Here is a 57,671-nt window from a genome sequence, read left to right as displayed (position 1 = left end):
TACGAAGATACACATGGATATAGACTCCTTTGGCCAAATCTTACGCCTATAGTATTTCCAAATGCACCAATGGGTTACGAACGCTCAACAATTCATGACGCATTTGTTAGAATTAAAACATTACGCAATCGATTATCCCATCATGAAGCAATTTGGAAATTTCATTATGATGATCCATATACAGGAAAACCCAATTATAAGACCCCTATTTATGGTGCTCATGCAAGCTGTAATCTTTTACGTAAACATTATGATGATATATTAGATATGATAGGTTGGATAAATTCGGATAGAAAAAATACTTTTTTAAAATATTCAGCAAATCTTCGCTTCTATGCCCTTTGCTCTGTTAATGGTCTTAATAGTTATATAGATCCAGATAAAATAAGCACTAAAGTAAATATTTCACGGGGAGGAAGAGGAATTAGAAAACTATTAAAAGTACTGGGCCGAAATGACTTTATAAGATTAACTAAAAGTAATGAAACTATATTAACTATTGGGGCTGATAATTCAATGAAAATTAAAAATATTTAATTGTTCCATATGACTAAATTTATTTGAAGATCATGGTAAAAACCTAGATCTTCAAATTGAAATAACACATATATTTAATTACTCATTTCCAATTTATTATAAACACGCTCAACATAACGCCCTCGCCCATTACCATGACCTAAATCCATAGAGACCATTGCCTTAGCTTCATCATCGCTCATTCCATTACTTTTATGATAATCCATTGCATTCACTGCCCACGCATAGCGCAAGCTATGGGGCGCATATTTACCTGTTAGCCCAGCATTTCTGACAACATTTCGATAGCGATCTATGGCAGACTTTAAATCGGGTTTATCAATCAATTTACCGTTAGATTGAGCAGTTAAATTCAACGCTTGATTGACGACATATAACATTTTGTCACGATCAATAATTGTCGTATCTCTAGGCCTTCCCCCTTTTGTACCAAAAACAATACGAACACTTTTCTCACCTTGTAGCAGAGCGCGTTGCCATGTTTTTAATGACTTTGCTGACTGTATCGCCTCTTCAGTACGTAACCCGAAATAACGTGCTAATTGCATGATCATTGCAACCCCCATATCTTGCTTTTCTGCATGATAAAAAGCAGATAAATACCGTTCTTCGCTAATAGCCACTTTCGTGCCATCACGACTTGCATTTGATAAACCAAGTGCATGATTACTGAGTTTTTCATGTTGAGGTGAGGCAAGCTTTGTTCTGCCTGCAACCGCTAAAATATTTCTAATGCTTGCCATTTCGTTTTGAAGTGTTCTTTTTGAAATGCCTTCTTCCTGCCGGCTTTTGATATAAAATTCGATATAGTTTATTTTGATATGTTTTACATCACGAATTTGAATATTCAGTTTTCTCATTCTATCTGCAAAGCGAGAGGCTATTTTCAAACGATCTGCAACAGTTTTAAAACTCCCTCCACCTTGTTTTGCTAATGTAGTTAATTGTTTGTTGAATTTGGACAAATAAGCCCTCCACAATCATATTTTTATATATAAAACAAAATTCCCTGACGGCATGGTTATATTTTACTTTAGCGGGTATCTGTGCATCAGGGCGACAATAAGTTGAGTTTTTACGAGGCTCCCCAGCTCTCAGAGCTGTTCGCGGTATAAACCGTTCTGATAAATAAAATCAGTCTACCTCCATCTATCAGCTTTCGCTGATATTGCCATCGATACCGAGCTAATTTCTCCTTTAATTTTTCGAGTGAGTTGTCCTTAATATTGTCACTACGAGTGTGTCAGACTGTAGTTATCATTGAAAAAGTAGATGCCATAAGCCAAAGCGTGCTGTTTGCGCGTAGCGTCACTTGGTATCGCTTACGCTTTTACGCAAGTGACGCTGCCTCGTTCCTATCGCTTAATGCTCCTCTTGCAGATGTCTTTATGACATCAGTCATAACAGAGTGCTTCAAATAGCGCAGGTGGTATCTTCATTATTTGTATTATCTTGCAGTTATCACCCGAGGGTATCATCTCTCAGATAATGATGATGTTAGCTTGCGATTGCCCTAAGGCGCTTCTTTCAAATCGCGAGTGCAATAATGCGCACTGAAGCATTGGCTGTTGTTAAAAACAACGAGGTAATATTTGAAGAGTAAACGATAGGGATATTGATAAGTAGTTCTAACTATAATCATAAGGTTTTTATTTTAGCCTCACAATTAAATAATCATTGGAACTAATAAGAACATTACAAACAATCTAATTCTCATCACAAATAAAGCGATTACCTCTTTATTCTTATCGAAAGTTTTCTATTTGTATGATAAGAATATTTAATGAATAAGGAGACTGTATGCAACGACCTAATTTATTTGGTAAATCAATTGCACTCAATGGGGATAAAACATCTACTGGTGCAACTTGCATCGCCACAATTCAGCAAGTGACATGTTATGGCCACAGTGTACTTAGAGTTGGAGATCCAACAACAACAACATGCCCCCAATGCGGAAAACCAGGGATCATTATTACAGGCGAAGATAGAATCAATAATCATGGGAAAATTCAGGCTGTCCACAATTCGATTGTACAGTGTGGATGTCCTCTTAGTTCCAATTTTGTTATAGCAGTTACATCTAAAAAGCCCTCTAATCATATTTCAAATTCTCTAACTAATCTTATACCAGCCTTATTTAGCCAAAAATTTATTTTAAAAAATAAAGATAATCCAACAGCTTATGGCATCAAGACCGCTTCTGGTTTTATTGAAGGAATATCAAAGAAAAATGGAGAATTAGAATTAATCGAAACGTCACAGGAAGAAAATATTGAGATTGTTTATTTATTTCAAACAAGGATAGGAACAAAAAAATGAGTATTTTAGTGACAAAGACTGTTGAAGGTGGTTGCCGTACAATTTTACCTTTTGATGAATTATCACTCCAAGATATTCCTTGCCTACTAAAAAAAATGGGATGGAATACAGCAGCTAACTTAATGGATCATTGGTTTTCTACGACGCCTGCCTTTGAAATGGATGACTTTTTAAGAGATAAATACATGGTAGGAAAAGCAATAGATATTCCCAAAAAGCATTATAATGATTCTATTCTAAAAATGGCATGGGCAACACGCTATAAACAAGTACAAGATGCTATAGATGTCCTACTAAATGAAAAACTAAATAATATTTTATCCCAAAAAGCTATATTTTCACGGTTATTAGAACGTAACAAAATATTGTCTCCACTAGATAATAAAAAAATACCTATTGGTTATTGCTCTAATATTATTGATATTGACTATACAAGCCAAGTCAACTGGACTCAATTTGGAGGACATTTTGATACTGTCGATGAATTAAGGGCTGCTATTGGTGCAGGAAATTTAGAGCTTTGTATTCGTGGATGTTACGATTTATCAGGAATTCGAAAAGCAATTATTATTGATAAAATAGGTTTTTATATTAAAGATGCTTATAATTTTTCAGGTAATTTTGAACCATTAGGTATTTGGAGTCATGATGGTGTACTGCCTTTTAGCCAATTTTATAAATATATGGCACTTTACACAACAGGGGCATGGGGTTCACTCTATAAACAATACAAAGGATACGTCCCTGTCTTTAATAGAGATTTTCGACGTTGGCAAGATGAAAATAATGAAGGTGGTGATTTCATCGTTTTCTCTGATGTTTACTGGATAGATGCCCCTAAAAATTACCAGGTGATTTATGAAAATAATTAAATATCCATTACTGACTCTTTTTTTATTATGGTGGTTTTTTTTATCTCATGTCACTTTTACAACAAACTGGTTTTATTCTTCTTCATTAAAAAATGAATATTATCAAGCTACCTATTATCACCCAGCTCCCATCAATTTCTTTGGTATTTATTTTTGGTTAGTTAATGAACAACCTGTTTTTGTCGTTCTTTATGACAAAGAAGGTAAATATATTGGACAAAGTTCTCCATTCGCTATAGCCAGTCACATTCACCTTATTGGCGGAGAAAATGTATTACCAAAAACATATGAATATGATAAGAAATTTGGGGATTATGATAATTTTTATCTAAGTGGTGGTTCTTTTAGTGATGATTATCTAATTTCAACAAAACATAAAAAATGGTGGAGTTCTATTTTGCAATATTTTCACTAAATATTTATCTATATATAATAGTATTATTTAATTAAATTCATCTTCAATGAATAATTCTCATTTTTTAAAGCTATTTTTCACACCAATATTTTTAACCACATTCAGCATTGCAGAGCCACCTTGAGCACCAGCTTGTTGTGTACCTTTTGAACCACTTGAAATGGCTGAAGACACCGTAAATCCAAGATTTACTCCACTCCAACTTACAGCACCAAACCAAAAAAGCGGTAATACGACATACATAGCGCCGAGCACTAAATTCATGATCCAACTATCAGAACCGGTACTTGCTAACCAAATATTAAAATCACAGCGATACCCTTTGTAACTCGCATACAGTAATTCAATCAATTTATCGTCTAACCAACTGGCTAATGCCCACCAAAACGGCACAAATAGCCATGCAAACATCACAAAAGTAAGTGTAATAATTATTTTGGGCTCATAGACACCTAGCAACAGAATCAATGGAATGATGATAATCAAAGCCATTAGTAAAATCGCATGGATCATCGGTAAACCTTGGCGTAATGCGTCAAAAGCAGGTAGCTGTGTCGTTTGAGCTAAGAATGTCCCTAAACTACTGATAGCCTGCTTTATTCCTGAATCAATACTTGTGCTTTGCCCTTGCTGGTTCCCCATCATATAAGTGTTACCACTACTGGCTAAATGGATACTTTGAGGGCTCACCAACCAACGTAATAATCCCTCCTCCCAATTATCAGGCGACTTGGCTTTCATCATATTAATGGTACGTGGTTCAAAATGAGTCAATAAACGCTTTTTTAAGCCTTCAGTCGTAGAATTCCACCATACTTTGCACGTTGGATAACCACCACGACTGACATTGGCATATCCACTATCTCGATTTTCATTATAGGACCATGCTTGTTGGGGAGATGTTGCAGTGTAGTAATCGTAATAGCCGATTGTATTCAAAAAATAATCAGAGCCAATCCAATTAGCACCCTTCATTATTTGAGGTGATAATCCAGAATGAAGATTTTTTAACTTATAATACGCTTTGGCATAGCATTGAGTCGCAAACTCTTGTACTTCTTGGCGAAGAATAGGATCTATTAATTGAGTGTTCTGTACTTCAAAACGTAGCAATCGAAAATCATTACTACAAGGAATAGTCGCGATGGTTGCATGCGTCACGCCTTTAGATAGCGAATGGACTAAATACCACCACAAAGGCACTTTTGCCGTTTGGTTATTTAATTCTGCTATTAACGCTCCATATCCTGAATCTGCGGGTTTCGGCACATTAATACTACATTGTGCTGAGCGACTACGGTCAAAATGTAATGTAGAAACATTGATTTCCCACAGCGGAACTGCGCAAAATATCATCACAATAAACGCAACATAGAGCGTATTTTCCATACGTGATAATACTAAAATCCCTTTATTACCTTCATCCTCTCCCTCTTCTCGTGCTTTTAACCAAATCCCTGCAATTTTAATCGCTAATGGAAGAGCAAAAAGACCTGTTGTGGTGATGAGCATCCACAATGAATTATTAATCAGCCATGCCATAGAAAGTAATACAAGCTCAAGATAACTCTCTGTCGTCATCTTAATGATCTACCTTCTGACTTAACTGATGGACTACCTTATCACTTTGTATAATGGGCTGATGGACACCATTTTCAGCATCTCGGCTCTCTTGTCGGCTCAACACCATTAACAACGTGTTATTGCTGATAGCTTTACGAATTTCCATTTCATTTTTTAATGCCAGAATTTCTCTATCGAGGAAAGCAAGGCGACGATCTGTTTCTTCTAATGCTATTTTATGCTCAGCTACATGAGGTTCTGATTGCCCTGCAATCAACATTCTTCGCATACCGAATGCCGTTGCAACGGTATCTGACATCGCTAGTTCACCAGCCAAACGTTGTACTAAAGCCACATTATCAGGATCCTCTTTTAGCACTTGAATAACGCCTCTTGATATCGCTAAATCGCCTGTTTTTAATTGTGCTAAATTTGCTGAATTCGGTTTTAAATGCCCATTTACAAACTTAATTAATAGAGCCATATTCTCTTGTGTCGTTTCTTCAAGCATCGGTGAAAAACCAACACCTACCGTTGACGTACCTGATTTATTTTCTTCGCCTCCGCTACGGCATTCTTTTGTTTCAGAACAAGTGCGGATCGCCCTATCTCCCAATACACTCACAACGGCTTTGGCAGCTTCGTCACTGGTTTTATAACGTCGGCAAAGAGAGCCTTTGCAAGCAGACTCATTAACCGGATGATGGCTTGTGATAGGTTGTTTATTCAGAATATTAAAACCGGCTTTTGCCAGATCATAAGTAGGCTTAATCGCAGGTTGACCGATACCGCCTCGTTTTTTACCACCAATCCATCTAATCCCTTCTTTTCCTGTTGAGGTTTTCAATTGATTATCGGCACTGACTGCATCTGATGTGGTTGCGACAACTCGTTTAAACTCTTCACCAATAGCAGACTGCGTCCATTGATTTGAATAGGCATAATCCGCCATTTTCTGCGACATTTTTTGGCAATTGAGTTGAGCTTTATCGAATGAGACACTGGCTTGTAATACACCATTAGTTAGCAACTCATAAAGACCAGGATTAGCACGCTGAATAATCATGGCTGGTAAACTGGCAACAGCACCCGTGGCACTATTGATGACATTGCTCATCATATCTTTAAAACCACGCGTGGCACCATTTAGCTGATTCTTAACTGTAGTATTAATATCAAAATTACCGCACATTAAATCGCTATTCCAACCCAGACCGATACTAAGCTTTTGCATATTACTGTGACTCGGCGGTTGTGAAATCACCGTTCCACCGCCTATGGTATAAAATAAGTAATCACTGATTTCCCCTTTCATGCCTTTACTTGAGTCGGTGCTAACAACATGGCTATCGACTTCAAAAGTAGCGATAGCAGGAAAACTCAAGGCAAAATAACCCACCACAACACGGCTATAAAGCCAGCTTTTATCTTTCATACACATTCCTTGTTATTGAAAATTAAAGCTATACAGAAAAATTTGTCCTCGTCGTTTACAACACTTGTAAGGTTGCCAAAGCGCCCATGCATAACCACCATCATTAGCAATAGGTTGAGCATCATCAGGAAAAGTAGAACAAGAAGAGGAAACTGAAGGTGAAAGTCTTTGCCATTTATGATTGCGAGTGTCTGTATTTTCAGTAACAGGCTCTGGTGCCCAATATCCATGATAAGAATGGCTTATTAACGGTTGATAAACATGAAGCTGCCCTGTTCGTGACACAATATCAACAGCTCTTTGAGCCACAACCGCTGAGGCTTTGTAATCATTTATTTGTGTCACAAAACCACTGCGAGGATAAATATTGCCCCACATATTGCCTTTAGCTGTGGAGCCTATTTCACGTATATTTGGGAGCAGCGCTTCGGGATAAAGAGATTCAGGCAAACCAGAACGCCACATCAATCCATCGAGTGTACTGAGAAAATAAGGCATAAAAGCCCTAATCGGGCTAGAGCAGGCATAATCTATTTGTCCCATAAATTGCCCAAATATAGGAGACGCTAATGCAGGATGCCCAATCACATCCACGTTTTTAAAATATAGGTTATTTTTATTTCTCTCTCGTTTTTGTTTATTGGCTCCACCACCTTCGGCAAAGCCTGATATTCCTATTCCTAAAGGTGATATTTCTGCCCATGGATTGCTCCCTGTTTGGTCGTAACTAGAAACAACTGCATTAGGAATATAGTGACTCACTTTTATCGATGTTTTTACTGAGCATCCAAATGGTGTGCAGAAGAGCCAGTAACAGATCCCCACAATTTTGTATTCCAAACAATGTGGTGATAATGCACTTGCAATAATTTGAGCTGAGTTAATCGCATTTGCTGATATAGGTTGAAAAGAGAGACAAAGCGCAAAAACACTACATCGCTTTAATTGCCTCATTATTGATGTTCCAAAAATTCAGTGAAATACTTTTCAGCCAGAACAACATCTGTTGTGCCATAAACCACATAGAGATCATCAAAAACAACCGCAGGATATTTCGCGAGTTTTAATGCATAAGCGTGAATAACACCTTGATAAGCCTGTATCATTTGGTGTTGTTTTTGTTGCCAATCTCCTGATTGAATAATACTTCTCACTTGCTGTTCTGCTTGCTTGGGATCACGCGATAAATCATTAAATAATTGCTTTTGAATAATATCAGGTGCATCCAAATAGATAATTTGGCTACCTTTTGTATTAAGTAAAGGCGTGTTGCTATCAATGTAAATTGTGGTTGATGCAACTGATTGAGTTGAAAGCGCTAATAATGGAATTAATAGTTTTGGCGGTTTCATAAAGCACCCTGTAAAAAGAAAAGGTATAGGGTGCTTTGAATTGGTAGAAAATGCAGTGAAGAAGTGTTAATTGGGGTATCGAGGTTTTATTGGAGTTAAAGAAAATAAGAAATGCTTATTTAGGAAACACACGAAAAATCAGAAAAAAAATAAATTTTATTTAAAATTTATAATTATTGGTAAAATAAAAACGAACTTTAATAAGTTTTTAGTGCTTAATTTTATAAATACAGAAAATAAAGCATAAAATTATGAAATATACTATATATTATTAATATATAGTATATTTGGAAGAGAGTTTTTATTTATGAGGCTGATTTAGTTGAAAAATTAGCAATAAGATTGATAGTTTAGCAAACTTCACACATTCCTAGTAAAAAGAGAAGTTATAGAGTGCTTTAGATTGCTAGGAAATACAGAGTGAAAATATTATTTGGAAGACTATGATTTTATCAATGTAAAAATTATATTACATTTATAACTTTATTAAATAAACACATTTTTTATAAAACATTAAGCATTAGATAAAGTATAAAAATCACGATTATTAGTAAATAAAAAACACTATAAACAGAGTAACAATTTAGAAAGGAAACAAATCAAATGAATTGGCTAATACCATCAAACAATGAAGTTTACAATCATATTGAAGCATTTAAGCATCTAAAAATAATAGATTGGACCCAACTTAATAATAAATTTGAAATCGGTGATAAAGTTTTTATTTATGCATCCTTGCCCATTCAAAGGATTACACATGTATGCGTTGTAGATCAGATTAATATAGATGCAAAAAATAAGATTACTGATAATGAATTCTGGACTTCATCAGATGCCTTGAATGAGTCTAAAAAAGGAAAATATATAAGATTACGTTTATTAGCAGAACTTCATTTAAAAAATTTGGATATTAAATCATTAGAAAAAAATGGATTAAAAGGCGCACCACAAGGACGGCAAAAATTAAAAGACAACTTACTTAAATATATAGAAAATGAAATGGAAATATAATATATAAGTATATGATTGATAATTTAGTACAGAGCCAATCAGAATAACATTGTTTACTATGAAATCAATGGGAATTTATACTATGAATGAATATTGGGTAAAAATGGGAATAAGTGAAGAGGTATTTAATGAATTGAGTTTTAAACTTACACAATCTATGAAATACTCAGCAGAGAAAACTACACGAGAAACACATGCCGATGAAGATAGTTTTTTTACTAAATTTATGGGTAGGCTTGTGAAAATTGAATTCGGAGATGGTTATTATATAGATTTTCAAGATTCAAAAACCACATCAAAGGGAAAAAATAGCGCAGAGAAAAAATATGGTTGCGATTTTGGATTACGAGTGGACTTTATTGGGAATAACTCCTCATTCCCAAAAGCAATTATAGGGCAAGCCAAAAATTTCCCCAGAAACTCCCCCAGAGATAATAGTACAGAGCAAAAACGTCTTGCAGAGCAATGTTCAAAAATGGCCAAAGTGACACCAAACTACATTGTTACATTTAGACCAAACAGAGATGGTCAGATTCCAGTTATCTACTTAGGTGATATGAATACGGGATCTTATTTGGCAAAAAGCATCAGATTTGATGAATATTTACTCAAGTATGTTTTACCGTGTTATCACGGTGAAACTGAAAAAGATGTTATTAAATATATGGTTTCGGCTACTCACGAAGGATGGACTGAATATCTTCGTATATTTCCAATAAAAACTAATCTTCCTAAACCGTCACCGTCTCCTGAAAATAAAATTACCCCAATGAAGAGACAATAAGAATAATCATTAACGATAAGGGAGATATTTCAGCTCCCTTTCTTATACAAGATACTTCATTACCTGTTAATTAATAGACTAAAACCAAGTGATTCTTTTATTTTCTATATGGATAAATCCAATGAATTAGCTTTAGTGAAATACTAACTATAAAGATTATTAATTAGTATAGAAAATAACATCACTATATTTACGTTAAAATTTAATTTACATTACTAAAAAATAACCTTATAACATAACATACAATTTATTTTTTAATGTATTTACATTTTCCCCAGAGTGGTTTAATAGCATATGATGATCCACTATAGGGAAATTTATCATTTTTATTTTGCTGTTCTTGAAGTAACAAATCAATTTCTTTTGTAATAATGTTTTTTACTTTAGAATGATATCTCTGAAGTGTAATATCACTCATTGAACTGATTGAATATAAATTGCTATCAGCTCTCACCTCATCATAAATTCCATCCTTAACTTTCATTTTATGTTTACTAGGAATTCCCATTTTTAGATCATAGCATTTTAATCCAGCAAGCCGTTCCTCGACACTAATTTTCTCGATACGTTTTGTTTTACTATTAATAAATAGCACGTTATTATTTTGATACCAATCTTCAAATGATTCTATACTATAAATTACCTCGTATTCCTTACGGCTATTTTTTCCACCAAATTTCCAATCATCTGATTTGTGCACTTTGCGCTCTTCATCACTTACAGGTAAATGTCCATCTTTATTATTCGATCTTTCAGTGGCAGACTCTTGATAAATATGCCATAAGCGATCTGCAAGTATATTGGTTGCATCATATAAAGCATTATTTTGAATCAGATCTAAGAGATTATCTTTACTTATTGAAATTTGGCAATAATCTGTATCCCATGCAATAGAGTCCTGATATTCACATTCATTCAGAGAATGAGTTAACTCAGGTGAAATAGTCGTAAATTTCCATCTATAATCAATATTATTTTGATATTTAAGATAAATAAAAATACCGCTAATCCATTGATCTATTTCTTTGGCATAAATACTTGCATATCTATGATAAATACGCTCAACTTCATTTTTTCCACATATAGAAATGACCTCATTTATAAACGATTCGCGCCCGCCAGCATTGAGTAGCTTAATAATTTTTTTAAATGCATAGCTATTACGTATATTTCCTGAGTAAAATCCTTGAGATACTTTATCGAATAGAGAAAGCCAACTTGGAAGATTTATATTTTGATGGCGATAATCTTCAATAAAAGAATAAATAGTTTCAGCAAGTACTTCTAATACTTTAATATTTCCGTATTCGCTTAATTTTTTGATCAACTCATCGCCATATGAATAAGCTATGGAAAGATCTTGGTGACTATATCCTTTACGAACACTTGCTGGTATTGCTTCGTTATCTGGTCGGTTATTAATTAATATAGAAAAAAAATCATCCTGAATAAATTCAGAAAGATGTTTATCTGCTAATAATGGATATTTATTTTTCATAACATTTGGGTGTTTCATATCTCCCCATGTTTTTAAACTTTCAACTCCACTATCAAATCCATCATATAACGGGCGCATAAATAAAAGAGCATATTGTATAGGCTCTATTACCTTTTGATCCCAATAACTTGGTGACTGACGCTGACTTTTACTATCTAAAAGCTGAACAATTTTATTACTTTGTGCACATAACTCATTAAGCACTACATGTTGTTTCTCAAACCAATCTTTATATTCTGGATTTTGGCTGAGTTGCCGTGATTTAAAAATAAGTAAAAGTACTTGTTCACTAATTGCATCGTATATTTCAGGGAATGGGGAACTTTTATCTAGCAATGTGTCTGTAAATATTTTTTTTTCGTATTCTGAAATAGACATCACATCCTCATTTGTTTGATATTGATCACATATTTAAACAATATTTTTGACAACTAGTTTTAATGAATTCTATGCATATAAATCACAACATCAAGAGCAAAGTTGAAAATAACATAAATATGGAAATTTAAAATCATTAAAATTCATATTTAATGAAAAAAAGAATAAAGTCAAATAAAATAAATCAATATAATATACCTATGGATTTTTATACATAAATTAAATTGAAAAAAATCAAAATATAGATTATTTCTAATAACTTGATTTTTTATTAAAGCTAATACATGATTAATGTCATCAAAAAATCACACCATGTTGATATGAACCAAAAACACTTTCAGGAGCTCCCCATGTTTGAACCAACCACTATATTTGAACCAACCACTATAAATGATGTAATTGCGTTTCTTGACAAGCTCAGGGTAATTCAACGACCTGATTTTGATAATGATGGAGACCCAATAAATTCACCATCAGTTTACAGATATTTATCAAGAGAGGATCAAGAAAAAGTAGATGATGCTGAAAGAATTACTATGGATTATGTCCGAACTTCTGGTGGTGAACCTAATAAGCGAGCAATAACCCTATTGAATAAAAAAGGATTTTCTACTTATTTTAATAGAGACCAGTACGACCGATACAGATATGTCGGTACAGTTCAGGTAGGAGATTGGGTATTGGATATCAGCGATCCCTCAACAGGAAATGAAGATTGGTTTTAATTGAAATAAATAAGATTTATTAAAGAAAGAATTATCTTGTTATGCGATAATTTCTTCATAATATCGCCCCATATATGGGGCGATATTAAAAAAATAAAATTATTAGGCGTTATTATGATGAAGTACCAACAATCCCCCTCACCTCATCCAGCCTAACCGCTATCCGTTTAGCTGCTTCTAGTTCACTAATGCCATGCTCTACCATCAGTTCTTTTCGCTCTGCTTTTTCCTCTTTCTCAGTCATACCTAATGCAAGGTATAGACTTGGAGGAACGGCACGAAATAGCGCTTCAATACGACTGGCTAGGACAACGCCTTCTGTATAACAACGGGGGGTTTTGGTTGCTGATAACAACATGGCTTTTTGTTCTGGTGTAAGTTTTTTAAATCGGGCGATTTCTTCAACTTCTTCAGGTGGCATCACTAAACACAACCACCACTCAATCATATTTAGCATCTTCTTCGACGTAGACGGAAAATCCTCTAAATTTTGAGTCGCCAGCCATAGCCAAGCCCCCAATTTACGCCACATCTTAACGACTTTAACCACGTAAGGAGCAAGTAATGGGTTAGTGGTGATCATATGGGCTTCATCCGTAGCAAAGACAATTTCTCGTTCTAAAAACTGATCACGTTCTGCAATATTATTAATGGTGTTGACTAATGAGGTATAAGCAACAGCTAAAGGGGCTTCATAGCCTTCTCTGGCTAATGTACCAAGGTCAATTAATGTTACGTCAGCTTCTGACCAATGTTGTCCTTCTTGGTTAAATAACTCCCCCAAAAAACCTTGCATAAATACACTGAGCGATTCGCCCATATTTTGGGCTCTTGCTCGTCGAATATCAGGGCGATCTTTATCTTTCGCAAAGGCATAAAATGTATTTTGCAAATCGGCGGTAATCATCTGCCTACCTTCATTCCATGCATTGTTGGCACTCACTAAAATGGCTTCTCGCATCATGCCTCTATCTGCACGTTCTAGCTTTGCTTCTTCTTTGGCTTCACCACCGGTTATCATTAATCGAGCAACAATTTCGAGTTCGCCTAAAATATCTCGCTCATCTACTTCATCGGTTTCATCTGCATCAATGACCTCACTAAGCTCATCTTCATTGATAGGCTTAGTCGTGGTTTCAATAAGCTTATAAGCGTCAGCAAAAGGCGCTAATGAAATCCCACAACCCGGTTTAATGCTAAGTTTATTCACACTCAAACCCAACTCAGCACAATAATCAGCAAACAACCCAAATGAATTTCCTGCCTCGGCAATAAATAAGCGAGGTCGATGAACCGCCATAAGTTGAGTAAATAGACTATTGAGTGTTGCTGACTTGCCTGAACCCGTAGGACCGAAGAGTACCAAATGAGCATTTTTAGAACGATCAGCACTATTTAAAGGGTCGAAAGTCAGCGGTGCACCACCACGATTAAAAAAGGTAAATCCTGCATGACCGGTTCCCGTATCGCGACCAAAAACAGGTAACATATTGGCGATATGTTGAACAAAAGTCAGTCGGGTATACCAATGCTTTTTATCTAATTCGGGATTAAAGCACATAGGCAAAGCACGAAGATAAGCATTTAATGGCGCAATATCATAGTCAGGCTTTATCGGCTGTAGCCCTGCATTTAGCAATACGGCAGTTAAATGGCGTTGATGACTGTTGAGATCTTTTAGTGTCGAACCTGATAAATAAAACGTCATACTCGCACGGTAAAGTTTATGACGTTCACCCAGATAACTCTTTGCTGTTTGAGCATCAGCGCGCACTCGGGCTGATGCACTGTTTTCGCCTATTGCATTTTTCGCAAGATGGTTAAAACGCTCTTCCAGTTCATCTTGCGGTTGTAGCACTAATGTCATTGATATCACTGTGCCTTGTGGTAACAAATCCATCAACGCATTGATATTATCCCCTTTGCGCGTTTCGCCTGTTAAATGCCCTACGGTAGGCGCTCGACGAAGCCTATCAATATTAATGGCTTTATGAGGGCGATTATCAAACCACCAAACGCCATTTTCTACATCTGCTTTAGGCGGTGTAAACATCAATGTTTCGCTAAAATCATTGAGTATGGGAAGTTCACTGTTGACAGTGTCAACAAGTGTTGCTGTGCGATAGAGCGTCTCTTTATCAACCCAATCAGGCTCAGGATTAAACCAACGTAACAACCATGCATGAATATGTTCACCATTTTGCCTGACCGTAGTGATCCCTGCACCTAACAGCGCGGAAGATAAACGCTCACAGACTTGATTGAGTTGTTCTTCAGGTGAGAAAGGCTCTATTGAATTCGGGTTAACATAACGATAAATCACCATACGAGTGCGTCGTTGCTGACCGCGCCAAGGTGCCCCTGTTACCGCCTTATCAACAAACAAACCTTGAGGTACTGCAAGCCCGCGCATATGCCGTTCAATGACCTGTAAATATGCCGTTGTAAAAGCAGAATCTTGTGCCCACGGTTTAATGTAATGACGTAATTTATCGAGATATCCTGATGTATCGACTTCATCTTGGCAAAAAAATTGGATCACCCAAGGATGATTATCGCGCTCTTCAAAACTATCTTGAAAAGCATCTTCCACAATATCGCGAATTTCTTCTAATCTTACTTCTGTTCTACCCTCTGTACCCACAGGGATCACTTCAAAAACTGCCCCTACAGAGACTCCATCATCCAACAATAAACATTGGCTATTGGGTAAATATTCAACCCAAGGGAGAAAATCAATAAATGAGGCATAATTAGGGTAAAGTGACTTCACGGCTTGTTGTGTTAATTTACCACTCTTTTTCATCAATAAGCCTCCAATCGTTCATTGGGTAAGGCATATTGCACTTTGCTATAAAAAGGAAAAACCGTGCTATAGCTGGGAATAGGCGTAGGCTCAGAACCCACAAAATGCGGATAAATATAGATCACCATATCGGGATTAGGTAAACGAGGGAAGTGATGCTGGATATGCTTTTTAGCCTGTTGGATCTCACTCTTATTGATAAGATGATTAGGCGGATTATCTGATCCTAGTAAGCCTCGCTGAATGGCTCTTTCTTGCCTTTTTTCTGTCTTTATTTCACCCACTTTGCTTTGCCAAATATCACGCATGGTATTGTTACCTGTGGGTAAAATCTCCTCTTTAGAAGTACTGCAACCTGTTAATAGTAATATCATTATTAACGATAAATGAGTTCCTTTCATTAACCATCCTTAGTCCAATTCATTCTGCTGGCTTATATCGAAATCGTATTTAACTTTACGTCCTTGCGCTTCATAATCGATAGGAATGGTACGAGTAATATGTACCGCAACTCGTGCACCAGGAGGCACATAAATCGCATCAAACATTTGGCCATATCGCGCTTTGACCCACTCTGCAATTTCGTTAGTTCCTCCCGATAGCGCTTTACCTAATACTGCCTTCCCTGCATTCCCCGTTAATGAATTCATCACCGATAAACCGTCTGTTGCTTTTGTGGTTTGGCTTTCCGCCATCATCGACGATGCAGCACTACTGGCAGAAAGTGCAAATAAAGTCGGTAAATAAGTGGAGGCATTACTTTTACGAGAACCTGAGAGGCAAGGTACGCCCTGTTCATCAGAGAGCCAACCGATACTTCCCCCTTGCGATTTATCATGGCGTCCATCTGTTGATGTTGCCGATTTAGGCACAGTACGAATTGAGCCATCTTTAAACACAAAGGTAATGGAATGAATATCACCACGAACGCAAGATAATACCCAATCGCCTGTTGCTGTGCCTGAAACCACAGCACCTTCAACATCAGGTAATTCAATGCCATTTGCAGTGAGATTTTCTTTACCAATAAGGATTTTAAACGGGTAAGGATCGGTGACTTTGCCCTCTATCGGTACTCGACCGAGTAATGCCGTCATCGCTTGGCTTCCCATCAGCGTGGCATTTTCAGGTAAGGTATAAACAGGATGTTCTGTAGCTGAAATATGTTGTTGTTTTTTCGCCGTAAGATCGAGCTTTGCTTTTTGTCGGCTGATTTCATTATCATCTAATTGACGAAACGCTGTAGGATACTGAAATGTACTTGTGCCATTTATCGGCTTTGCATTATTTTCATAAGCTATCCCCTCTAAGGGATCAATCCAGAGTATTGTTTGTTGATCAGTTTGCTCAAGCGCTAAACCAACGGGGAATTCAGTCTCCTTTGCCTTAATGTTTTGTTGTTCATTAATTAAAATATCCAATAAATCAGCCAATCGTTGCTGTTCATGATAAAGCGTTTGCTGGGCTAAATTACCTTCCTCTTGTGCTTTCGTCACTGCCTCATGAATTCGACTTTCTACATTATCACTTCTGTTTTTTAACTGCGTATTTTCAGTCAGTAACGCCTTACTTTGTCTCTCTAATTTCTCCTGATTGATTTGTATGGCTTTAATTCGCCCTAGCAAGGTACGTAAGGTGTCTTGCGCTGTATCACCTTCAATACCCAGAATGCGTAATTCTTCTTGTGTTAAATCTGTTATTGAAGAATGGCGAGTTGTCTCTTGTGATGATTGAGTGTGATCGCAAGACGTTACGCTTACCATAATCACGACCAATAACACGACAGGAACGATTACCTTCAGTAAGATATTTGAGCTTATTTGCATAACTTAATCTTCCTTTATGGTTAATTCAGGAAGAAAAGCATTCTCTAAACGCCCTTTTGTCACCAAATAAACAACGGTGGTATCTTCAGGTGTTCCCTTTGCACCTAACCAACTATGTTGAAAAGTGGCGCTATAAAAATCACCTTGTAAATTTTTAGGGTCAAGTAATACCTCTTGTTCTCGTTGATTACGTAAACTGAGTGCCACTACGCTGTAAGCTTGCAATCCCCATGCACCTAATGGTTTTATCTCAATACCTTCACTTGGCAGTAATGAGGTCAATTTTTCGGGTGATGGCATGGCAAGAGAGTGCACACCTATCAATGGCTCAAGGGTACGAAGAGGTGCATACAGACTTTGTGAAGCGTAACGGGTTAACGCAATAGGGATCGGGAGTATTTTTTGGCGTTTATTCGTGACCGTATTTTGCTGTTTGGCTAACGTTTCCTCTTGTGGGTATGCCAACTTCACAGGCTCTAAGGCTTCTTTTCCTTGTTTGGAATAGATATCTAATAAAATCATCTCTCCATTTTCAATATCTTGAAGCACTAAACGAGTATAAGAAAATGGCGCTTTCGCCAGTAAATAAACGACACCGCCAGCGCTTTGTATTCTCAGTTTTCCTTTTAATTCAGGTGGAAAACCGACTCGCACATTGCGTTCAATAAACACAATACGCTCTTCATTTACATGCAAAGTAACTTTTAGAGGAATGCGTTCCCACTTCATTAATTCAACAGCTTGAACGGGTAAGACAATAAAACAGAGCAGAAAAAATACGTGTTGTTTCAAGCGCATTAATGAAGCACTCCTTTCTTTTCATCCTTGATAGTGGGAACAACTTCCAAACGCTGGGGAATATCGAAAAAACAATCTAGTGCTAGACCAAAGGGATTGATTTCAGGGTTCTTATCCCAACGAACAACCTTTAAGGGATAACGAACTAATGAGCGTTTAACCGGTTCTGCATTTACATACTCATCAGTGACTAAATCAAGTCGAACACGCCAATTATCGCGATCAACAATCGTGACACTCTCTTCCTTATAGCCTCGTTCTGGAATTTCAGATACGCCACGAACGCGATCACGAGATTCCCCCAGATCTTTACGTTGTTTCGCATCTTGCTGTAACAGCAGTTCACAATTTGGCGTTAAATATGCCGATAATGAATTGATCCGATAGGGATAATCCACATCGCCATTTTTCGTCCAACTATTGAGTTGTTGGAAGATATAAAAGCTAAAAGCATAGACGGTTGGCGGAGGGATTTCCCACCAAGCTCGAGAGCTCCCTGAACGTAAATCAGGCGGATTATGAATAGTTAAATGCCTAGGTGATGTGAGCCAGCCAAATAAGGCGAGTGCGATAATAAAACAGAGAACGCCACATATTACTCTTAATGTTAAAACATGATGATCACGCGCATTAAGTGCATTCTTAAATCGACTCATATGACTCCTTACAATAAAAAGTCACTGAACGTAAACGCCGTAGTGATAGCACTTGGTTGCGACAAATTAATCGGCTCGCCCCCATACCATACAAACTTAAAAACCACTCTATGCGGCGATAAAGGTAGTTTTCAGGCTTACCTCGTTTAAAACGCGCTAGTAACCTTCCCCCTAAAATAATCGTGATTAATGGCATTAATAAAGATACGGTCGGCAAAGCTATCCAACCTAAAAAAGGTATGATGGGAATAGCAATAATCAAGCCACCCAAAACACTCAACAGCGCTGTTATTCCTAACTCTGGCGTTGTAAAACCGCGAAAAACAACAGGCTCGGCATTTAATCTATCAGGCATAAACTCAATTGTTGGCATATATTTCCTTAGAGCAACACGGTTGCTGCTTTTGAGGCTAACCAAATCACGACAACAATTAAAATCACACCGACAACACAGAGCATGCCAAACTTTGCCCACGTTGCTTTACCGTCACGCACTTCAGCAAAAGTGGCAATAATGGCATTGCCAACCGCTAACATCGCCACAGCGGAAAGAATTAAACCACCAAGCACAATGCCATCATTAAGGTAGCCCGAAATTTGCCCATAAAAGGTTTTATCTGCACTGCTTTTAGGGCCTTCCACCGTAGGCAAATCAGCCCAAGCCATAGAGCTACCTAATAATAAAAGCGAAACACTACGAATAAGAAAGCAATAGAATAAACGTAGAGAAAACAATCCCTTTTGATACATCGAGATATCCTTATATAAAGTGAAAAATACCCAATACTATTGGGCAAATAAAAAGAGACTGATAACAATCAGCAATACAGTACGAATAACAAAACGGATCAGCCCTTGCTCTGTAATACGTTCCGAAGCATATCCTTGATAAACATGCAGTAATCCCCATCCAGACCATAACAAGAGTAATGCAATCAAAATCCCAACAAATAAAGGATGTAGAGATGTCGGCGCAACATTGCCACTCGCAATATTGAATGCATTAATTTGTGCTTCACTCATGGATGATGCTCTTGCTGATATTGCGCTGAGAAAGAAATTAAAGCACTTGGCTGGGCACGCAAAGGATTGAGATAATGTTTAAGCCCTTGGCGTATTGCCTCAATATCCTGTTTGATTTGTTGATAATCCAAGTAGAAACGCGTGGGTTGTTCACGTTTAAGGGCTTCAACATGAGCTGAAGCTAATCTAGCATCAAGGTAATCGAGTTGTTTTATAGCTAAAACAAGTTCATCTGATTCAGAGGCATAGGCTAATGGTGCTATTAATAGTCCCAATAAATACCACGCTCGTATTTGAACAATTCGCATAAATAGACCTTCTTAGATACTGTCGTATAAAAGAAAGCAGAGTGGCAGGAAAAAACTGGCTAAGCAGTAGAAAAGCAGAAATGGGAAAGTGGAAGTTTTATAGGGAACTAACGCCTCCACTTTTAATATTTATTGATAAAATTATTAGTATAGCAATAAGAATAAATCTATCGTTATTAAACGATTATAAGGATAATTGTGTTAATTTATTTTGTCTCATCTTTAGATTCAAAAGAATCTGGACTACTAGTAAAACCACAATTATCACAAACCAAATCTCCAGTTTTACCAAATGCAGCATCACCACCAATTTCAACAGCATTAGGTACAGCATCATGCCATCTTTCTTTACTAATATGGACTGAGCCACATTTAGGACATCTGTTCATATAAACTCCGTTTAAAGAATAAACATAAAAGAAAAATTACATTATAGTTAAAATCCATTATTCCAACCATAAGTTAAATTACTATTTTCATAATATATGACATAAAATATTTAAGTATTTATTCTTATATTTAGTTTAATGACTCACTAATAATTGTTACTCCTCCTCATAAATAATGATATTCATCACTATTCAAAACAAATAATTTGATAAATTTCATTAACCAGTTACTCTAATTTAAATTCATCATTAAACTCAATAAGGACGTATTATGTTTAAATGTAAAGGCTGTAATGAAGAATTATCTAATGCGAAAATGGTCGGTTTAGTTATCGGTCAAATTGGTCGTGAAAAAGCAATAAGTCAAGGGTTATCAAATAGTTCAAAAACTGATTTTATTGCTGGTTTAGTATCAGGTTTCAAAGTGAAATGCCCTAAGTGTGATACAACCAATTGGGATTACTCATAATGCCTATCTTAATTGGCTTAATTGCACTTGTGTTTATCTATCTTTATATTAAATCAAAAAAATTTAGAGGATTGACTAACCAAGCCATAAAAAAATCCCCTGATGCATTGAAACAATATAATGAACAGATGAGAAGAGAACTAGAAAAGCGAAATAATAAATAAAGTTGACTCTAGAAAGGAAAGCTTAGGTTTTCCTTTTTTATTTCATTAAAAATTTAAACACACTTAATCAGCTTTTATTTTTCTGAAATAACTCCTCCTGCAAATTCTTCTAAAACTCCTTACCGCTACAAAAACAGCTATTCCTATCAAAAAATAGAGTAATCAAAAATTCCTCTTGTAATAAAAACACACTATTTACACCATAGATATATAAAAAGAGAGTCTAAACTCTCTTTTTTCTGCATCCAATAAATATTTATTTTATAAATGATTTGCTGATTTTATAGATTTCAATAAAGTATTAAAAACTTCATTCTGCGATGCTCTGATCTTTTTTCCTTTTGGAGTAACAAAGGTCACTTCTTTTCCACTACGACTACAAACAGTACTAATTGTACTTCCGTCTTCTCGAGTCTGAATAATGCGTGGTGTTTGGAAAAAAGAAGACTCAGGCGTAACAGATTTTCCTTTTCTAGTTACCATACCCAACTCCTTAGCTTGCCATGTTGATTGCATTATAGTATCGCTCATAAATCACTCACTATCAACTGAGCGGTTATTTTGCTCAAACCAATTTAATAAATCTTCTGCTGAGCGGTAAAGTATTTCTTTTGAACCATCACCAGTTAAATCCTGAAAACCATATTCTTCTACATAGTATGTTGCAACATTTTCATTTATAGGAAACATGAGCCGTACACCTGTTCCTTGTACCTGTAACAGAAAAAACACTATGGTATAAAGCATAAACTTAAGCGTATTTCCATCAAGAATAGATGGTTGAATTTGAAAGTTCTGAATCATTTCAATATTCAATACATTATCGGAGCAATATTCACAAATACAGGCTCCAGCAGGTCTATTTTGTATATCTAAAAACTTAAAACAAAAACTAAATCCATTATCATTTTGAAATGTTTGCCCTGCATGTTCCCAAGGAAGTCGCCTCTCAAGCGGAAAATTTCGGGTACTTGCAATACACCATTCTAAGTCTGACTCATTTAATAAATATGCCATAAAAGATTGCTCAGACTGTTGAAATAACTCATTAGTTAATCTAATTGCCTCCTCACCACACTCTCGTATTATTAACTCGGGCATCAGCAACTCCATCGCATCTCAATTAATAAAAAGGAATAATCCCTACAAATACTTCTTAAAGCTCCCCACTGTCACAGAAATAGCAAATCCTATCAACAAGATAGAAGGTAGCAACAAGAGATTCGGATAAACTGCAAATGGTAGTGATAAATATAATACACAGGGAATATAAATTGCGGGCTTGATTATTCGCTTTGCATGATGATAAAGAAAACTCGATTCATAAGCTGCACCATATCGACGTAAATCACGTCTGACCAAACCATCAACAATGCCCACCATTATCACCAAAATAAACAATGGAATTGATAGCATGAGAATAGTGACTCGCATCATCACAATTTGTAAAACAAAGAATGTCGCGAGTAGATATTGTTCTCCTGCTTGAATCGCTTTTATTATTCCTACATTAATCCCATCAGTAACACCATTACCCGTTCTTATGGAAGATAATGGTATTTTCAGCAAACTGTCCTGCATCCATTGCGAAAAATCAGTGATCCAATAAATTACTGTTATTACTGGTGAGTATAAAAATATACTTTGTGTAAAACTCTCAGCAAAATAAGTTCGTTCAATCAGCATGATTTGGTAACTATGTTGTGCTCCCTCTTCCGCCCAAAAGAAGAAAATACCGATATATTCCAATATCAAACTAAACAAAAGTGAAGCCAACAAAACACCAATAATCTGCCAATGCAAATCCCACAATAATGTGGTAAAAAAACCACGTCTTTTTGGTGATGTTAGCGATGATGTTGATGATGTATTTATCTGCGACATATCATTTTTCAAATTTACTGATTGGCGAGAATGCTATCAGACCACCAGGTATCACTCGTTCTATAATGTTGTCGCATATAATCCACAATTTGATTCATACTCTCAGGCATTAACGGATCCGCTTTATCTGAAGGTAATGGCATTCTTAATTTCCAAAGTTGCCCTCCATTTAATAATGCAAAAGCTTGTCCTTTAGGTAGATTGATAATATTTGCTGGCGTGATTAAAGGCGTTCTAACTGTGCTGACCCTATCCTGTGTATTCGAAGTAAAATCACCGCCCATATCAGCATTAGAAATATCGGTTACTCCTGAAATCAGCATCTTGGTATACACTTCAACTTCGGGTAATTGCTTCGTCAATAGCTCTGCAGTTTCAGTATGTCGCACTCGCAACATCACCACACTATTAAAATTACCTACAACTTGTGCAGCCTTTGCCACACTCCCCACTCGCGCCTCAATATCAGGTAAAGTCTGCGTATAGGCTGTTACTTCAATTCCTGCACCACCACCTTTGTTGATCAACGGAATAAACTCATCCCCCATCAATTCATTAAATTCATCACAATGTAGACTAATTGATACCTTTTTTTCATCTGCATTCGGTAAACCATCATTAATGCCAAACTTATAAATATGTCCAGCAACACTCACTAAATCAGCAAACATGGCATTACCTACTGCCGTAGCGATTTCAGGATCAGATAAGGCATCTAATCCCACATACACAATGCCTTTTTTGCGTATTACCTGTAGCCAATCAAAAATAGGACGAGGATCAGAAATATCTGTGTAATCAGGGGAAATTAATTCAGCAATTTTTCCTGAAGTGAGCTTTTCTAATAACGGCAATAAACTTGCCACAATCTTGTCGTAATACTTTCTGTCATAACGAACAGAAGAGCGTAAGCTCTCTAATATCGGATCGAATATCGCTTTTCCTTCATTACCATTTAGCACTTGTTCAATTGCAACAACACGCAAGGAACGCCCTTCCATATATCGAGGAATATCACGTTCATCTAATATTTTGGTGAGATTTTCGATGAGTTGCCATAACTCAGGCTTATGCTTTGTTAGCCAATATTCAGCATAGGTTTCAAATAATAATTCGATATTATTCACATAGCGCTGAATGATACTAAAGCTAGGTCGTTGTCCTAATGCAACCAATGCTCTGGCAATAATGTTCACAAAGCGCCATGCAAATTCTTTAAATGCCGCACTACTTCCTTCATGGCTTAATTGACCTGCAATACGCGAGGCAACTTCTGAAATCCGACTAAAACGCCCAACCGCATTATAACGAGCACTGATATCTGGCCATCCAAGGTGAAAAACGTAAAACTCATTATCTCGCTCAGCTCGATGCGCTTCGGCATACATTCGTTTGAGTAAATCGGCATCACCTTTAGGATCAAAAACAATGGTGACATTACCTCGCTGAATATCTTGTGTGATCAGTAACTCAGCAAAACGTGTTTTACCCACTCGCGTAGTACCTAGCACCAACATATGCCCTACTCGTTCACTTAAGCTCATAGAGACATTTATCTCTTTTAACTCAATCCCATGTATAGCAGGGTTTCCGCCAACGGGTGGTAATGGGCGAACGGAATTAAATATCGAATCGGATGCTAATAATGAACATAGTGACGGGAAATGATACTCATAGCGTTGTTCAAATTGACGAGCCACACGATACAGCTTAGGTGGACGAATATATTTAGCGACTTCAGGTCGTAACGTATCGAGTAATCGTTGTGTATGTTTTTGTTCCCATAAGAATCCTTTTCCTAAGAAGAGTTGATGGTGGCTTATAGGAATATTTTTACTCGACATCGCATAACGTTTTAAACGACGAATATTACGGCGATAACGTAAAACACGACTCCCTTGAATAACTCGCCTTATTGATAAAATAGCAAATCCTGATGCCGTGACATAACTGACAGATCGTGACAAAGCCACTGCCCAAGGTGCAGTAATACAAATATAGCTTGCACACGCTGTAACGATAGAGGTATTAAACTCAACAGCAGGACGTAATAAGGCTTCAATGACATAGCGGTCACTCATTGTTCTGATCCCTTATCAGTGATTAACACAGGATAGTGTGTAAGTCCCAATCTGAGGGCTAAATCACTTCCTGAAACGGGCAATAATGTCAATCCTTGTGCTAATTCATTTAGCTCATTCCATGCCGTTTCAGTATCAATATTGACTATGTAGCCCACTGCATTAAGCTCAATCAGTTGTTCCCTTTTCTCTGTTAACCAACGTCGAGAAAAATCATCGTCACCAATTAAAAACAGCGGTGACATTCTGCTTAAATTTAGAGTTCGATTAGGTTGATAGCCTGGTGTTAATTCTGGTGTGCTCACAGGCAATAAGTTAACTAGGCTGGGTGTTGACAGTGTCAACACCTCTGAAGGAGATGAAACTTTATCTTCGTTATCAGGTGGTGATATAGCTTGGAAATAGTTTTCGGTCGATTGCCCACCCAGATCAGCAACAACGATTAATTCGGTTTGTTTCGTATTGAGTGACGGTATTACTTCTGCAAAACTAGGAGATATTCCAACGGAAATAAATAGAAAAACTAATCGGCTCTTTGCCATCCCTGCACTCCTTGTTGTAAAACGACTGGCATCACTCCATTGCCATGCTTTAGCCATATCCCATTATCATGATTTAATGTGATATGCCGATTTCTTATCTTTTCGATAGGAATATGATGTTTTTTAGCCCAATGTCGAATCACATCATCTTTCCCCGTACTTCCCACTAAATAGATATCAATAGGTTGATTTTGTTTGATAAGTTGAGTGAGCTTTACATCACAAACAGGGCAATTTTCCTTCACAAATAAAGCCTGACGATTTTCTCTTATTTCATGTTGAATCGGTAAGATTTCAGGATAAAGTCGAAGCCACGCTTGATTAACCTCTCGCTGGAAAGCCAATTCCGCTTCAACGCGCTGAAATTCTTGCTTCACCACTAATTCAGCAAAATAACGTCGCTCTTCATAAGTACGCGCTTCAATGCCTAATAAAGTTAAAGGATCTAAGTTCGGTGAAAACTGCCCCCGTTTACCCTTTTTTAGCATTTCATAACGTTGCCATTCTTTCTCTGTTAATTTCCATTCTTGAGCATTTTCAGTGATAAGTAATTGTTCTAATGCTTGTTGCTCTGTTTTTAAAACTTGATGCTGATTTTGAGTCGCCATTCCTTCTGTTGACACTGTCAACACGCTAATCCCCAATAAAACTAGAAATTGAGAGTACAATATAGACTGCTTTTTCATTTCAACATCCTATTAGCCGATGGTATTGAATTTATGGGTATTTCTGGCGGTAATTGGTAACCTGCACGCAATGAATGACAAACAATTCGTTGAACAGCATCAATCTCAAGTTGCCATGCAGCACCTGCCAATACTTGCAGTGTCTGCTTTAAACGCATAGGCCCTAATTGATGATGTACAACGGGGAGTTTTTGGTTATAGAGCACTTGATTAGAAGGCGTTGTCTTACATAAAGAATATCCAGAAGGTTGTAAAACATAACGCATCGCGTCACTCACTGTGGAACGTTGAGAAGTTGGGATATGAATATCAATTACTTGCTCTAGTGGTTCGTGTTGAGCCAACGTTGGAGATGTGTTTATTAATAAATAGCGATCATAACGCACAACTTTTGGTGTCATTGCATAGAGATCAGGCTGTGCTGTTTGAGTGTTTTTATTGAGAATAATGGGGCTGGGTTCAGTTTCAGGTTGTTGAAGTTTTTCTTGGGGAGTACAAGCCGTTATAAATAACGCAGTGAAACAGATTATAAAGGATATGGGTTTGTTCATAGGGACTCTCTGTTATAAAGAGTCCGACTTTGATGGATTGTTGGTTAGGGAGCAATGGGGAAGTGTTTTTTGATAACATTAAATATAAATACTAAAAAATTGTTTATCAATCATAAAGAAGCTTTGTATTTCCGTCACAAAAATTACATCCCCATAATCCACTCATGTCATGCTCAGATGTACTAACCGTACTACAGTAATCGCAGGTATAAAGAGAATCATGATATGTAAAGCAATTTGTACATAAATATCCATCTCCATATTCACAAACTGTTTCATAGCCCTCACATTCCGAGCAATTAGCGGGTAAAGAAGAAGTGACATAGTCTTCAGGACACTCATTGGATTCATTCAGTATTTCATAACGGTCAGCATGATAATTACAATTACCACACTTATAATCTGAGTTATCATAAGATTCTAATTTACTTTTTTTCTTACAATTAGGACATGTTATTATAATAAAAAATTCGCTTATTCTACTTTCACTACAAACTAGACAATAATTCTCACACAATAAACTCTGATTAGAGTTCATAATTATTCTTTCATAACTACTATTTTTATTACAATGTGGGCACAAGATAATTTTATATCCTTCATTTTTTAATTTTTCTAATTTAGGTTGAATATAATTAAATTTTGCAGATATATAAAATTGTGAATTTCGTAACATTATAGACTCATGACTTCTTAACCTTGCTATTAAGATGCTATTAAATGGTTTTTCATGGAAGTAATTTAGCATTAGTCTATTTAATGCAAACCAAGCATCTGCTTGCTCATAAAGAATTTGATTTATATCATCATCCGTAAACGATGGATGATAAAAATGAACAACTCTATTACGATGTTTTCTTATTTTATCAAATATTTTAATAACTTTTTTATCTAATGGCTTTTCTAAAATATCACCAAGTCGACTACAAGTTTCATCATAAGTCACAGATAAAAAGTCACCAGATATATATTTTTTTCTTGAGATATTTTTACCTGAACACACCAAAGTCCAATGTTCTTGTACTAGCGGTACTTTTAATAATATTTCTACTGCTGTCCAAAAACTAACGATTGAAAACTGTGGTTGTGAATTTTCCATTTCTTCACGAGCTTTATCTAAAAAATTCAAGCCATTATCAATTAATGCATTAATATCTTTATTTATAACATATGGAATTTTTTCTTCAATAATCATATTAAACTCTACATCTTTTTTATAAAAATTAATAAATTAAATAATACTTACCAATGTAAAATATTAATTACACCTTGAATTATAAATTTAAAAAATTAATTTTATTTAGCTCACACCTGTATTTATTGATAAATTAAAATTTATTCAACCCCCGACTAATATCAGCTATTTTCAAATCTGATGTACTTAATTCATAAATGGAACCACCTGTTAATTTATTTTCTCGGTAATTAAAAACAATTCCAAATTTTTCATAAAAATGATTTCGTCTATCTTTATTATCTCTATCAACATCAGATAGTTTTATTCTTTCAACTCTAGTATTTTCAAATTTTTTCGCCCAAGAAATAATGTAGTTAAAGATGATAGTACCTATACCAAGATTTTTATATACATAATATCTAATGTGGATATCGCCATTACTTAACTTTACAGAAGGAGTGTCCTCATTTATATAAACACCTCCCCAACCTTGTGGTTCACTACATGGCCAAACCCTACTTAACACACTGAATTTAATGATTATTTTTTATTTTATTAACTTCTCATTTAAAAAATATTGGTTATAAGATTTTTCAACTTTAACTGTTGCTATTAATTCTTTATTTCCATTTAAAATAGCGTGGTAAAATACTTCCTTCTTCATTTAATCACCTAGTTTCATCAAAAAAACATAGATAAAAATTAACTTATATATTTACATGTGATAAATTTAATTTTCTCATTAATAAAAATTAAATAAATATTGTAATATCAATATATTCTTTCTTGTCATTAAACAATAGTAAACCCGATAGATTCAAGTTTTTTAATTTCGTCTGCTTTTAATATTTTAACAGCCCAAATGAGATATTCTCTTGGACGAGATGATGCAACATAAGCAAATCGAGCAGCTTCACTTTGCGGGTCTTTTAACCAGTCTAACCAATGAGCTTCATTTCCAGATTTAGCAGTTGATATCAATATAGTAACGTCATGTGTTTCACCTTTAGCCCCATGAATTGTTGTTTTTCGGAATAGTGAGTTCGATCGTTTAGTAATACCCAATGATGTTGAAACTTTTTGTGTAGATAACCCCTTAGGTGAAGATAAATTTGCAGTATTCAAAGAAGTTAAGATATTAGAAATTGTATCTGGACAAAAATCTTGCTTTGAAAGAATATGTACTAAAGGTTTTATTTTTTTTACCCAGCTAGACCAATCAATTTCAAGATCTTGCATTTTATTTTTTATAAAAAAATTCAAAGAATTATATAAAAACTTACGCCACAATAAACTTGAATTTATAGAATGAGGACAGTGAAAACTGTTAGACTTAGTACTTTCATTAAGGTAATGATGAATAAACTCAGAAAAATACTCCAAAGAATTAGAGATAGTATCCATATTATTAGAATCAAAAATCTTAATTGAGAGAGCTAGTTTTTGCATATTATTTAGTTGACTAGTCGACGTATAAAATTTTTGAATTATATTATGCCCTCTAGATAAAATAGCATTATTTTCATATTCTTTACACAGCTCATCAAAGGTACTAATTAATTCTGTAGGGCAATTTTTATATTGAACAATTAAGCATCTAGGTTTTAACCAAGATATATTGCCAATAATACCTGTGCGACCTGTTAATTGCGCACAAACATTTACAATATTCTGGCAACTTCTAAAATTTCGTGTAAGTCGTAAACTTGAAAATTTATTATCTAAAACAAACTGCTTCACTTCCATAGGCTCTACTTCACGAAACCCATAAATAGATTGGTGAAGATCACCTATAAAATGCAATTTCGCTCCATTGTCTGCAAGAATTTTAAGTATAGCCAATTGTTCTTTAGATAGATCTTGACATTCATCAATAATAATTAAGGGATAGCGTTTAACCAATAAATTAATAAATTCTTTATACTCGATGCGAGTTAAAGTAATTAAAGCTAAACATTCAATATCTCGATATGTTGCAAAACCACCATTAAGCATTTTATCTTTAGTATCTATAAAGTCATTAAGTTGCCATCTTTCAAGAGTAATTCCCTTCAATGTTCTATCAAATATTGAGTCCCCTGTGTCAAAAATGACTTGCCTTATATTACCAGTAGCAGTCAAACTAAACGAGTATTTATGAGCATATATCTTACCTCGCTTAACATAACTATACTTAGTTCTATAACCTAAATTTGCAGATGGTTCGACAATTCTAATTGATGAGTCTCTATTATTGCCAATATAACTTGTCAGTTCTGTTGCCAATGGAGAAACTATATTTTTATAAATGAAGCTATCAAAAGTACCTAAGAAATGTGGAAAAATATTCTGACTGACCTTTAAATATTTAGATACTCTATGTGCTAATTCGTCAGTGGCACTATTGGCAAATGAGAGAATTGCCATTCCCTGTATTTTATTTCCCCATTGATTAATTTCTTTGGCAACTTTGGCTGCTACGACTTCTGTTTTGCCACTTCCGGGGCATGCCTCTAAAAATATATGAGTCTTAATGCTTGAGTTTATATAATCAAGTTGTTCATCGGTAAACTTTACAGACATTCTTCGCCCTCTACTAACGATGAAGCCCAAAGAATAGCTTTTTTAATGTACTCTGGAACTAAAAAATCAGTACCATCAGTTTGAAGTTTATCAGCAAGCACTTGAGCAAAAAGACCTTTTCCAATATTATCATCATCAATTCTTTTAAGAATTTTGTGTGCAGCTTCAGCTATTTCCCTAATTTCTTTTTTCGTCCAATCTATTTTTGACATTAGGGTAAATTCTTCAATTATTGTGCTTTCTCCTTTTTGTGGCTTGGGCCACAAAGATGCAATTATATTGGACATTAGCGCAACATTGTTACCCTCCATCGCTAAATCATATTCTAACGTTTTGTATTTACTTACATATAACCGAGCATTAGCCGATTTATTGATACTTTCAACAAGATTAATAGCATGGTTAGTTCCTTCTCCCATGTTCCCATCATAGGGAATAAAATCTCGACTTACGTTCTTCGTTATTCCCCCATTCCCGGGTTCAGAAAGCTTAACAACTTCAATTTTAGGTGGATCTCTATCGGTTAATCCAGCACATCTTATAGGAATATTTTTATCAGCTTTTGTATCACTAGAAGTTTCAATATTGCAGTACAATTGCATAAAATGCTTAAAGTAAATTCCATTAAGATTTATTGTAGAAATACCTTGATCTTCTAAGCTATTACGCCCCTCTTTTTGATCTTTCAAAACTATCTTTGCTAAACTTGGGATTATCATTTGTTCAGCTATACCTTCGACAAGAATTACACCTCCTGCAAATAGAAGGTTAGACTTTGTTACATCAAGCCAACGATTAATAAACTGGTTACTTGATGTAGAAAGACCACATAATCTTAGTGGCGTTGCAATAGGTTCAGGTAATTTAGATAAATGAATAATTGACCCTAATTCAACTGAAGAAGCAAGAACAGGAGAATGAGTAGTTACAATAACTTGTACATTTTTATTTTGTTGTGCAACAGATTTTAAATGATTTAATAGTCTAATTTGCAACTGAGGATGTAAATGTGCTTCTGGCTCTTCAATGAGAAGCAGTTTAAATAGAGGTTGATCTCCATCATCCTCATCTAAAGTAAGCTCAGCAAGAATAGAAGCAATATACAATAAATTATTGTAGCCTAAACTATTTTGGCTAAGCCTGCGGAATAAATCTTGATCCTCAACAGATAAATCAGGAAAAAATAAGAGAGTTAAACTTTCTACGATCTTAGTAAAATCAGCCTCTACAAATTGAATACTCGTTTTTTGACCAAAATAATGACCTATAGCATTTGTCAAATTAGTAGTGATTAATTCATTAGCATCTTTTATGCTTAAATCCTTATCAGAAGCTAAAGATTCATTAAAATTTTTTAATTTCTCTTCAAGCGGATGTAACTTTTCATCTTTTCTACATTGTATCAACTCTTTTCGATTTAACGCTTTGAGTAATTTAGATAATCTAGATTGACGTCCATTAGATAATTTAGCCTCTGCATCTCTTAGTGGAGGTAAATAGATACATTGGATAAATTCTAATAATTCGGGATCAAATTGGGAATTTTTAGATTTACCTCCCCAAATGATTTTTTTAAATCGTCCTCGGACTTCCTTGTTTTCGGCTTCTAAGTTTAATATTGCTTTGTTTGAAGCCCCTACCCATGGAAGAAAAGCTACTTTTTCATCTACACTTAACCCATCGAATACAGCTTGAATAAATAAGTTTGAAGAAACCTTTCCTTTCGTCGTGAATGAACAATAGAAATCATCATCAGTAACACTATATCTTCCTGATTCAGAGTCCTGAAACAACTGACGGATAGCATTTATAATGGCTGTTTTTCCAGAACCATTTTCACCAACAATTACATTCAATCCATCTATGAGTTGAATTCTAAACTCTTTATCAAAACAACGAAAACCTTGTACCTTCAAATCACTTAAATACATACTAAGTCCTACTATTATCTATGCATCTATGTAATAAACACATAATTATCAATAGTTAACTTTGTTGCATAGTTAACGATTAGAAAAAACGAATTAATCGAAGATAAAATTATGCTGATTTTTATCTTGTTCAATACTAGCTACATCTAACAAATATCATGTATAGCAAGTAAAGAATTTATATCTTTAAAAAAACTAAATTCATCCCTTTTAATTAAGGTTTTTTAGGTGGTGGAGCTGGTTGTTGAATTTCTTGTTTTTCTGGTTGATAACCATTTCTAACTACATCATATTTAGAATCTATAATCATTCGATTAGTAGAAGTCTCTTTACTACTTTTTTTATTTTCTGATTGTGACATAACTTCCTCATATATATTAGTTTATCTCTGTAAATTTAAAAAACTCAATACTTTCAATCTCACTAGATAGTATTAAGATGCCAAGAGTTTCAACTCTTGGTCGTTCAAAACCACCATCGTCATTTAATACCCAATGTTCTTCTAAATAGAGTTGTTCTGGTTCAGGGGAACTTGAGGCAAAAGAATTTATACTAAATTTTCCTGCTATTTTTTCACTATTTTTTAGAGTAACAATAACCCAGCAAGTATGACCTAATCTAAAAAAATAATCCCAAGCTCGTCCTGTTGGGTGAGGTAATAATCTACTTAGCCACCTCCATGAACGAATCCAAACAAGTATTACAACTAAAAAAATGGGACTAATAAATAATACAACCAAGTAAAAAAACAAATACAAAATGAAACAATTATAGTATAAATTACTATTTTGGATAAAATAAATAGGTAAAACCCATATACCATAATTAATACAACTATATGAAATTATATCGATAAAGTATTTAGTCATATCTAATCGAACATTGGGTTGTAATATGCTATAAATCTTCATACTTAAGAAGCCAGGGATAACAAAAGTAATGAATAATATTAATTTATTTACTTCCCAAATATCCATAATATATTCCTAGCTACAAAGTAAAAACTGTAAGTAATAACTCACTATATGTCTATTACGGCGATCACAATAAACAGGACTTAATATTTTTATTTTATATTTCAAGATACACATACTCTCTGTTGACACTGTCAACACTCCTCTCCTTACCTAAAATAGGCATCCCTAAGTTCTGCCATAACACCCGACACATATTCTCTTCTTGCGCGTTTAATCACTCTTTTTTCTGCCACTAACACGGTTTCAGGAGGCTTTGGCTGTATTTTTTCCAATGGCTTATCGGTAACTCTGTCACTCAAATTAAATCGTCCTTCTCGAGCGCGTTTTAGATTGGCTAACAGGTACGCAGTGGGATTTCTGACTGTTGTTTTTTTCATTCTATCGACTAAATCATCAAGGAGCCGTTGCCCTAGTCCATCAGGTAATGCCTTGAGTTGCCTCTCTAGCATCATTTTATCCTCTGGGTTGAGTCGTTCAGTGACTTGAGTTGACCAAAGTAGCGTTGAGTTTGTTGCTGTATACGTATCTTTTACACTCCGTGTAAAACTACGTACGTAACGGTTCGATTTTCGAACTGGGTCGCAATCCCTTGATTTACGGCTTAGTTCGGAAATCGAACTCGGTATTTGAGTGATGCTTTTATTGCTGAGTTCGATTTCCGAACTAGGGGTTTTTGAACTGAGTTCGATTTTAGAAGAGGTTATTTTCTTTTGTTTTCTCGTCACCATTTGTTGTGGTGTTTGTGGTGATGATAAACGCGCTTCAATAAGAGCGACACGAGCATGTCGGTGACGCATTCGTTTCTCGGTTTTGATACTTTGTAAAACGGCAATTGCTGTTAAGCGCACTGTTTTATTGCTATGGCTACATGCTTGAGCAACGGTATCAAGCCAACTGGGATCAAAATATTCACACTCAAACACACCCAATGGTTCATCATGCTGAGCATAAATATTACCTCGAATACGTCCTGATTTATCTCTGACTCTTTTGCATAAACTTAGCCAACCGGTTAATCGTAACATCAACAAGGCTCTACTGATTGTCTCTCGGGATGCTTTATCAGAATGGGGCAATGCAAGTTGACTTTGTAACTCGTCATAGGTTGGAAAAATAACACCCTCATTCTGTTGAGCATAAAGCCTAATCATGACCCAAGCCATTTTATCTAATGGCGATAATCGGCTATCTAAAAATAGCTGACGAGGAATAGCATCATGTACATTACCTAAAAACAGCAATCCACTTTGCTCATTACTCATATCACCAGATTGCGCCTTTTGCTCAATCCGATCCTGCATCTTTGTTAGTGTTTGTTGAATAATATTATCGACCGGCATAGTTGCCATTAAATAGCACTCCACTCTTTAGTTAATGACCAGACGACAGCAAGCGGAATTTTTTGTTGCTCAGCAATATCCATCATCACTTCTAAAGCCTCTAATGAATCAATATTATGAATTTCTGCTATTTTCCATTGTTGCCAGGCCAATAGTTCTTGTTCTTCCGTTGGATTGATGTTGCGCCCTTGTTTAGCAACAATGCCTACCAATCGACGTCGAGAACTCACCTCAATCGCTGTAAGTCCAAAAAAGTGCTGCATTAACTCAATAGAACCCTGTAATGCTAATGCTCGATTCATATACTTGATCCGTTTTTGCTCTTGCTGAGCTTGTTTCAACATCATGTTAAAATTGCAATGATTGATATTTAACGTCAGAAATGGCACAGGAGTATTCACAAGATAATAGAGATCTTCTACCGTCAATTTATCGAGCGCTTGGATCTCATCCAGTGTTAATCCCATTGATTCAATGTGACGAATTTTTCCTGCTTTTAGTTTCATCACGATTTCCGTTAATAGTGCATTCATTGCGTTATTCCTCCATAAATCATCACAATATTGATCGCCCAAACAACTAAACACAACAACACAATCAGCCTTGATACTATTGGTTGGTTCACTCATTTATCTCAGCAGAATTTTTTCGTTGTAATTCGCGTAATCGTCGAATAATCCTTATTAATCGCAGAAATTTCATCGTGTAAGCATCATCAAACAACGGCTCACCAAGTAAATTCTCATTTCCTATTAATGCGTCCATAAATGGCGCTAAAGTTGTGTTCGATTCATCACCACTTAAAGCGACAAAAAGTCCATTTTGGGCATTGTGTGAAAGCGAAAAACCGGCACTTAAGGCTGACTTATTTTCTTGAATGGTAGATTCAACCCCCATCATTTCAGCAAGTTCAAACACTAAACGAAAGGCAATATCTTGAAGATGCTCAATATCATCGTGTAATGCAGAGATATGCCAGATATCTGTGACAGACTCTAATTCGTTTACAGTAGTCATAGCTTGAGATTGAGGCTCTTGTTTTATCTCTCGCTTTTTTGTTCTCGATTTTTCAGGTTGCTTAATAGGCTGGTTTTCTTGGTGATAATCATCCCTAATTGATGTAGTGATAATCTCTGAAGAAGAGCTTTGAGTTTTAGGTGATAACTCGATCAACCAATGCTCATAAGTAATAGTAGGATCAGGAATAACCTCTAATAATGAGGCAATCAAATCATCTTTTAGAAGTTCTATTGAGTAATATTCAGCGTTATCAAAAGAGTGACAAACTTGCCCAAAAACATCATTAAAACTTTGCTCTGGTGATAACACTGTCTTTTGAGTAAAGATTTTCCATGCTTTTTCAGCCAATGTCCGTAATGCTATTAACTGCGTAATTTGAGGCCTTCCCATTCCTGAGTTCAGTAAATTGGGGATCCAAGGATAAAGATATTCAATTGTTGCAAACATTCGACTGATATTGGAGTGATGAACAGGATATCCTGTATTTTTGAGAAGTTCGGATAGCTCTCGCTGACTTACTTCACGACCTAGCTGTTCTTCATAAATTGTGTGCGTATTCTTTATGCCAAATGCTTTATCAATAAAAGTTAACTCTCCACGCATATCATTTTCAGCAAGGTGCCCAATCATACATTGCAATCGACCAGGCCACAGTTTCACAATACATTGAAGTGAATGAAAACGTTCATCCCCTGTTTCAGCATAGAGTTCTGTTAAAATGGCATAACGTGTATTGCCCCCATCACTAAAAATATAAATATCGTCGGTACAATCAGGATCTTTGGTGACTTTAGGAACAGAATCTAAACCACGAGCACGAATTGAGGCTTTAATATCATCATATTTAGGATTACGTGAAATGCGTGGGTTATCTGGATTCGGACGAAGTTGCTCTAAGGTCAACACCATCGGTATTTCACTTACCGTTAATACACTTTTTGATGCCAACTGTTTAGGTGATCTACCTCGTTGAAGCATTTTTTCATCTAAAGAAATTACTTTTTCAGCTTGCATAATGCCCACTCAATCTATCTTCAAAACGTGTGATATTTGCCTGATATTGCACTTTTACCGTACCAATAGGGCCATTACGTTGCTTCCCTAAAATAATTTCAGCGATCCCTTTTTCTGTGCTATCAGGGTGATAAATTTCATCTCGATAAATAAACATGATCAAATCAGCATCTTGCTCTAATGCACCTGAATCCCGTAAATCACCATTATTAGGGCGCTTATCTACTCGACTTTCTAATGAGCGATTAAGTTGAGAAAGGGCAACAACAGGGCATCCCATTTCTTTGGCTAATGCTTTCAACGAACGAGAAATTTCAGCGATTTCTTGAGTGCGGTTTTCTTGATTTGGGCATCGCATAAGCTGTAAATAATCAATTAAAATAAGTGAGGGATAACCGTATTTTCGAATATTTTTTCTGACTCTAGAGCGCAATATTGTTGGTGTCATATAACTTGAATCATCAATAATTAGTCGCCCTTTCCATTCATCAAGCAATATATTCATTGCGTTGCTGGTTCTTGCCCAATCTTCATCTTGCATATTGCCATTACGCAAATGCTGTAAAGGTATTCGCCCTAACATGGATGTAAAGCGCATTAATAACTGCGTGGTTGGCATTTCTAAACTATAAATTTGTACAGTTTTATCAACACATTCATTCAATGCACTTTCACAGAAAGTAAGACCTAATGCAGTTTTCCCCATTGATGGCCGACCAGCCAATAAAATTAGATCGCTAGGCTGGAAACCACAGGTCATATCATTTAATTCCTCAAATCCCGTAGGTGTTCCCGTGATCAGATTTTCATTGCTACAACGTTGCTCTAGTTCATTGAGAAAGGTTTCAATTGATGAAGGGAGATCCACATTGCCATCTAAACGTTGTTGCTCAGTAATATTAAAAATACGTTGTTCTGCTTGTTCTAACAGTCCAGATAAATCACTACTCATATCACTCGCTTGAGTGACAAGTTCATATCCTAATGCCAGCAATTGACGCTTTTGGCTGTAATTGGCGACATGTTCTGCATACGCCACAATGTTGGCTGAGCTAGGTGTATTTTTAGAAAGTTCCGCAAGGTAACCAAAACCGCCACATTGATTTAGAATAGATTGCTGTTCCATTGATTCAGTTAATGTAATCAAATCAACGGGCTTATTTTGTTGAAATAATGACTGTATTGCAGAGAAAATAATTTTATGAGGACGAGAGTAAAAATAGTCCGCAGAAATGATCGATGAAATATCATCCCAACGTTCATTATCAAGAATAAGTCCACCTAATATAGCTTGCTCGGCATGAATAGAATGAGGAGGTAATTTCTGTTTTTGATTACTCATTATTATCTCCCATTTCATTGAATATATGTGATGAATTAAATAAATCATCACCTCGACACAGGGAGTTCGGCATCTTCAGTATTACGCAATAAAATTTCACAGTGCATTCCCCTTTGGTTGATGCTTTAAAACCAAATCGAAACGTACTTTCCATTGAGGAAATAATTCACAAGCTAAGTTATGCATTGTTTGTGCAGCAGGTAAACTTTTGCGATCTGTTTGATACTCTAGACGATGTGCCGGTTGTCCTTTGCTATGACCTAATTTGTAAATACCGAGATCATAAACTTGGGTTTGCAGTAATGAGATAGGTGGGATTTTTTCTTTACTGTATGAGCTGTTATGAATAATCGCAGTTAGTGCCTTAAGGGCTTTTCTTGCTAAGACTGTATAATCCATACAATTAATCAGAATTTTTATCGGTGGCAATTCAATACCAAAACCTTGATACGGTAACAGTTCTTCCATTAGTGTTACCGTTCCCCTCAAAAACTCTCGAACATCGGGTAATACAGGCTTAACCATCGCAACAGCAATATGGTTAGTTGCGAGTAGTACCAATTCCAACATAATAGAACGAGCACCTTGTGAGTCGATGATAATCACATCATAAGCAGTAAAAAGTGGGTGTTGTAATAGATTACGCAGACGAATTCGACCATCAGGAGCATGCATCATGGCCGTTTTTAATTGTTCATGAGGATCATTAGAGATAATAAGATCGAGATTACGAATACAAGTATGAGAAATTAATCGCTCTGGATGATTAAGATCCACTGTTTGCATTAGTAATTCATAGAGACCGCAAGGAGCCTCATAAAGTAAAGAGTAATAACTAGAAGCGGTTGGCTGTGCATAATCCGCATCAATAAGCAGTGTTTTTAACCCTGCATCAGCACATATTCCTGCAAGATTTGCAGAATGAGTGGATTTACCTTCTCCACCTTTTGTAGAAATAACTGAAATTACATGCATATAAGTTACCTGATAAAGTATTATCAGTGACAGATGCCAAATATATTTTTCTCATAACTGATTGAAAATCCCCGTGTCCTTGGTTCGATTCCGAGTTCGGGCACCACTATTTAGAAAAACCAGCCTTAGGGCTGGTTTTTTGCTTTCTGCGTTTTATAAATTTTTGAGACCTTCTTTTTTAGTTCTAGATAGTGTGCCATTCGACGGTACATATCATCCCATCTGTGATTTAGTCAGAACCTTTTTCTTTTTGCCTCCCGCACATTTTGCTTGATTAAAAGTCAGCCACCGATTTGAATTAACTCCTTTTTCAATCGCTCCAATCCATAACAGCATGACATTAATACCGCTGTAATATCGTCCCGTTGCAGCATTAACAGGTAGCCCTTCATTTTCGGTATCCCAAGTTTTACGCCAAGGTTCTGTTCCTTTTTCTAATGCTTCAATAATCTTATTTGTCACTATATGATAAAGCTCGTTTTGCTGTGAGGATGTACAACCTATTAATTCCTTTTTCATAGGCAATTCCTGTTAAGAAAAAGGGAAATGCCACCAAATGAGGAAGAAATTCCCATTTGGGTTGAAATAAAGAAAGTTGATTTAATTAATGTACAATCGCCCTAAGGCATTTCTTTCAGATTGCAGAAATATTGGCTGTTGTTAAAAACAACGAATTAACGGGTAAACATTATTAATTTGATGTGCTATAAACAAGTATGTTTTATTAATCATTAATATCAAGTTTATTGTAGACACGCTCGACATAATGCCCTCACCCATCATCATGGTTCATTCCATTATTTTTATGATACTCCATTGCATTCACTGCCCACGCATAACGTAAGCTATGGGGTGTTATTTACCTGTTAACCCAGCATTTCTGGCTACATTTCGATAGCGATCTATGACAGATTTTAAATCGGGTTTATCAATCAATTTACCATTCATCGGTAATAGCCCTTTTCGTGCCATCACGACTCGCACTTGACAAACCAAGCGCATGATTACTGAGCTTTTCATGTTGAGATGAGGCAAGCTTTGTTCTGCCAGCAACAGCTAAAATATTTCTAATACCTGCCATTTCGTTTTGAAGTGTTCTTTTTAAAATGCCTTCTTCCTGTCGGCTTTTGATATAAAGTTCGATATGGTTTGTTTTGATATGTTTTACATCACGAATTTGAATATTCAGTTTTCCCATTTTATCTGCAATGCGAGAGGTTATTTTCAAACGATCTGCAACGGTTTTAAAAATCCCTCTACCTTATTTCGCTAATGTAGATAATTGCTTGCTTAATTTGGACGAAGTTATTCCTCATCAGAAACTAAAAATTATCTGATAAAAATATCATTTATTATTAACAATAATATTTATAATAATAATTATAAGTTATGAATAAATCCTTCTTCTTTTAAAATTTCAATAACACCTCGAATCAAATAAGAGTTTGAAAATTTTGCAATATAAATTCGAGATCCTTCTTCTATGGGTTGCAACAACCCTCTTTCAATTAATTTATCAAGCCGATAAGTTATTTGGGATGGTTTTAAATTAGGTAAAATCTTACGAATATCTCCAGATTTTATTGTTCCTAACTCTACTGTTTACTTTAATACCTTAGATTCAAAAGTATTTATAAGTTCTCTTTCTAACGAGAAATCAATCGCTGGGTATAGTATTTTTTTACTTAAAAAAGTATGATTAGTTAATTGTTCTAGCTTTTTAAGTTCTACAGAGATCCCAGAAAGAACATATACACACCACTCTTTTAACGCTTATTCTTCCAAAAGAAACTATCATAATCAATAAGTTGCTTTATCTTTCCAAATATAAGTGATACACAAAGATAAAGGGCGAAAAATAGACAACTATATCAAGTAATATCTTTATTACTTGATCCTATAAATAACTCACAAAAAAAATATTTATCACCAAATTTAAATATAATAAGACAACTACTAACAATAAAGTAAATAAACAATATAAATATTAAATTTAAAAACCCACTCCCTTTATTAAAAAGGTAAAGTTGCAACTTATATAATATATAAAAAGGTAAAAGTTAAGATATGTAAAATAGAAAAATCTCCAACCAGGAAATAGTGATAACTCATCAAAATCATTCACTTTTATTCTCTTTCTTATATAAACAGCATGCGGAATAAATAGCCATATCAACGCCTAGAGTACTACATAATGTACGGATAGACCCACACAAAAAACCGACTTGCTTGAGTACTAATTTATTTTTTCTCTCATTTTCAATTTGATTAACAAATATTATCAATAGTTAATAACTACTTTTTCAATTTACCTGAAGATAATAACCTATATCATTAGAATAAAATAAAAATGGATTTTAACTGAAAATATATAAGATAGGATATTTATCATATTAACAATATTATTTTTAATATCATTAAAATTCATTTATTCTATTTTATATAAAGATTTAAATTTATCATAAATGATATTTCACTCTAATAAAAATCACTACTAATACTAATTTTTATTTTCATTTAAAACTTTAAACATATCTTCTTTTATAGATTTAAAATAAAAGCGATCTATTTTATAACATTTATCATACAAATTAAGTTCATTTAAGAAATACTCTAGATATATATCTCCTTTTAATTAATACCTACCTCACAGAATATGAAATTGACCTTAATTATCATTGACGAAATATAGCTACAGCAGTAAATATAATAAGCAATGATCATAAAAACAGTGACCATCTTTTAAGATGGCTTTTTTAATCCTTAAACAGTCTCATTTTTTAGACAAGAGATATTACAAAAACCACGGGAGAATTCTCTTATGACTCAACTAGATACAGCAACTCATTATTCAATTGATGATATGAAAGCGTTAATTGAGACAATGCAAATCTATAAAAAAGATAACAGTGGCAAAGGGATCACTCGTATTGCCTATGGCGAAGAAGATGAAGCCGCGCATCTGTATCTTGCTGGTTTAATGAAAGAAGCTGGGCTTGAAGTTTATCGTGATGGTATTGGTACACTTTACGCTCGTTTACCAGGAAAAGATCGCTCACTGCCTGCAGTCGGTACAGGATCTCACCTTGATACCGTGCCTCAAGGTGGTGCTTATGACGGAGCTTTAGGTGTTATCGCAGGGTTTTATGCCTTAATGCAATACAAACCAAAACAACTTAAACGTGACCTTGAGCTTGTTGTTTTCCGTGCAGAAGAATCCAGCCGTTTTGGCTTTTCATGTATTGGCAGTAAAGTGTTAGCAGGAAAAATAGATAGAGCACGCTGGGAACAAAATAGAGATGATGATGGCAATAACTTCTTTGAGGTTCTGAAATCATTAGGCTATCAGTATGATAATTTAGATAGCTGTTTAATGGAAAAGGATCGCTTTAGTGCCTTTGTTGAGCTTCATATTGAACAAGGTAAACGCCTTGAGAATGATAAAAAAACTATTGGTATTGTCAATGGAATAGCTGCGCCAACTCGTTTCTCTGTTACGGTTAATGGTCATGCTGATCACTCTGGTGCTACACCTATGTATCAGCGACAAGATGCTCTAGTGGCAAGTGCGGGGATTATTACAGATATCAATCGTGCAGCATGTACTGAAGCCGTTTATGGCACTGTAGGTACAGTGGGTAAACTCAATGTTGTACCAAACTCCATGAACGTCATTCCAGGACAAGTAAAATTCTCTGTTGATATTCGTGGTATTGATATTGAAAGTATTCAACGCGTTGTACAACGCCTCAATAATAGTGTTGAGAAAGCAGAAAAAGATTTTGGTGTCGCTATTGATGTTCAACCGATTTCTGCTGAATCACCAGTCAAATTAGATGATTCAATTTGCCAAGTGATTGAAAACTTATGCCAAAAACACGATATCAACTATATGACAATGTTAAGTGGCGCAGGTCATGACTCAATGAATATGGCGCCACTTTATCCAACAGCAATGATCTTTACACCATCTGTTGCTGGTATTAGTCATCATCCGGATGAATTTACCGAATTTAGTGATATTGCTGTTGCTGCAGATTTATTAGCAGAAACATTAGGCACGCTTGCTAATCAGTAATTTCTAACTATTTGTTTTAAAAGGTTGATTGCATCCCTCCCCTTGGTTGCTTTTAACCATAACTTATCAAAAAGAGATTGATATTGAAATATCGCCTCAGTTGAAGAAGTTACCGTCGCAATGCCCGTACTGACATTAGGAAATTCTCCTAGGCGGAACGGGCTAACGGCTAAAGAAAGCGGTATTTCATTTTGATAAAATAATTGGAAAGTCAAAGATGGCATAGTATCTGAAATGATCGCAATATTAAGATAACTATTTTTTTGTTCTAACTTTTCAATTAAATGAAGAATTTCATTTTTTGCTCGTTGTTTTCTTTCATGTTGCAGTGTTTTAGTTAGATTAACAGAACCTAGCATACCAACATAAAGAAACTTTTCGATTTGTTGTTGACTAATAAGGTTATAAATATAGGGGGAATGTAAGGACTGATGTTTCTTACGCTCTTTTAAAATAGACAAAACTTCTTGTTGTTTTTCAGACAAGATATTTAAAGGTGATGCCTCTGTTAGCATTTCAACCAATGTTTTGTCATAACAATCTGAAGTTAATAAATAAGAGAAAGGTTCGAAATGGGTGTAAATATGTGAAGATTGTGTTTCAAGTTGGCGCATTCGTTCAAAAAAGCCATTTGCACTTGAATAATATTCAGTATTAATTCCCAACAAACTGGTTAACGAGGTATTTAATAATCTAGCAAGATTATCAAGTGTCTCAATTTTAACAATTTCGCCTTTTTCTAACCGATATACAGCGGCACGAGAAATACCCAAGCTTTCTGCTACATCTTCAGCTTTTAATGAGGAGGCTATGCGGTAAGCACGCAGGCGATAGCCAATGGCTTGGTAATCTATTTTTTCTCTAGGTATGTAAGGCATATTTATAATTAGCTCCCAAATGCACAAAGTACTAGGGTAAAGTAATAGCACAACAATAAGATGTTAGTTCAGATAGTTTAAATTAAACCCAAAATAAAAAGAATCACCTTCCTCACAATGAGGTAAATAAAAGAAGTTTGTAGTAAAAAGTTAGTCTATTTCAATAAACCTGCTTTTAGCAGGTAACCTCACCAGGGGTAACGCAGTAAAAAATTAACAATAAAAAAACAAAAAGTGCTGTTAATGGATATAACAGCACTTTTTCCTTGTTCACTATCATCCATTGATTAGTATTCTTTAACTAATTAAAACATCAATTAAATACATATAAATTACTCATTAAATATCCATTAAAATTTATATTTAAATACATAAGCAAAAATTATATAACACCATTATTATATAATAATAAATTTTATCGCCTTCCAATCCAATATAAATTCACAAGATTAATTAGTTTTAAAATAATTTAAAATATTTCTTTTTTGAAAGGCATTTAGCAGGCTGCCGATAAACTATTCGTTACCAAAAAAAAGGAAAAATTAATCATGAATAGATATTTAAAACATATATCACCTAATTTTAATTATATTTACAATATAATGAGAATAAATGAATCAACTAACAAATGGGAAAGTTATAATATTGAAAAAGGTTATACTGAAATAACCTATAGTTTTCCTAACTGGTCAATATTAAGAGGTGATAAATATAAAACACTCACAACATTCAATGAAAAAGGAAAAGATTTAGTTAGAGCAAAACTTCAGCAATGGGAAGACGTTGCCAATATTAAATTTATTGAAGTAAAAAGCGAAAAAGACACAGATATTAAGTTTGGTATTTATAATAATATCAATGAGATTGCCGGTTACACAAACTATTCAATAAAAGGGTTTGCCTATCGCCCTAATAATATAGAAAAAAAGAATAAGATAGAAAAAGATAAAATAGAAAAAGTCGGAGATTATAGTTTCAGCGGGCAAGTTTGGATAAATATCTCTGATATGAATATTATTGAAAACATTAAGAAGTCAACAATAACACCAGAACAACAAACAAGAGTAAATTACTTTAAATCTAAAGCAAATATTATTGATTATGTCGTTGAAGAAAATAATGACTATTATTTACTACTAAAAAACAATAATGCTCGGGCTCATATTGATAATACAGAAAATGTATTCAAAAACGACTCCGACATACAACGAGTAATTAATCATGAAATAGGTCATGCTCTTGGTCTAAAACATACATTTACAAGACAAAAAACAACTGACTGTGAAGAAAACACCACTAAATATTCAATAATGTCATATAACCATCCTGAATTTAAACATGCTGATTTTAAAGGTATGTCTCCTTTAACACTACAGTTAATGGATACTTACGCTATTCAAGCAACGTATGGACAGAATAAATTCACACATATTGGTAATACCACTTATGGTTTTAATTCTAATACAAAAAAAGAACATTATTCATTAAATACCTCTGAAGATAAAATTATTACATGTATTTGGGATGCAGAGGGAATAGATACATTAGATTTTTCAAAATATTCAGTTGACCAAAAAATAGATCTTAGTGAAGGAAGTTTTTCTGATGTGGGAGGATTACGAGCTAATATTTCTATTGCCTATGATACTGTTATTGAAAATGCAATAGGAGGCTGTAAATCAGATATCATATCTGGAAATGATGTTAATAACAGACTATTTGGTAAGCTTGGTGATGATACTTTATACGCTAAAGGAGGTGATGATTTCTTATATGGTGGAGAAGGAAATGATTATCTTTATGGAGAAGAAGGAGATGATTTCTTATATGGAGAGCAAGGTGATGATTATCTAATGGGTTCCGAAGGCAATGATTACCTATATGGTGGACAAGGAAATGATTATCTTTGGGACTCAGAAGGAAATAATATTCTTTATGGCGGATTGGGTAATGATATCTTACTTAGTGCTAAAGGTAATGATGTACTTAATGGAGGTGAAGGTAATGATTATTTAGATGCAGGGATGGGTAATAACCAATTAACAGGAGGTGCAGGTTATGATACCTTTAACTTTAATAGTAAAGATAATAATTCCTCAAATTTAATTACTGATTTTCAGTCTGGCATTGATAAAATATATTTTTATAAAAATATAGATAATAGTAAGACTATAAATAATATTAACATTGTAAATTCAAATAGTCTAAATAATAATGAAGGTAATTTTTATTATGACAACATTAAAAACATTACAATGTTAAAAATAAATACATCAGAAACCTCAGAACCTAAATATTTAAATATTAACATCATCGGTAAATACGAATATGAAGATTTATTCTGTTAATTAAAACACTCGCATTTTTTCATATATTACTTGATGAGAGATCATCAAGTAATATATTAAATGCATTTAGTTTTAAGGGAATATCTAATAAAACATAGTGTATTCTATAAAGATAAAAAATCTTACTATTCAAAACAACAAAAAACTAGCAATTATCTCTTTGTTTGTTTTTAAAGAAAATAAAGTTCGTTATAATAGAGAAGATTACTCGTAATTATTTTATATCATTCTATTAAAAACAATAATAAATCTTTATTTTTTTACTTCACTTGATACAAACATCATTAAATAACGTATATTTTTCAAATTTAAATTTTAAAAAATTATTTATATTTAAGTTAAAACACATATTTTTTACATGGAGATATTTCATAATAAAGGATATTCATACATTATGAGTAAGACTCATCAAGATACTTCTTTAGAAAATTTAGAAAATAATGATATTATCAAGCTAATAAAGAGCTTTAAACCACTACGCAGATGGAAAAAACATGATCCAAATAATGATTTTACTGAAGTAACATATAGCTTTCCCAATTGGAATGAGTTAAGAGGAAATGAATATAAAACAATTACAACATTAAACGAACATCAACAAGAAGTTGCCGAAAAAATATTACAATTGTGGTCTGATGTTGCAAATATTAAGTTTATTAAGAAAGATAACAAATATGACACCAATATTAAATTTGGTGTTTATAATAATGTAAATGAGATAACAAAAGATACATCTCACTTAGTGAAAGGTGTTGCAACATTCCCATTAAATAATATAGATCCCAGTAAGAAAATAGAAAAAATTACTGATTATAGTAATGGAGGACATGTTTGGATTAATATATCCACAACTATACGTATAAAAAAATTCAATAAAAATAAAATAACACCAGAGCAAAAAAATGAAATAGATGCATTTAAAGAGAAATCAGACAATATAAAATACTATTATATAGAAACAGACTCACATATTACTTTATATAAAAACAACAATAAAGATGGTCATATAAATAATCGACCTTTAATATTACAAAAAGGAAATAAAGAAACTCAAACTTATATACATGAGATTGGACATGCTCTTGGTTTACCTCATACCTTTAGAGGAAATAATTGTAATAATCCTGATATTGAAGAAAATAGTTTTAAATATTCAGTGATGACATATCGTTACCCAAAAATAGAAGAGGCAGATTTTGGTGGTCTTTTTCCTATGTCTCCATTATTAATCGATATATATGTCATTCAAAAATTCTATGGAGTAAATTTAACGACTCGAACAGATGATACTATTTATGGTTTTAATTCTAATACACAAAGAGACTGTTATAGTTTAACTACACCAGACGATGTTATTATTAGTTGTATTTGGGATGCCGGAGGTGTTGATACTCTCAACTTTTATAAATATAACGCAAGACAAAAAATAGACCTCAATGAAGGTGCTTTTTCTGACATTGGAGGATTACGAAGTAACCTCTCTATAGCATATGGTGCTGTCATTGAGAATGCAATTGGTGGTATTAATGATGATATTATTATTGGTAATCATACTAATAATCATCTTTATGGTAATAACGGTAACGATACTATTTATGGTAATAAAGGTAGTGATGTTCTTTATGGTGGGAAAGGCAATGATTGGCTTTATGGTGGCGAAGATGATGACATCCTATATGGCTCTGATGGAAATGATATTCTTTGGGATGATAAAGGATGTAATCAATTCAGTGGTGGAAAAGGAAAAGATATATTTATATTAGGCCTTAATAATCATAATAACCGTGATAAAATTATGGATTTTAATATAAATGATGATCGCTTGTTATTTTCTGATAGGAATAAAAACATATTCAGTATTAAAAATTTAATTGAAGATAAAAAAATTATTATCTCAATAAATTATCACAATATAGAAAACACTACTCAACTCTCCATTTCAAAAGAAATACAATCTACAAAGTATATTCACACAATCGAACTTGTGGGAAATTTTATTTATGATGATATATTTAACAGCTAAAAATAAAATTAATTTAAACTTCAAACAACCTAAAAATATGACTTAGATTAATAAAATATAATATTTAAGTTATATTCAGATCAATAAAAATAACAAAATAAAACAATAACAATAAAAAAAATACCTCTCGGAAAGATAACGATGATTTTATTTACTTAATTAAATTATTCTGACTTAAAACACACCTCACTTCACAATTATTTAAAAACATATTTTCCCCCTCTGGATTAATATCAATAAATAGCTATCTTTATTATCGCTGGCGCTCGCCAGATAATTAAACTATTTTCAACATGAAAATAAACTTAACCTAAACTTGATATCCGGAGGATATTATGGGTTCTTCTTTATTAAAAAAAGCAGTAGGACTATCTAATGTTTCTGATTTATTAGATAAGAGTGGAATTTTTTATAATTTCTCAGCTAAGACTCTACCTTCTTTTGATTATGATACCGCAGGAAAACATATTGCACGTGAAAATTCCACATGGAATGGGAAATATGTTATCGGTCAAGCGGCAGAAGTAACATATTCATTTCCAACTTGGGCTGGTAAAAAGTTTAATGACTTTGGTGATAAAAATCCCTATGGATTTAATTCAACACAGAAAGAACATGCAAGACAATCTTTAGATGCATGGTCTGATATCGCAAATATTAAATTTACAGAAGTAGGACCAAATGTAAAATCAGATATTACTTTTGGGAATATTACTGATCCATATGGCAAGTTCCAAGCTTATGCAACATTACCAAATACCCATGATTATTACGGGCGTGATGTTTCAGGCCAAGCTTGGTTTAGTGATTATTATTATGCGGGTAATACAACGCCTGAATTAGGTAATTATGGTCGCTTAACTATTATCCATGAAATTGGTCATGCGCTCGGTTTAATGCATCCCGGAGATTATAACGCAGGAGAAAATGTACCAGGTTATTTAAAATCTGACTACGCTGAAGACAGTCGCCAATATACTGTTATGAGTTATTGGGATGAATATGAAACAGGCGCACACTTCCAAGGTGCTTATGCAGGCGCACCATTACTTCATGATATTTCAGCAATGCAATACCTCTATGGTGCAAATAAAACAACCAGAACAGGTGATGATGTTTATGGTTTCAATTCAAACACAGGTATTGATTATTACACAGCAACAAGCAGTAACGATAAATTAATATTCTCCGTTTGGGATAGCGGTGGTAACGATACTTTTGACTTCTCAGGATATTATCAAGATCAAGTTATTGATTTACGTGAGGGTCATTTCTCTGATGTTGGCGGACTACAGAAAAACGTTTCTATTGCACAAGACGTTACAATAGAAAATGCAATCGGTGGCTCAGGTAATGATATTATCTATGGAAATGATGCTGATAATATTCTCATCGGTGGTGGCGGTAACGACATACTGTATGGTGGCGGTGGTCAAGATACATTATGGGGTGGTACAGGCAGCAATACCTTTGTTTATAAAGAGATCTCTGACTCTTTAACCTCTGCCGCTGACAAGATAATGGACTTCAAATCAGGTATTGATAAGATTGATTTATCAGAATTAATCGAAAATACCTTTAGCCAAAAATTCCTTAATTTTGTTGATAACTTTACAGGTCGCTCAGGTGAAGCAACCATTAAATATGATCAAGCAACAAACTCAAGTGAACTTGCTATTAATGCTTATGGTTATGGATATAGCCCTGATTTCAAAATTGACATTGTAGGATTTGTTAATTACGAAACTGACTTTATTGTTTAATTTGGCATTGGGTAGGAGAGAAGTATTTCTCCTACCTTTTTTTTACCAATACGGAGCTATTTTTATATTCTTTTATAAAAAAAAAGATAGATTTATCACTCCGTATTGATAGAAAAAATGCAGTAAATAGCAATAAACAGATAGGAATAAAATCAGGAATAACATTATGCCAGCAAACAAATACAATAATGAAATAAAAAATATTATAAAAGAGAGAAAGAAAGTATTTCTTTCCATTGGAATATTTACAGCCTTAATAAATATTTTAATGTTAGTTCCTTCCATTTATATGTTGCAAGTTTATGATCGAGTCTTACCTTCAGGTAATGAAATGACTTTATTAATGCTAACGCTCATTATGTTAGCATTATTTATTTTTATGGGAGGATTAGAATATTTAAGAAGTATTATTGTCATTAGAATGAGCAACAAACTTGATTTATCTTTAAATTCAAGAATTTATACCGCTGCATATCAAGCAAAATTGAACAAAACTCCCGGTATTAATTCTTCGTTAGCATTTAATGATTTAGTGACTATTAGGCAATTTATTACAAGCCATGCTATTTTTGCTTTTTTTGATTTACCTTGGTTCCCTATTTATCTTCTTGTTATCGCATTATTTAATCCATGGTTAGGATTATTTGCATTATGTGGTGCACTCGCTTTATTTTCGTTGGCAATTCTTAATGAATATTTATCTCGATCATCATTAAAAAAAGGCCAATGAGTTTGCTAATCAAGCACAAGTAATACAAGGTCATCATTTTGAACATCCACAACCTATTGAAGCAATGGGAATGTTAGGTTATTTACGAAACCAATGGCAAATTGCTCACTTTAAATATCTACAAGCACAAACCCATGCAAGTGATAATGCAGCCGGTGTCAATGCAATAACAAAAGTCACCCGAATGGCACTGCAGTCTTTAATGTTAGGATTAGGTGGATGGCTAGCAATAGATAATACGATTAGCCCAGGAATGATGATCGCAGGATCAATACTATTAGGTCGTACTTTAGCCCCAATTGAACAAGTAATTGGTGTATGGAAAAACTGGGATAGCAGTAAAGAAGCTTATAAAAGATTAACCACTCTACTAAACGCGTATCCTGAAGAAAATAAAAAAATGGCGCTACCAGCCCCTAAAGGTGAATTAACGGTCAATATTAATCAAGCTCAATACCCTCAAACGGAACGTACTCTATTAAATAATATTCATTTTTCACTAAGCCCAGGTGATGTACTTGGTATTATTGGCCCTAGTGCTTCAGGAAAATCTTCTTTAGCTAAATTTATTGTTGGCATATGGGAAGTTAAAACTGGTGCCATACGCCTTGATAATGCAGATATATATCAATGGAATAAAAGTGAAGTTGGTCAATATATTGGATACCTTCCACAAGAAATCGCCCTTTTTCCCGGTACAATTGCCGAAAATATTGCACGTTTTTCTGAGATAGATCCTCAAAAAGTCACTCAAGCTGCAATGATGGCAAATGTTCATGAGATGATTTTACGTTTTCCTGATGGGTATGAAACCGTTATTGGTGCTCATGGGGAAGGGTTATCAGGAGGACAACGACAACGTATAGCGTTAGCTCGCGCATTGTATGGAAATCCTGCTTTAGTTGTTTTAGATGAGCCGAATTCTAATTTGGATGATTTGGGTATTAAAGCTTTAATGCAAGCAATTCAAACGCTTAAAAAAAATAAGAAAACCGTTATATTAATTACGCATCAAAAACAATTACTCTCAGTGACCAATAAACTCTTAGTTCTTTTCGATGGTCACACTAAATTATTTGGCTCTACAACAGCTGTTATTGCTGAGTTAAATAACTCATCAGCAATAAAGAGTACGCCAACGCCAGCAACCACACCTATTACTCAAAGCAATATTTAATATTGAGAAGACTATTATGATCACAAAAAAAAATGAAATCGATATTGTTCATGGAATTTCAGATGATCCTAGGAAATTCTTAATAATAGGATGGTCAGTTATTCTTTTAGGTCTTGCTATTTTTATTTTTTGGGCAGCTTTTGCTCCTTTAGATAAAGGAGTATCGGCTAAAGGAAATGTCTCAATTTCAGGTAATAAAAAAAGTGTTCAAGCATCAGTAGAAGGCACTATTACTGATATTTTAGTAAAGAATGGAGATAGCGTAACCGAAGGTCAAACACTTATTCAATTAAGTCCTATTCAATCAAAAGCTTTAGTAAAATCCTTATCAGAACAATATGATAATTTACTTATTACTCAACAGCGCTTATATGCTCAATTGAATGAAAAAAAAGAATTCACCTTAGATCTTAATGAAGAATATTACTCTCCTTCAGAGAATTTAAATAAATTATTACTACTTCAAAACAAATTACTTAATGAAAAGTATATTGAATTGCATAGTGAAATAAATGGCTATAACGCTATTATTGATGGAGTTTCTAATCGTTTAATTCATTTAAAAAAATCCACTCAAAATAAACAGCATCAAATTAATAGCTTACAAAATCAAATCAAAGATTTATACACACTTGCTAATGAGGGCTATATTCCTCGCCATCGTTATCAAGAAATTGAGCGTGAACTCGCTGAAAATAATAACCATCTCAATGATACACTTGGGCAAATAAGTACATTAGAAAAACAGAAGTTGGAATATGAGCAAAAAATATTGCAACGCAATGCTAATTTTTACCAATCAGCACGCACTGAACTTAATCAAGTTCAATTACAAATAAGTGAAACAGAAAAACAACTTATCATTGAAATAGATAAACTGAAAAAAATGCAAATTACTGCCCCAATTTCAGGAATAGTAATGGATTTATCTGTTTTTACTCAAGGTGGTGTTGTAAGAACAGGTCAAACATTAATGGAAGTTGTTCCTCAAGATCACCAATTAATTATTGAGGCTCGGTTAGCCCCTCATCTTATTGATAAAGTTACCCTTGGTCTTCCTGTTGATTTAATGTTTAGTGCATTCAATCAAAATACAACGCCTAAAATCCCCGGAGAGGTGACGTTAATTTCAGCGGATAGACTTCTCGATGAAAGAACGACAGAACCTTATTACCAAGTATTTATTAATGTTAAAGATAATACGCTTCTTGAAGACAAGAAAAATAAATTAAAGGCTGGAATGCCAGTTGATGTATTTATTAATACAGGTGATCGCTCATTACTAAATTATTTATTTAAACCTGTTTTAGATAGGATCCATACTTCATTGACGGAAGAATAATGATGCAAACAAAAAAACTCTCTGCCATTTTATTTATATGGATGCTAAGTTTTCACGCTTTTGCCATCAGTTTGTCTGATCTCTATTTCTTAGCAGTAAAAAATGATCCTACGTTTAATGCTGCGATTAAAGAACAGGTTGCGGGGAAAGAGTATGAAAATATTGGATTATCTCAATTACTTCCAAGCGTACATGTAAACTATCAAAACAACCCACGAAATTGGCAACGAAAAGTTTATCCTATTAATACGAATCAAGGAGAAATGGAACGAACCGAATATCAGAATTATCAAAGTCATTCTGTCAGTGCCATTATTAGCCAGCCACTCTTTGATTACACGGCATTTAGTGATTATAAATCATCATTAATTAAAACATTATTATCTGACAGTCGTTATCAAGTTAAATTTTCTGAGCTTGTGATCAGATTAGTAGATAATTATATAGAATTGGCTTATGCGCAGGATAAATTATTATTAAATCTTTCACAGCAAGAGATTTATAAAAAACAACTAATATCAAGTCAGCGTTTATTCGAATTAGGTGAAGGAACAAAAACAGATATTTCAGAGATCCAAACACGATTATATTTAACTCAATCTCAATATACAGATATCCAGCTTGAGTTAGATAATGCTAAAAATAAACTAAGTTCAATGATTGGTACATCACTTCCTTATGCAGAACATATAGCAAAATTAAGCAATAATAGTTTTATATTACAACCTATCACACCCAATAATTACGAGTCATGGGAAAATGAGGCTATGCAAAGCAACCTCAATATTCAAACAGCTCGTTATGAAATGGCAATAGCAAAACAAGAAGTAGAAAAAAATAGAGGTGAATTTTTCCCAACAGTGCAACTCTATGCTTCTTATTCTAATAGCGATTCTGATAGCAATAATACTGTAAATCAGAAATATCAATCAGCGAATGTTGGTTTTTATGTCAGTTTACCTTTATTTAATGGTGGAAAAACAACAGCTTCAATGCGCCAATCTACTGCACTATATCAGATGAGTGCTTTTGAAAGAGATGCCATTATCCAGCAAATTAAACAAGAACTACGTCATCAATACCAAATATGCACAACGAGTAATATTAAATTGAATGCCTATGAGCAATCTGTTTCTTCTGCTAAATTACAACTAGATGCGACTCAAAAAAGTTATATTGGTGGGCAAAGAACAATGGTCGATGTTCTTAATGCTGAAGAATTATTATATCGCGCCCAACAGGATTTAATTAAAGCTAAATATGATTATATTCAGGCTTGGGCATTATTACATCAATATACTAATACATTGGATATTGAAAAAATAAAATTGATTGAAGGTTATTTTCAATAGAATTGCTAAGTTTTTAATAAGAGATATTGAGATAATTATAAAAGTCCTAGATCGCGATAGATATAGGACTTTTAATTATAAGCAACTGTTGATTACTTATTTTAGCTAGCGGGTATCATCACTTCTTTTTAGTACCGTACAACGTTAATACACGGTGAGTAAGAGCAATTGATGCTAGACCGATAAAACATTCAGCTAGGAAAATCAGCATAAATTACCCCCATTCATAAGTACATTTTGTTTGGGCGGGGGTTCTGATAAAGTAAAGTGACTTGTCATATAGTGCTTAGCTAACTCCGATTTAATGGACACATTTTAAACCTACCATTAAAACTAAAAAGAGCAAAATATATTTCTCAACAAAATCCATTTTTTGGCTTTGATCACATAAAAACAACACAAAAAATCAAATCGATGTCATTTTAAAGCTGAAACTAAATTTATTTGCTCTTTTATAATCGTCTCTTGAAAAATAGAAATAGACTTTTAAATCAGTTAATTAAAGAAAACAAATGTTAAATCACCCTGTTTTTCTACAATAGGTTTTACCTTTAGCTGACTTATAACAGATAATATTTTTTTTCGCTCTGGTCGGACTAAAACAATCGCAAGCCCTTGATAGTTATTCTCTTCAATTAAATTAACTAACTGCTTAAGATCATAATATTTATTTTGCACATCAGGATATGCAAGACCATAAGCAAGCTCCCCTTTCGTCTCTGTTAAACGAATATCAGTGCGTTTTAAACTCCATGCTAAGGACGTTCCAATCCCGACTTCATCAGTTAAAATATAAGGCTTATCTGCTAGCTCACTGTAATAGTGGTTAATTACTTTTTCAGGGGTGCTTTTGCTTTCAATTTTATGAGGAATGGCATGCCCAATTACTAGACTTAATCCTATCGAGCAAAACAGAGTCAGTAAACGTGTGGGTTTAAAGAGTGAAGCAATTCCCATCACACTCCAAAATAAAAAGCCCACAATACCCAGCAGCGCTTTATCTTGCTCATGAGTTTCATATTACGTAAATCGTGTAGAGAACAGCGAATAAACAATAATAGAAACGCCTACAAGCCCAAAAACAGTATTTATGATCGCATTGATATTATGAATTTTTTCATTTTGTTTATCTTTTAGCTCTTCCATGTAATGTGCAATCAATATAGAAAGTGGCACAAAACAAGGTAACATATAAGTTAATAACTTACCGCTGGAGGCAGAAAAGAATGCAAAAAATAGGAATAACCAAAACGAAAAATAAAGCGTTCCCTTTTTCAAAAAAATAGCTGATTTAAGAGCACCAAATAAGAACCCTAACCACGGCAAAATACCCAAAACAACAATAGGTAAATAAAACCATATAGGTTGCGATCTTGCTGAATCCTTTTCAACAAAGCGTTGAACGTGTTCAATCCAAAAGAAGTAGTGCCAATAATCAGGAGCTTGAAGTGCAACAGAAATCACCCAAGGGCCCACAATAACAAGCATTGAGATAAGCGCTACTGGCGCATAACAAAGGACTTCTTTAAAACGAGATAAGCTAATTGCGGTTACAACAAAAACTAACGCAGGTAACACAACAGCAATAAAACCTTTAGTTAAAAAACCTAATCCACAGAAAATACCAACTAAAATATAAGCACTGATTTTTGACTTTCTATTTTGTGCAGATAATCCACTTAAAAAGTAATACATCGCAATAGTGACAAACATTGTCACGATAGGATCAAGAATATTGTAGGTACCAATTGCTAACACAAGAAACGAGGATAAAAAGACCACTAGTGCATTAAACGCCAAAGTACGGTTATGCCAAACTAGCATAGTGGCACGATAAACAAATAAGCCGGTTAATAAGGTTGAAGTCACAACAACAATACGAACAGAAAAATTACCTCCGCCAAATAACCATTGTGCAATACTGTTTAGCCAATACCCCAATACTGGCTTTTCAAAATAGCGAATATCCAGCATGTAAGGTACTGACCAATTACCTGATACCAGCATTTCTCGGCTAATTTCAGCATAGCGGATCTCATCTGGTTGCCAGAGTAGTCGCGTTTCGAGAGGAATTAAATAAGTTAGAAATATAAAAATAAAAAGTAGAAACCATTTATACCTTTCTACAACATCAACACGCATATATTCCTCGTTAAAATAATATCACTTTATATGAACTATTCACTTAGAATAGCTATCCTATAAAAGATTCAATTATTATTTATTAAATTATAATTAATTATTATTTTTAACCAACCAAATGATGCTTAATAAACATTTTACCCATATAAATCAAAACAATAAAACAGCCTCATTAGAAGTTAAAATAATGAAAGATTAATCTTTTATTAATTAACAGGCATCTTTTTATTAAAAGATTATCTAGATAGTATTAAAACAAAACATAGAGGATAACAGTTAATATAAACAGAAGGTAAACAAAGCCTATAAATCATAACCACCCGTAAAACGGGTGGTTTGCTCTTGCCCTATAAGGGCTTATTACCGACTGCGCCTAAATGACGCTGCTTTCTCTTCGTTCAAGCTAAGTGTCTTTGCTACTTTGG

Annotated in this window: 53 protein-coding genes and 3 pseudogenes (1 of these 56 running past the window's edge); 16 read left to right on the top strand and 40 right to left on the bottom strand. The window is 34.4% G+C overall.

Translation table 11 applies throughout. The annotated features are described in order from the left end of the window. Positions 1–537 carry the 3' portion of an Abi family protein gene (locus DK857_RS15810; RefSeq protein WP_109402689.1) on the top strand. The gene continues 498 nt to the left of window position 1, outside the view, so the window shows 537 of its 1,035 coding nt (coding positions 499–1,035); its start codon lies beyond the left edge, outside the window; it ends in the stop codon at positions 535–537. A gap of 74 nt (positions 538–611) precedes the next feature. On the opposite strand, the gene DK857_RS15805 is transcribed toward DK857_RS15810, so the two are convergent. Continuing rightward, a complete protein-coding gene (locus tag DK857_RS15805; RefSeq protein ID WP_109402688.1) occupies positions 612–1,502 on the bottom strand; it encodes an integrase domain-containing protein in 891 nt (296 codons plus the stop codon). 835 nt (positions 1,503–2,337) lie between these two features. Here DK857_RS15805 and DK857_RS15800 point away from each other — a divergent pair. The 3 genes from DK857_RS15800 to DK857_RS15790 are packed head-to-tail and all read left to right on the top strand — an operon-like array spanning position 2,338 to position 4,146. Then, complete coding sequence (locus tag DK857_RS15800; protein ID WP_109402687.1) at positions 2,338–2,859, top strand: PAAR domain-containing protein; 522 nt, start codon at positions 2,338–2,340, stop codon at positions 2,857–2,859. Next, complete coding sequence (locus DK857_RS15795) at positions 2,856–3,731, top strand: DUF6402 family protein (RefSeq protein ID WP_109402686.1); 876 nt, start codon at positions 2,856–2,858, stop codon at positions 3,729–3,731. The genes DK857_RS15800 and DK857_RS15795 overlap by 4 nt, the downstream gene beginning before the upstream one ends. Next, positions 3,718–4,146 (top strand): DUF6201 family protein, encoded by a 429-nt coding sequence (locus DK857_RS15790; RefSeq protein WP_109402685.1) that lies wholly within the window; start codon positions 3,718–3,720, stop codon positions 4,144–4,146. The genes DK857_RS15795 and DK857_RS15790 overlap by 14 nt, the downstream gene beginning before the upstream one ends. 57 nt (positions 4,147–4,203) lie before the next feature. Here the strand turns inward: DK857_RS15790 and DK857_RS15785 are convergent, their stop codons facing one another. Genes DK857_RS15785 through DK857_RS15770 form a run of 4 tightly spaced genes read right to left on the bottom strand, consistent with a single transcriptional unit; the run spans position 4,204 to position 8,496 of the window. Beyond that, entirely contained in the window at positions 4,204–5,727 is a 1,524-nt protein-coding gene (locus DK857_RS15785) for a conjugal transfer protein TraG N-terminal domain-containing protein (protein ID WP_109402684.1), read from the bottom strand. A 1-nt stretch (position 5,728) separates the two neighbouring features. Beyond that, positions 5,729–7,144, bottom strand: coding sequence for an integrating conjugative element protein (locus tag DK857_RS15780; protein WP_405124805.1), 1,416 nt, complete (start codon positions 7,142–7,144; stop codon positions 5,729–5,731). A 12-nt stretch (positions 7,145–7,156) separates the two neighbouring features. Then, positions 7,157–8,098, bottom strand: coding sequence for a TIGR03756 family integrating conjugative element protein (locus DK857_RS15775; protein ID WP_109402682.1), 942 nt, complete (start codon positions 8,096–8,098; stop codon positions 7,157–7,159). Continuing rightward, a complete protein-coding gene (locus tag DK857_RS15770) occupies positions 8,098–8,496 on the bottom strand; it encodes a TIGR03757 family integrating conjugative element protein (RefSeq protein ID WP_109402681.1) in 399 nt (132 codons plus the stop codon). The genes DK857_RS15775 and DK857_RS15770 overlap by 1 nt, the downstream gene beginning before the upstream one ends. 603 nt (positions 8,497–9,099) lie before the next feature. Here DK857_RS15770 and DK857_RS15765 point away from each other — a divergent pair. After that, the gene (locus DK857_RS15765) at positions 9,100–9,507 is read left to right on the top strand and encodes a hypothetical protein (protein ID WP_109402680.1); all 408 of its coding nucleotides are present in this window, start codon (positions 9,100–9,102) and stop codon (positions 9,505–9,507) included. An 82-nt stretch (positions 9,508–9,589) separates the two neighbouring features. Continuing rightward, positions 9,590–10,291, top strand: coding sequence for a hypothetical protein (locus DK857_RS15760; protein ID WP_109402679.1), 702 nt, complete (start codon positions 9,590–9,592; stop codon positions 10,289–10,291). Positions 10,292–10,538: 247 nt separating this feature from the next. On the opposite strand, the gene DK857_RS15755 is transcribed toward DK857_RS15760, so the two are convergent. Continuing rightward, positions 10,539–12,167 carry a hypothetical protein gene (locus DK857_RS15755; RefSeq protein ID WP_109402678.1) on the bottom strand — a complete coding sequence of 543 codons (1,629 nt, stop codon included), beginning with the start codon at positions 12,165–12,167 and terminating at the stop codon, positions 10,539–10,541. 350 nt (positions 12,168–12,517) lie between these two features. Here DK857_RS15755 and DK857_RS15750 point away from each other — a divergent pair, with 350 nt between their 5' ends. Beyond that, positions 12,518–12,892: a hypothetical protein gene (locus tag DK857_RS15750; RefSeq protein WP_109402677.1), complete on the top strand. Its 375-nt coding sequence runs from the start codon at positions 12,518–12,520 to the stop codon at positions 12,890–12,892. 112 nt (positions 12,893–13,004) lie between these two features. Here DK857_RS15750 and DK857_RS15745 read toward each other — a convergent pair whose 3' ends face one another. The 10 genes from DK857_RS15745 to DK857_RS15700 form a co-directional block, all read right to left on the bottom strand. Continuing rightward, a complete protein-coding gene (locus DK857_RS15745; protein ID WP_109402676.1) occupies positions 13,005–15,698 on the bottom strand; it encodes a conjugative transfer ATPase in 2,694 nt (897 codons plus the stop codon). Then, positions 15,698–16,099, bottom strand: coding sequence for a TIGR03751 family conjugal transfer lipoprotein (locus DK857_RS15740; protein ID WP_109402675.1), 402 nt, complete (start codon positions 16,097–16,099; stop codon positions 15,698–15,700). Before DK857_RS15740 ends, DK857_RS15745 begins: the two co-directional genes overlap by 1 nt. A 9-nt stretch (positions 16,100–16,108) precedes the next feature. Beyond that, entirely contained in the window at positions 16,109–17,524 is a 1,416-nt protein-coding gene (locus DK857_RS15735) for a TIGR03752 family integrating conjugative element protein (RefSeq protein WP_109402674.1), read from the bottom strand. Between the two features lie 3 nt (positions 17,525–17,527). Beyond that, on the bottom strand, positions 17,528–18,322 hold the full coding sequence (locus tag DK857_RS15730) for a TIGR03749 family integrating conjugative element protein (RefSeq protein ID WP_109402673.1): 795 nt from the start codon (positions 18,320–18,322) through the stop codon (positions 17,528–17,530). Then, positions 18,322–18,978, bottom strand: coding sequence for a PFL_4703 family integrating conjugative element protein (locus tag DK857_RS15725; protein ID WP_109402672.1), 657 nt, complete (start codon positions 18,976–18,978; stop codon positions 18,322–18,324). The genes DK857_RS15730 and DK857_RS15725 overlap by 1 nt, the downstream gene beginning before the upstream one ends. Next, positions 18,965–19,351 carry a TIGR03750 family conjugal transfer protein gene (locus tag DK857_RS15720; RefSeq protein ID WP_109402671.1) on the bottom strand — a complete coding sequence of 129 codons (387 nt, stop codon included), beginning with the start codon at positions 19,349–19,351 and terminating at the stop codon, positions 18,965–18,967. The genes DK857_RS15725 and DK857_RS15720 overlap by 14 nt, the downstream gene beginning before the upstream one ends. 8 nt (positions 19,352–19,359) lie before the next feature. Further along, a complete protein-coding gene (locus tag DK857_RS15715) occupies positions 19,360–19,728 on the bottom strand; it encodes a TIGR03745 family integrating conjugative element membrane protein (protein WP_109402670.1) in 369 nt (122 codons plus the stop codon). A 36-nt stretch (positions 19,729–19,764) separates the two neighbouring features. After that, complete coding sequence (locus tag DK857_RS15710) at positions 19,765–20,001, bottom strand: TIGR03758 family integrating conjugative element protein (RefSeq protein ID WP_109402669.1); 237 nt, start codon at positions 19,999–20,001, stop codon at positions 19,765–19,767. Continuing rightward, positions 19,998–20,309 carry an integrative conjugative element protein, RAQPRD family gene (locus DK857_RS15705; RefSeq protein WP_109402668.1) on the bottom strand — a complete coding sequence of 104 codons (312 nt, stop codon included), beginning with the start codon at positions 20,307–20,309 and terminating at the stop codon, positions 19,998–20,000. The genes DK857_RS15710 and DK857_RS15705 overlap by 4 nt, the downstream gene beginning before the upstream one ends. Before the next feature lie 206 nt (positions 20,310–20,515). Then, positions 20,516–20,698 carry a hypothetical protein gene (locus tag DK857_RS15700; protein WP_109402667.1) on the bottom strand — a complete coding sequence of 61 codons (183 nt, stop codon included), beginning with the start codon at positions 20,696–20,698 and terminating at the stop codon, positions 20,516–20,518. A gap of 271 nt (positions 20,699–20,969) precedes the next feature. Here DK857_RS15700 and DK857_RS15695 point away from each other — a divergent pair, with 271 nt between their 5' ends. Together DK857_RS15695 and DK857_RS19165 are read left to right on the top strand one after the other, a co-directional pair. After that, entirely contained in the window at positions 20,970–21,167 is a 198-nt protein-coding gene (locus tag DK857_RS15695) for a hypothetical protein (protein WP_109402666.1), read from the top strand. Beyond that, positions 21,167–21,331, top strand: a complete 165-nt coding sequence (locus DK857_RS19165; protein WP_157957617.1) for a hypothetical protein — start codon at positions 21,167–21,169, stop codon at positions 21,329–21,331. The genes DK857_RS15695 and DK857_RS19165 overlap by 1 nt, the downstream gene beginning before the upstream one ends. 261 nt (positions 21,332–21,592) lie before the next feature. Here DK857_RS19165 and DK857_RS15690 read toward each other — a convergent pair whose 3' ends face one another. The 21 genes and pseudogenes from DK857_RS15690 to DK857_RS19610 form a co-directional block, all read right to left on the bottom strand. Then, positions 21,593–21,862 carry a hypothetical protein gene (locus DK857_RS15690; RefSeq protein WP_109402665.1) on the bottom strand — a complete coding sequence of 90 codons (270 nt, stop codon included), beginning with the start codon at positions 21,860–21,862 and terminating at the stop codon, positions 21,593–21,595. 3 nt (positions 21,863–21,865) lie between these two features. Further along, positions 21,866–22,432 carry a hypothetical protein gene (locus DK857_RS15685; RefSeq protein ID WP_227003190.1) on the bottom strand — a complete coding sequence of 189 codons (567 nt, stop codon included), beginning with the start codon at positions 22,430–22,432 and terminating at the stop codon, positions 21,866–21,868. A 42-nt stretch (positions 22,433–22,474) separates the two neighbouring features. Next, positions 22,475–23,215, bottom strand: coding sequence for a TIGR03747 family integrating conjugative element membrane protein (locus DK857_RS15680; RefSeq protein WP_109402663.1), 741 nt, complete (start codon positions 23,213–23,215; stop codon positions 22,475–22,477). Between the two features lie 14 nt (positions 23,216–23,229). Continuing rightward, on the bottom strand, positions 23,230–25,296 hold the full coding sequence (gene traD / locus DK857_RS15675; protein WP_109402662.1) for a type IV conjugative transfer system coupling protein TraD: 2,067 nt from the start codon (positions 25,294–25,296) through the stop codon (positions 23,230–23,232). Further along, entirely contained in the window at positions 25,293–25,838 is a 546-nt protein-coding gene (locus DK857_RS15670) for an integrating conjugative element protein (RefSeq protein WP_109402661.1), read from the bottom strand. Before DK857_RS15670 ends, traD begins: the two co-directional genes overlap by 4 nt. Next, on the bottom strand, positions 25,820–26,524 hold the full coding sequence (locus DK857_RS15665; protein WP_109402660.1) for a TIGR03759 family integrating conjugative element protein: 705 nt from the start codon (positions 26,522–26,524) through the stop codon (positions 25,820–25,822). Before DK857_RS15665 ends, DK857_RS15670 begins: the two co-directional genes overlap by 19 nt. Further along, a complete protein-coding gene (gene pilL2 / locus DK857_RS15660) occupies positions 26,521–27,075 on the bottom strand; it encodes a PFGI-1 class ICE element type IV pilus protein PilL2 (protein WP_109402659.1) in 555 nt (184 codons plus the stop codon). The genes DK857_RS15665 and pilL2 overlap by 4 nt, the downstream gene beginning before the upstream one ends. 106 nt (positions 27,076–27,181) lie before the next feature. Continuing rightward, the gene (locus DK857_RS15655) at positions 27,182–28,270 is read right to left on the bottom strand and encodes a hsdR (RefSeq protein ID WP_109402658.1); all 1,089 of its coding nucleotides are present in this window, start codon (positions 28,268–28,270) and stop codon (positions 27,182–27,184) included. A gap of 133 nt (positions 28,271–28,403) precedes the next feature. Continuing rightward, positions 28,404–28,778, bottom strand: a complete 375-nt coding sequence (locus DK857_RS15650; RefSeq protein ID WP_109402657.1) for a GNAT family N-acetyltransferase — start codon at positions 28,776–28,778, stop codon at positions 28,404–28,406. A gap of 266 nt (positions 28,779–29,044) precedes the next feature. Continuing rightward, positions 29,045–30,814 carry a UvrD-helicase domain-containing protein gene (locus DK857_RS15645; RefSeq protein WP_109402656.1) on the bottom strand — a complete coding sequence of 590 codons (1,770 nt, stop codon included), beginning with the start codon at positions 30,812–30,814 and terminating at the stop codon, positions 29,045–29,047. Next, entirely contained in the window at positions 30,805–32,745 is a 1,941-nt protein-coding gene (locus DK857_RS15640; protein ID WP_109402655.1) for an ATP-dependent nuclease, read from the bottom strand. The genes DK857_RS15645 and DK857_RS15640 overlap by 10 nt, the downstream gene beginning before the upstream one ends. Before the next feature lie 214 nt (positions 32,746–32,959). Then, the gene (locus DK857_RS19160) at positions 32,960–33,106 is read right to left on the bottom strand and encodes a hypothetical protein (RefSeq protein ID WP_157957616.1); all 147 of its coding nucleotides are present in this window, start codon (positions 33,104–33,106) and stop codon (positions 32,960–32,962) included. 16 nt (positions 33,107–33,122) lie between these two features. Further along, positions 33,123–33,722, bottom strand: a complete 600-nt coding sequence (locus DK857_RS15635) for a DUF6338 family protein (RefSeq protein WP_109402654.1) — start codon at positions 33,720–33,722, stop codon at positions 33,123–33,125. A 146-nt stretch (positions 33,723–33,868) separates the two neighbouring features. Continuing rightward, positions 33,869–35,071 carry an STY4528 family pathogenicity island replication protein gene (locus DK857_RS15630; protein WP_109402653.1) on the bottom strand — a complete coding sequence of 401 codons (1,203 nt, stop codon included), beginning with the start codon at positions 35,069–35,071 and terminating at the stop codon, positions 33,869–33,871. Then, positions 35,071–35,595 carry a DUF2857 domain-containing protein gene (locus DK857_RS15625; protein WP_109402715.1) on the bottom strand — a complete coding sequence of 175 codons (525 nt, stop codon included), beginning with the start codon at positions 35,593–35,595 and terminating at the stop codon, positions 35,071–35,073. The genes DK857_RS15630 and DK857_RS15625 overlap by 1 nt, the downstream gene beginning before the upstream one ends. An 88-nt stretch (positions 35,596–35,683) precedes the next feature. After that, positions 35,684–37,096 (bottom strand): ParB family protein, encoded by a 1,413-nt coding sequence (locus DK857_RS15620; RefSeq protein ID WP_109402652.1) that lies wholly within the window; start codon positions 37,094–37,096, stop codon positions 35,684–35,686. Then, positions 37,086–38,438: an SPI-7-type island replicative DNA helicase gene (gene dnaB-PI / locus DK857_RS15615; RefSeq protein ID WP_109402651.1), complete on the bottom strand. Its 1,353-nt coding sequence runs from the start codon at positions 38,436–38,438 to the stop codon at positions 37,086–37,088. The genes DK857_RS15620 and dnaB-PI overlap by 11 nt, the downstream gene beginning before the upstream one ends. 96 nt (positions 38,439–38,534) lie before the next feature. After that, the gene (locus tag DK857_RS15610; protein WP_109402650.1) at positions 38,535–39,413 is read right to left on the bottom strand and encodes a ParA family protein; all 879 of its coding nucleotides are present in this window, start codon (positions 39,411–39,413) and stop codon (positions 38,535–38,537) included. A gap of 213 nt (positions 39,414–39,626) precedes the next feature. Then, positions 39,627–39,932 (bottom strand): ArdC-like ssDNA-binding domain-containing protein, encoded by a 306-nt coding sequence (locus DK857_RS15605; protein WP_109402649.1) that lies wholly within the window; start codon positions 39,930–39,932, stop codon positions 39,627–39,629. Between the two features lie 253 nt (positions 39,933–40,185). Continuing rightward, positions 40,186–40,665 (bottom strand): annotated as a pseudogene (locus DK857_RS15600) (phage integrase N-terminal domain-containing protein). Positions 40,666–40,793: 128 nt separating this feature from the next. Continuing rightward, positions 40,794–41,183 (bottom strand): annotated as a pseudogene (locus DK857_RS19610) (Fic family protein); the annotation flags it as partial. A 1,051-nt stretch (positions 41,184–42,234) separates the two neighbouring features. Here DK857_RS19610 and DK857_RS15590 point away from each other — a divergent pair. After that, entirely contained in the window at positions 42,235–43,491 is a 1,257-nt protein-coding gene (locus tag DK857_RS15590) for a M20 family metallo-hydrolase (protein ID WP_109402648.1), read from the top strand. Here DK857_RS15590 and DK857_RS15585 read toward each other — a convergent pair. Beyond that, complete coding sequence (locus DK857_RS15585; protein ID WP_109393373.1) at positions 43,485–44,369, bottom strand: helix-turn-helix domain-containing protein; 885 nt, start codon at positions 44,367–44,369, stop codon at positions 43,485–43,487. The two genes, DK857_RS15590 and DK857_RS15585, sit on opposite strands and share 7 nt — an antisense overlap. Positions 44,370–44,917: 548 nt before the next feature. Here DK857_RS15585 and DK857_RS15580 point away from each other — a divergent pair. From DK857_RS15580 to DK857_RS15555, 6 genes and pseudogenes are all read left to right on the top strand, one after another. Further along, on the top strand, positions 44,918–46,717 hold the full coding sequence (locus DK857_RS15580; protein WP_109402647.1) for a M10 family metallopeptidase C-terminal domain-containing protein: 1,800 nt from the start codon (positions 44,918–44,920) through the stop codon (positions 46,715–46,717). Between the two features lie 394 nt (positions 46,718–47,111). Continuing rightward, positions 47,112–48,740 carry a M10 family metallopeptidase C-terminal domain-containing protein gene (locus DK857_RS15575; RefSeq protein WP_167394846.1) on the top strand — a complete coding sequence of 543 codons (1,629 nt, stop codon included), beginning with the start codon at positions 47,112–47,114 and terminating at the stop codon, positions 48,738–48,740. 335 nt (positions 48,741–49,075) lie between these two features. Beyond that, the gene (locus DK857_RS15570) at positions 49,076–50,503 is read left to right on the top strand and encodes a serralysin family metalloprotease (RefSeq protein ID WP_109402645.1); all 1,428 of its coding nucleotides are present in this window, start codon (positions 49,076–49,078) and stop codon (positions 50,501–50,503) included. A 166-nt stretch (positions 50,504–50,669) separates the two neighbouring features. Next, positions 50,670–52,410, top strand: a pseudogene (locus tag DK857_RS15565) (type I secretion system permease/ATPase). Between the two features lie 16 nt (positions 52,411–52,426). Further along, the gene (locus DK857_RS15560; protein WP_109393368.1) at positions 52,427–53,752 is read left to right on the top strand and encodes an HlyD family type I secretion periplasmic adaptor subunit; all 1,326 of its coding nucleotides are present in this window, start codon (positions 52,427–52,429) and stop codon (positions 53,750–53,752) included. Next, positions 53,752–55,104 (top strand): TolC family outer membrane protein, encoded by a 1,353-nt coding sequence (locus DK857_RS15555; RefSeq protein WP_109393367.1) that lies wholly within the window; start codon positions 53,752–53,754, stop codon positions 55,102–55,104. Before DK857_RS15560 ends, DK857_RS15555 begins: the two co-directional genes overlap by 1 nt. Before the next feature lie 495 nt (positions 55,105–55,599). Here DK857_RS15555 and DK857_RS19395 read toward each other — a convergent pair whose 3' ends face one another. Both DK857_RS19395 and DK857_RS15550 read right to left on the bottom strand, forming a co-directional pair. Continuing rightward, positions 55,600–56,061 carry a glycosyltransferase family protein gene (locus DK857_RS19395; RefSeq protein WP_227003189.1) on the bottom strand — a complete coding sequence of 154 codons (462 nt, stop codon included), beginning with the start codon at positions 56,059–56,061 and terminating at the stop codon, positions 55,600–55,602. 63 nt (positions 56,062–56,124) lie between these two features. Continuing rightward, positions 56,125–57,246: a phospholipid carrier-dependent glycosyltransferase gene (locus DK857_RS15550; protein WP_227003188.1), complete on the bottom strand. Its 1,122-nt coding sequence runs from the start codon at positions 57,244–57,246 to the stop codon at positions 56,125–56,127. Between the last annotated feature and the right edge of the window lie 425 nt (positions 57,247–57,671).

The organism is Proteus terrae, from assembly GCF_003144325.1.
GTDB classification, from domain to species: domain Bacteria; phylum Pseudomonadota; class Gammaproteobacteria; order Enterobacterales; family Enterobacteriaceae; genus Proteus; species Proteus terrae.
The sequence above is the reverse complement of the archived record's forward strand: the minus strand, read 5'-3'. Positions and strand labels throughout refer to the sequence as shown.

Coding starts and splice junctions, on each gene's coding strand:
- DK857_RS15800 (WP_109402687.1), top strand. CDS start 2,338: ATGCAACGACCTAATTTATTTGGTAAATCAATTGCACTCAATGGGGAT.
- DK857_RS15795 (WP_109402686.1), top strand. CDS start 2,856: ATGAGTATTTTAGTGACAAAGACTGTTGAAGGTGGTTGCCGTACAATT.
- DK857_RS15790 (WP_109402685.1), top strand. CDS start 3,718: ATGAAAATAATTAAATATCCATTACTGACTCTTTTTTTATTATGGTGG.
- DK857_RS15785 (WP_109402684.1), bottom strand. CDS start 5,727: ATGACGACAGAGAGTTATCTTGAGCTTGTATTACTTTCTATGGCATGG.
- DK857_RS15780 (WP_405124805.1), bottom strand. CDS start 7,144: ATGAAAGATAAAAGCTGGCTTTATAGCCGTGTTGTGGTGGGTTATTTT.
- DK857_RS15775 (WP_109402682.1), bottom strand. CDS start 8,098: ATGAGGCAATTAAAGCGATGTAGTGTTTTTGCGCTTTGTCTCTCTTTT.
- DK857_RS15770 (WP_109402681.1), bottom strand. CDS start 8,496: ATGAAACCGCCAAAACTATTAATTCCATTATTAGCGCTTTCAACTCAA.
- DK857_RS15765 (WP_109402680.1), top strand. CDS start 9,100: ATGAATTGGCTAATACCATCAAACAATGAAGTTTACAATCATATTGAA.
- DK857_RS15760 (WP_109402679.1), top strand. CDS start 9,590: ATGAATGAATATTGGGTAAAAATGGGAATAAGTGAAGAGGTATTTAAT.
- DK857_RS15755 (WP_109402678.1), bottom strand. CDS start 12,167: ATGTCTATTTCAGAATACGAAAAAAAAATATTTACAGACACATTGCTA.
- DK857_RS15750 (WP_109402677.1), top strand. CDS start 12,518: ATGTTTGAACCAACCACTATATTTGAACCAACCACTATAAATGATGTA.
- DK857_RS15745 (WP_109402676.1), bottom strand. CDS start 15,698: ATGAAAAAGAGTGGTAAATTAACACAACAAGCCGTGAAGTCACTTTAC.
- DK857_RS15740 (WP_109402675.1), bottom strand. CDS start 16,099: ATGAAAGGAACTCATTTATCGTTAATAATGATATTACTATTAACAGGT.
- DK857_RS15735 (WP_109402674.1), bottom strand. CDS start 17,524: ATGCAAATAAGCTCAAATATCTTACTGAAGGTAATCGTTCCTGTCGTG.
- DK857_RS15730 (WP_109402673.1), bottom strand. CDS start 18,322: ATGCGCTTGAAACAACACGTATTTTTTCTGCTCTGTTTTATTGTCTTA.
- DK857_RS15725 (WP_109402672.1), bottom strand. CDS start 18,978: ATGAGTCGATTTAAGAATGCACTTAATGCGCGTGATCATCATGTTTTA.
- DK857_RS15720 (WP_109402671.1), bottom strand. CDS start 19,351: ATGCCAACAATTGAGTTTATGCCTGATAGATTAAATGCCGAGCCTGTT.
- DK857_RS15715 (WP_109402670.1), bottom strand. CDS start 19,728: ATGTATCAAAAGGGATTGTTTTCTCTACGTTTATTCTATTGCTTTCTT.
- DK857_RS15710 (WP_109402669.1), bottom strand. CDS start 20,001: ATGAGTGAAGCACAAATTAATGCATTCAATATTGCGAGTGGCAATGTT.
- DK857_RS15705 (WP_109402668.1), bottom strand. CDS start 20,309: ATGCGAATTGTTCAAATACGAGCGTGGTATTTATTGGGACTATTAATA.
- DK857_RS15700 (WP_109402667.1), bottom strand. CDS start 20,698: ATGAACAGATGTCCTAAATGTGGCTCAGTCCATATTAGTAAAGAAAGA.
- DK857_RS15695 (WP_109402666.1), top strand. CDS start 20,970: ATGTTTAAATGTAAAGGCTGTAATGAAGAATTATCTAATGCGAAAATG.
- DK857_RS19165 (WP_157957617.1), top strand. CDS start 21,167: ATGCCTATCTTAATTGGCTTAATTGCACTTGTGTTTATCTATCTTTAT.
- DK857_RS15690 (WP_109402665.1), bottom strand. CDS start 21,862: ATGAGCGATACTATAATGCAATCAACATGGCAAGCTAAGGAGTTGGGT.
- DK857_RS15685 (WP_227003190.1), bottom strand. CDS start 22,432: ATGCCCGAGTTAATAATACGAGAGTGTGGTGAGGAGGCAATTAGATTA.
- DK857_RS15680 (WP_109402663.1), bottom strand. CDS start 23,215: ATGTCGCAGATAAATACATCATCAACATCATCGCTAACATCACCAAAA.
- traD (WP_109402662.1), bottom strand. CDS start 25,296: ATGAGTGACCGCTATGTCATTGAAGCCTTATTACGTCCTGCTGTTGAG.
- DK857_RS15670 (WP_109402661.1), bottom strand. CDS start 25,838: ATGGCAAAGAGCCGATTAGTTTTTCTATTTATTTCCGTTGGAATATCT.
- DK857_RS15665 (WP_109402660.1), bottom strand. CDS start 26,524: ATGAAAAAGCAGTCTATATTGTACTCTCAATTTCTAGTTTTATTGGGG.
- pilL2 (WP_109402659.1), bottom strand. CDS start 27,075: ATGAACAAACCCATATCCTTTATAATCTGTTTCACTGCGTTATTTATA.
- DK857_RS15655 (WP_109402658.1), bottom strand. CDS start 28,270: ATGATTATTGAAGAAAAAATTCCATATGTTATAAATAAAGATATTAAT.
- DK857_RS15645 (WP_109402656.1), bottom strand. CDS start 30,814: ATGTCTGTAAAGTTTACCGATGAACAACTTGATTATATAAACTCAAGC.
- DK857_RS15640 (WP_109402655.1), bottom strand. CDS start 32,745: ATGTATTTAAGTGATTTGAAGGTACAAGGTTTTCGTTGTTTTGATAAA.
- DK857_RS19160 (WP_157957616.1), bottom strand. CDS start 33,106: ATGTCACAATCAGAAAATAAAAAAAGTAGTAAAGAGACTTCTACTAAT.
- DK857_RS15635 (WP_109402654.1), bottom strand. CDS start 33,722: ATGGATATTTGGGAAGTAAATAAATTAATATTATTCATTACTTTTGTT.
- DK857_RS15630 (WP_109402653.1), bottom strand. CDS start 35,071: ATGGCAACTATGCCGGTCGATAATATTATTCAACAAACACTAACAAAG.
- DK857_RS15625 (WP_109402715.1), bottom strand. CDS start 35,595: ATGAATGCACTATTAACGGAAATCGTGATGAAACTAAAAGCAGGAAAA.
- DK857_RS15620 (WP_109402652.1), bottom strand. CDS start 37,096: ATGCAAGCTGAAAAAGTAATTTCTTTAGATGAAAAAATGCTTCAACGA.
- dnaB-PI (WP_109402651.1), bottom strand. CDS start 38,438: ATGAGTAATCAAAAACAGAAATTACCTCCTCATTCTATTCATGCCGAG.
- DK857_RS15610 (WP_109402650.1), bottom strand. CDS start 39,413: ATGCATGTAATTTCAGTTATTTCTACAAAAGGTGGAGAAGGTAAATCC.
- DK857_RS15605 (WP_109402649.1), bottom strand. CDS start 39,932: ATGAAAAAGGAATTAATAGGTTGTACATCCTCACAGCAAAACGAGCTT.
- DK857_RS15590 (WP_109402648.1), top strand. CDS start 42,235: ATGACTCAACTAGATACAGCAACTCATTATTCAATTGATGATATGAAA.
- DK857_RS15585 (WP_109393373.1), bottom strand. CDS start 44,369: ATGCCTTACATACCTAGAGAAAAAATAGATTACCAAGCCATTGGCTAT.
- DK857_RS15580 (WP_109402647.1), top strand. CDS start 44,918: ATGAATAGATATTTAAAACATATATCACCTAATTTTAATTATATTTAC.
- DK857_RS15575 (WP_167394846.1), top strand. CDS start 47,112: ATGAGTAAGACTCATCAAGATACTTCTTTAGAAAATTTAGAAAATAAT.
- DK857_RS15570 (WP_109402645.1), top strand. CDS start 49,076: ATGGGTTCTTCTTTATTAAAAAAAGCAGTAGGACTATCTAATGTTTCT.
- DK857_RS15560 (WP_109393368.1), top strand. CDS start 52,427: ATGATCACAAAAAAAAATGAAATCGATATTGTTCATGGAATTTCAGAT.
- DK857_RS15555 (WP_109393367.1), top strand. CDS start 53,752: ATGATGCAAACAAAAAAACTCTCTGCCATTTTATTTATATGGATGCTA.
- DK857_RS19395 (WP_227003189.1), bottom strand. CDS start 56,061: ATGGGAATTGCTTCACTCTTTAAACCCACACGTTTACTGACTCTGTTT.
- DK857_RS15550 (WP_227003188.1), bottom strand. CDS start 57,246: ATGCGTGTTGATGTTGTAGAAAGGTATAAATGGTTTCTACTTTTTATT.